Origin of the sequence: Nostoc sp. UCD121 (assembly GCF_014222285.1) — a bacterium.
GTDB lineage: Bacteria > Cyanobacteriota > Cyanobacteriia > Cyanobacteriales > Nostocaceae > Nostoc.
The window spans coordinates 1-57,671 of the sequence record NZ_JACKZS010000007.1; the positions used below are offsets into that span (position 1 = coordinate 1).

Annotated in this window: 39 protein-coding genes, 1 tRNA gene, 1 other RNA gene and 1 pseudogene; 16 read left to right on the forward strand and 26 right to left on the reverse strand. The window is 40.5% G+C overall.

Features of this window, described 5'->3' with window-relative positions:
* Positions 1-35 precede the first annotated feature (35 nt).
* Together GNF10_RS02605 and GNF10_RS02610 are read right to left on the reverse strand one after the other, a co-directional pair.
* Positions 36-1,079: a nitrilase-related carbon-nitrogen hydrolase gene (locus tag GNF10_RS02605; protein ID WP_185581850.1), complete on the reverse strand. Its 1,044-nt coding sequence runs from the start codon at positions 1,077-1,079 to the stop codon at positions 36-38.
* A 25-nt stretch (positions 1,080-1,104) separates the two neighbouring features.
* Positions 1,105-1,866, reverse strand: coding sequence for a red chlorophyll catabolite reductase (locus GNF10_RS02610; RefSeq protein WP_185581851.1), 762 nt, complete (start codon positions 1,864-1,866; stop codon positions 1,105-1,107).
* 178 nt (positions 1,867-2,044) lie between these two features.
* Between GNF10_RS02610 and GNF10_RS02615 the strand changes: the two genes are divergently transcribed.
* Complete coding sequence (locus GNF10_RS02615; RefSeq protein WP_185581852.1) at positions 2,045-2,983, forward strand: NmrA family NAD(P)-binding protein; 939 nt, start codon at positions 2,045-2,047, stop codon at positions 2,981-2,983.
* Positions 2,984-3,041: 58 nt separating this feature from the next.
* Here GNF10_RS02615 and GNF10_RS02620 read toward each other — a convergent pair whose 3' ends face one another.
* Positions 3,042-3,818, reverse strand: a complete 777-nt coding sequence (locus tag GNF10_RS02620) for a red chlorophyll catabolite reductase (protein ID WP_185581853.1) — start codon at positions 3,816-3,818, stop codon at positions 3,042-3,044.
* A 592-nt stretch (positions 3,819-4,410) separates the two neighbouring features.
* On the opposite strand from GNF10_RS02620, the gene GNF10_RS02625 reads away from it, so the two are divergent.
* Positions 4,411-6,015 (forward strand): sensor histidine kinase, encoded by a 1,605-nt coding sequence (locus GNF10_RS02625; RefSeq protein ID WP_185607110.1) that lies wholly within the window; start codon positions 4,411-4,413, stop codon positions 6,013-6,015.
* 343 nt (positions 6,016-6,358) lie between these two features.
* Here the strand turns inward: GNF10_RS02625 and pbpC are convergent, their stop codons facing one another.
* The gene (pbpC, locus tag GNF10_RS02630; protein WP_185581497.1) at positions 6,359-8,743 is read right to left on the reverse strand and encodes a penicillin-binding protein 1C; all 2,385 of its coding nucleotides are present in this window, start codon (positions 8,741-8,743) and stop codon (positions 6,359-6,361) included.
* A gap of 490 nt (positions 8,744-9,233) precedes the next feature.
* Between pbpC and GNF10_RS02635 the strand changes: the two genes are divergently transcribed.
* Positions 9,234-14,912: an alpha-2-macroglobulin gene (locus GNF10_RS02635; protein WP_185581496.1), complete on the forward strand. Its 5,679-nt coding sequence runs from the start codon at positions 9,234-9,236 to the stop codon at positions 14,910-14,912.
* Here the strand turns inward: GNF10_RS02635 and GNF10_RS02640 are convergent, their stop codons facing one another.
* The 4 genes from GNF10_RS02640 to cbiE form a co-directional block, all read right to left on the reverse strand.
* Positions 14,913-15,074, reverse strand: a complete 162-nt coding sequence (locus GNF10_RS02640) for a type II toxin-antitoxin system HicB family antitoxin (RefSeq protein ID WP_185581495.1) — start codon at positions 15,072-15,074, stop codon at positions 14,913-14,915.
* A gap of 223 nt (positions 15,075-15,297) precedes the next feature.
* Entirely contained in the window at positions 15,298-15,558 is a 261-nt protein-coding gene (locus tag GNF10_RS02645; protein WP_185581494.1) for a hypothetical protein, read from the reverse strand.
* 451 nt (positions 15,559-16,009) lie between these two features.
* Positions 16,010-18,031, reverse strand: a complete 2,022-nt coding sequence (locus GNF10_RS02650) for an ATP-binding protein (protein ID WP_185581493.1) — start codon at positions 18,029-18,031, stop codon at positions 16,010-16,012.
* 327 nt (positions 18,032-18,358) lie between these two features.
* Positions 18,359-19,567 (reverse strand): precorrin-6y C5,15-methyltransferase (decarboxylating) subunit CbiE, encoded by a 1,209-nt coding sequence (gene cbiE, locus GNF10_RS02655; protein ID WP_185580828.1) that lies wholly within the window; start codon positions 19,565-19,567, stop codon positions 18,359-18,361.
* A gap of 144 nt (positions 19,568-19,711) precedes the next feature.
* On the opposite strand from cbiE, the gene GNF10_RS02660 reads away from it, so the two are divergent.
* Positions 19,712-19,894: a hypothetical protein gene (locus GNF10_RS02660; protein WP_185580832.1), complete on the forward strand. Its 183-nt coding sequence runs from the start codon at positions 19,712-19,714 to the stop codon at positions 19,892-19,894.
* A 116-nt stretch (positions 19,895-20,010) separates the two neighbouring features.
* On the forward strand, positions 20,011-20,133 hold the full coding sequence (locus tag GNF10_RS38305; protein ID WP_260445931.1) for a hypothetical protein: 123 nt from the start codon (positions 20,011-20,013) through the stop codon (positions 20,131-20,133).
* Positions 20,134-20,246: 113 nt separating this feature from the next.
* Here the strand turns inward: GNF10_RS38305 and GNF10_RS02670 are convergent, their stop codons facing one another.
* Both GNF10_RS02670 and GNF10_RS02675 read right to left on the reverse strand, forming a co-directional pair.
* Entirely contained in the window at positions 20,247-21,455 is a 1,209-nt protein-coding gene (locus GNF10_RS02670; RefSeq protein ID WP_185580829.1) for a 4-hydroxy-3-methylbut-2-enyl diphosphate reductase, read from the reverse strand.
* Between the two features lie 119 nt (positions 21,456-21,574).
* The gene (locus GNF10_RS02675; RefSeq protein WP_185580830.1) at positions 21,575-22,408 is read right to left on the reverse strand and encodes an SGNH/GDSL hydrolase family protein; all 834 of its coding nucleotides are present in this window, start codon (positions 22,406-22,408) and stop codon (positions 21,575-21,577) included.
* 23 nt (positions 22,409-22,431) lie between these two features.
* Between GNF10_RS02675 and GNF10_RS38310 the strand changes: the two genes are divergently transcribed.
* On the forward strand, positions 22,432-22,563 hold the full coding sequence (locus GNF10_RS38310; RefSeq protein WP_260445932.1) for a hypothetical protein: 132 nt from the start codon (positions 22,432-22,434) through the stop codon (positions 22,561-22,563).
* On the opposite strand, the gene GNF10_RS02680 is transcribed toward GNF10_RS38310, so the two are convergent.
* Both GNF10_RS02680 and GNF10_RS02685 read right to left on the reverse strand, forming a co-directional pair.
* Positions 22,560-24,002 carry an ammonium transporter gene (locus GNF10_RS02680; protein ID WP_185580831.1) on the reverse strand — a complete coding sequence of 481 codons (1,443 nt, stop codon included), beginning with the start codon at positions 24,000-24,002 and terminating at the stop codon, positions 22,560-22,562. The two genes, GNF10_RS38310 and GNF10_RS02680, sit on opposite strands and share 4 nt — an antisense overlap.
* Before the next feature lie 566 nt (positions 24,003-24,568).
* Positions 24,569-24,892, reverse strand: a complete 324-nt coding sequence (locus GNF10_RS02685) for a YnfA family protein (RefSeq protein WP_185581582.1) — start codon at positions 24,890-24,892, stop codon at positions 24,569-24,571.
* A 211-nt stretch (positions 24,893-25,103) separates the two neighbouring features.
* Here GNF10_RS02685 and GNF10_RS02690 point away from each other — a divergent pair, with 211 nt between their 5' ends.
* From GNF10_RS02690 to GNF10_RS02700, 3 genes are all read left to right on the forward strand, one after another.
* Positions 25,104-29,825: a GAF domain-containing protein gene (locus tag GNF10_RS02690; protein ID WP_185581581.1), complete on the forward strand. Its 4,722-nt coding sequence runs from the start codon at positions 25,104-25,106 to the stop codon at positions 29,823-29,825.
* A gap of 304 nt (positions 29,826-30,129) precedes the next feature.
* Positions 30,130-30,555 (forward strand): DUF4363 domain-containing protein, encoded by a 426-nt coding sequence (locus tag GNF10_RS02695; protein ID WP_185586727.1) that lies wholly within the window; start codon positions 30,130-30,132, stop codon positions 30,553-30,555.
* A gap of 135 nt (positions 30,556-30,690) precedes the next feature.
* Positions 30,691-30,966: a peptidase gene (locus GNF10_RS02700; protein WP_185586728.1), complete on the forward strand. Its 276-nt coding sequence runs from the start codon at positions 30,691-30,693 to the stop codon at positions 30,964-30,966.
* A 221-nt stretch (positions 30,967-31,187) separates the two neighbouring features.
* Here GNF10_RS02700 and GNF10_RS02705 read toward each other — a convergent pair whose 3' ends face one another.
* The 11 genes from GNF10_RS02705 to GNF10_RS02755 all read right to left on the reverse strand — a co-directional run bounded on the left by GNF10_RS02705 (position 31,188) and on the right by GNF10_RS02755 (position 43,747).
* The gene (locus GNF10_RS02705; RefSeq protein ID WP_185586729.1) at positions 31,188-31,826 is read right to left on the reverse strand and encodes a ThiF family adenylyltransferase; all 639 of its coding nucleotides are present in this window, start codon (positions 31,824-31,826) and stop codon (positions 31,188-31,190) included.
* A 26-nt stretch (positions 31,827-31,852) separates the two neighbouring features.
* Positions 31,853-32,686: a hypothetical protein gene (locus tag GNF10_RS02710; RefSeq protein ID WP_185586731.1), complete on the reverse strand. Its 834-nt coding sequence runs from the start codon at positions 32,684-32,686 to the stop codon at positions 31,853-31,855.
* Positions 32,687-33,157: 471 nt separating this feature from the next.
* A complete protein-coding gene (locus GNF10_RS02715; RefSeq protein ID WP_185592184.1) occupies positions 33,158-34,117 on the reverse strand; it encodes a HEPN domain-containing protein in 960 nt (319 codons plus the stop codon).
* Positions 34,118-34,199: 82 nt separating this feature from the next.
* Complete coding sequence (locus GNF10_RS02720; RefSeq protein WP_185585633.1) at positions 34,200-35,633, reverse strand: VWA domain-containing protein; 1,434 nt, start codon at positions 35,631-35,633, stop codon at positions 34,200-34,202.
* A 388-nt stretch (positions 35,634-36,021) separates the two neighbouring features.
* A tRNA-Phe gene (locus tag GNF10_RS02725) sits at positions 36,022-36,091 on the reverse strand.
* 32 nt (positions 36,092-36,123) lie between these two features.
* On the reverse strand, positions 36,124-36,846 hold the full coding sequence (locus GNF10_RS02730) for a hypothetical protein (RefSeq protein ID WP_185585632.1): 723 nt from the start codon (positions 36,844-36,846) through the stop codon (positions 36,124-36,126).
* Between the two features lie 471 nt (positions 36,847-37,317).
* Positions 37,318-37,518 (reverse strand): hypothetical protein, encoded by a 201-nt coding sequence (locus tag GNF10_RS02735; protein WP_012407952.1) that lies wholly within the window; start codon positions 37,516-37,518, stop codon positions 37,318-37,320.
* 325 nt (positions 37,519-37,843) lie between these two features.
* Positions 37,844-37,927: a transfer-messenger RNA gene (gene ssrA, locus GNF10_RS02740) on the reverse strand.
* Between the two features lie 256 nt (positions 37,928-38,183).
* Complete coding sequence (locus GNF10_RS02745; protein ID WP_185585631.1) at positions 38,184-39,680, reverse strand: aldehyde dehydrogenase family protein; 1,497 nt, start codon at positions 39,678-39,680, stop codon at positions 38,184-38,186.
* 271 nt (positions 39,681-39,951) lie between these two features.
* Positions 39,952-40,674 (reverse strand): cyclase family protein, encoded by a 723-nt coding sequence (locus tag GNF10_RS02750; protein WP_185585630.1) that lies wholly within the window; start codon positions 40,672-40,674, stop codon positions 39,952-39,954.
* Between the two features lie 271 nt (positions 40,675-40,945).
* Complete coding sequence (locus GNF10_RS02755) at positions 40,946-43,747, reverse strand: PAS domain S-box protein (protein WP_311774096.1); 2,802 nt, start codon at positions 43,745-43,747, stop codon at positions 40,946-40,948.
* Positions 43,748-44,660: 913 nt separating this feature from the next.
* Here GNF10_RS02755 and GNF10_RS02760 point away from each other — a divergent pair.
* The 4 genes and pseudogenes from GNF10_RS02760 (at position 44,661) to GNF10_RS02775 (ending at position 52,079) form a co-directional block, all read left to right on the forward strand.
* Entirely contained in the window at positions 44,661-47,198 is a 2,538-nt protein-coding gene (locus tag GNF10_RS02760; RefSeq protein ID WP_185580465.1) for a proteasome protein, read from the forward strand.
* Between the two features lie 58 nt (positions 47,199-47,256).
* Positions 47,257-47,660 (forward strand): annotated as a pseudogene (locus tag GNF10_RS02765) (DUF2887 domain-containing protein).
* A 201-nt stretch (positions 47,661-47,861) separates the two neighbouring features.
* Positions 47,862-50,837 (forward strand): molecular chaperone, encoded by a 2,976-nt coding sequence (locus GNF10_RS02770; protein ID WP_260446082.1) that lies wholly within the window; start codon positions 47,862-47,864, stop codon positions 50,835-50,837.
* A gap of 150 nt (positions 50,838-50,987) precedes the next feature.
* Entirely contained in the window at positions 50,988-52,079 is a 1,092-nt protein-coding gene (locus tag GNF10_RS02775; protein ID WP_185580466.1) for a hypothetical protein, read from the forward strand.
* Positions 52,080-52,166: 87 nt separating this feature from the next.
* Here the strand turns inward: GNF10_RS02775 and GNF10_RS02780 are convergent, their stop codons facing one another.
* Complete coding sequence (locus tag GNF10_RS02780) at positions 52,167-52,346, reverse strand: high light inducible protein (RefSeq protein ID WP_012407945.1); 180 nt, start codon at positions 52,344-52,346, stop codon at positions 52,167-52,169.
* Between the two features lie 178 nt (positions 52,347-52,524).
* Positions 52,525-53,253 carry a cytochrome b/b6 domain-containing protein gene (locus GNF10_RS02785; protein ID WP_185580467.1) on the reverse strand — a complete coding sequence of 243 codons (729 nt, stop codon included), beginning with the start codon at positions 53,251-53,253 and terminating at the stop codon, positions 52,525-52,527.
* Between the two features lie 140 nt (positions 53,254-53,393).
* On the opposite strand from GNF10_RS02785, the gene GNF10_RS02790 reads away from it, so the two are divergent.
* The 3 genes from GNF10_RS02790 to trpD all read left to right on the forward strand — a co-directional run bounded on the left by GNF10_RS02790 (position 53,394) and on the right by trpD (position 56,613).
* Entirely contained in the window at positions 53,394-54,530 is a 1,137-nt protein-coding gene (locus GNF10_RS02790) for a hypothetical protein (protein WP_185607111.1), read from the forward strand.
* Positions 54,531-54,547: 17 nt separating this feature from the next.
* Positions 54,548-55,435 carry a DNA adenine methylase gene (locus GNF10_RS02795; RefSeq protein ID WP_185580687.1) on the forward strand — a complete coding sequence of 296 codons (888 nt, stop codon included), beginning with the start codon at positions 54,548-54,550 and terminating at the stop codon, positions 55,433-55,435.
* A gap of 83 nt (positions 55,436-55,518) precedes the next feature.
* Positions 55,519-56,613 (forward strand): anthranilate phosphoribosyltransferase, encoded by a 1,095-nt coding sequence (gene trpD, locus GNF10_RS02800; RefSeq protein ID WP_185580686.1) that lies wholly within the window; start codon positions 55,519-55,521, stop codon positions 56,611-56,613.
* On the opposite strand, the gene GNF10_RS02805 is transcribed toward trpD, so the two are convergent.
* Positions 56,543-57,607: a TIGR02281 family clan AA aspartic protease gene (locus tag GNF10_RS02805; RefSeq protein WP_185580685.1), complete on the reverse strand. Its 1,065-nt coding sequence runs from the start codon at positions 57,605-57,607 to the stop codon at positions 56,543-56,545. The two genes, trpD and GNF10_RS02805, sit on opposite strands and share 71 nt — an antisense overlap.
* Between the last annotated feature and the right edge of the window lie 64 nt (positions 57,608-57,671).

The window sequence follows — 57,671 nt, forward strand, 5'->3', positions numbered from 1 at the left end:
CCCCTCTGCCTCTTCCCCATTCCCCATTCCCCAATTCAAATTATCCCCAGTTGGGCTAACCGATCAATTGTGGTTTGCTGGGTTTGCAAAAAATGTTTGCGGTCTATTTCTCCCTCCAGCATAGTATTAGCTGGGTAGAAGTGTGATTGGTGATAACTTTTGGCGTATAGTTCAAAGCGTTGGCGGGCAAGTAAATTATGTAACCCTGGTCGGCGGCGATCGCGGCGTAATGCTCCTAAATCAATCTCGGCAAATGCTGCCATGCTCTCGCCTGCACCTGTTTCAGCTAAAACAATTCCGCGATGGTCGATGATTTTAGAGCCACCATCAGCCGAAGCTATGGGGATGGCAATATTAGCTATGCCTGCGGTATTAGCTGAAACCACGTAAGCCATATTTTCGACGGCGCGAGTGATTTTTGCTGCGTCTTTGGGAGTGAGATTTTTGTTGTATACTTCCGAGGTGGAATGGACAAAAATCTCTGCTCCTCGCATCGCCAGACACCGCGCAACTTCTGGATATAAAATTTCTTCTGATGCTAAAGCTGCTAAATTACCGATCGCAGTTTTGGCTACGGGGAAAACTCCCTCTAAACCATAACAGTCAAGATATTTATCCCAAACATCATGGGGAGTGGGAGCAAATAAGGAATTCAGCCGCCGATACCGCAAGACGATTGAGCCAGAGGGGTCAAGAATAAAGCAGGTTTGAAAGTACAATCCAGGAAAGTTGGGATCAACTTCGTAGGCGTTACCAGCTAAAAATATTTTATGCTTTTGGGCAATTTTACCCAGCGCCTCATACTCTGCACCAGCCATTTCTATACAGGCTTTTTCTGCCCATCCTCCAAGAGAATCTCCCATCGGAAAACCAGTGAGGAAATATTCTGGCAGTACAATTAAACGACAATCAAAGCCAATGAAAGCGATACTGGCAGCAATTTGTTGAGCTAGGCGGTTGATGGAATTTAGCATGAGCGATCGCGCTTCGTGGCGATCGCTTGTTTGATTGACTGCATGACAGGTAACTTGCAGCGCCAAAGCCCGGAATGAGTTGAGATTATCAGTATTATCTGCCATGCTGCATCCAAATTTTTTTACTACCTTATAGAATACGCTCGCCACCCCAGAGCGATCGCACTAATTTATCCGTCATTTCTGCCCCAAATAGCTGCACAGCAATTTGGTTGTCTGGGTCGCGTTCTGCAACAGTACGGCGCACAAATAAGTCACGCTCAGATAAAGCAGTCCGTTCTGATTCTGCTACTGGTTCAGCTTCATCTACCCAACCTAGCCAACGATCTATCATCTCATGCGCTACCGTGTGGACGCGAGCAAGTGTCTCTTCTGTAACTGGACTGGTGTAACACAAACTAGTATGAGATTGTACCTGACGGATATACAGCGTTTTGCTAATATACTGCTGAAAACGTGAATCTTTCAGGAACGCCAAATATGTCTGGTTCACAGGTTCGTAGTAACGATCCAAATAGTCGAGGTCAGTGAATAGATCGGTGCGAGGGACGTAATCTATAAAAAAGAACAGTTCTGGAACTGTGGCAAAGACAATAGCCAAATGAGGAACACGAATCTGGGACTTGAGCCAAACAGTTAGGTGCATATTGCAAAAGCCAGATTTAGGTTCGCGCAACCATGAATGCACCAGCCAATCAATTTCTGGGCCAGAGAAGGTATTGACCGAGCCGTGCGCTTCTCCAATCAAGGCAGAGTACTTTTGAAAGTTCTCGGTAGACGGATCTGAATATAATTCAAAACGAGCGTCTATTTTCTCACAGAGTTCATTTGTCCAACCCCACAATTGCTCAAATAAGACTGTATTGTCTACATTAATTTGCTGCTCAAGCACTGTTTGTACCTTTTTAGATAAGAATGCAAACAAACATAATATAAAAGCAAAAAGCCAGCATCTAGCTTCTGCCAGAATTCTTTCACTGAGCTAAAACAACTGTAAATGGCGTGGAATTATTGTTTGCTTCTCCTGTCTTTGGATAAACTTAAATCAAGAACTTCGGGTAGAAGAGAGAATGTCAAATTTCCGCGATCGCACAGAGTCAAGCACCGATAAAGTTTTACTCATCGGAGTTACTGGCGGCACGGGTGGAAATGTCGTTAAGGGATTTCTCGAACAGGGAGTTACCAACCTGCGAGTCATCACTAGAGAAATTGATCTTAATCGTCCAACTCTTGCAAAGCTCAACAATGCCGGAGTTGAACTGGTAAAAGCCAACCTCGACGATGAAACTTCTCTCATAGCAGCCTTTGCAGGAATTTCGGCTATTTACTGCCACGCCACTTCTGCGGATTCCGCTAAAATTGACCCGCTAGAGGTGGAGAGAGCCAGGCGAGTTGCACAAGCTGCCAAACAAGCTGACATTAAGCACTTTGTCTACAATTCGGCAGGTGGAGCGGATAGGAATTCCGGAATCCCCCGCATTGAGCAAAAGTACCAAGTAGAGAAAATTCTCAAAGAAGCGGGCTTACCGACTACTATGTTGCGAGCCTGCTTGTTTATGGAGGAGTTTTGGAAGAAGTACACGCGACCTTCTATTCTCAAAGGTAGTTTTCCGTTTTCAATTCAGCCAGATAAACCCCTTCATCTAATTACAACTAAGGATATGGGCCGCGTTGCTGCCTATGTAATTAAACATCCCACCAAGTATATTGGTCAAGAAATTGAGCTAGCTGGCGATGTGTTGACTCCAAAGCAAATGGCAGAGGCATTCTCCCAAGCGCAGGGGATAAAAGTTGTCCATAAAGAGACACCTGCTTGGATTTTCTTGCTCCTGCTGCAAAAAGAACTGTTCGATTTGATCCAGTGGTATCGCAAAAAAGGTTATCAAGCCGATGTCCAGCGTTTACGAGAAGAAGAATTTCCTGGACTTCTGGCCACATTTAGTGAATTTTTGGCAGAAACTCACTGGTCAAATGCGGAACTTACCTATGAGAGTCTGCGATCGCATTAGTACACTGTGGCAAAAGTTTGCTTACCTTTAACCAGTTGCTCAGAGCAACTGATTAATCTTAACAATGCCTACTGCCTAAACCTCCCCAGAGCGATCGCACAAGTTTATCTGCCAACTCAGAACCAAACATCTGTGCGACAAATTTATTACCTGGATCGCGTTCAGCACTGGTACGCCTTACCAACAAATCACGGGCTGCCAAAGCGATGCGTGCATCTTCTGGTAAGGGTTCAGCTATATTTACCCAAGTTAGCCAGCGTTCGAGGGTTTCGTGTGCAAGTGTGCGAATCAGTTCGAGAGTTTCCAAGGTGGGTGCGCTGGTGTAGCACAAGCTAGCAGGCGATTGAAATAAGCGAATATAGGCGCTTTTGCTAGTAAATGCCTTTAAGCGCCAATCGTCTTGCAACTTTAAGAATGTTTGATTAACTGGCTCATAGTAGCGATCGAGATATGCCAAATCGGTTAAAAGCTCAGTTCGGGCAATGTAATCTATATAAAATAAAATATTTCCATTTGGAAGTGTGCCAAACTCAAAAGCTAAATGGGGAACCTGGATATGCGACTTCAACCAAGTGGTGAGACGCATAGTAGTAAAGTTTGATTTTTCCGGGTTTCCCAACCACGAATGCACTAGCCAGTCAATTTCTTCCCCAGAAAAAGCAGTCAGTGAACCCTTCATATTGCCATCGAGACTGCTGTATTGCTGTAAATCTTCTACAGAAGGGTCTGGATGTAACTGGAAACTAGCCTCCAGTTTTTGGTGGAGTTCTTTTGTAATTCCCCACAACTTTTCAAATACAGCCTTATTGTCTAAATCGCTTGGTTGCTGAGTCATAGTTTGAGTTTGCGGTTTTTCTATAAACTTTATATTTAGTTTGCCACTTTTTGGCATCTAGCTAGTTGCCCATACCAAGTAACATATTCATCGAATTCAGGACTGTGATAAAAAACCCATCAACTAAAGCATGATAAAGCTATTCCAGCAATCTATATCAGCCGATGATTCTTCATTTGGCTATTAATTTAGATGAATATTTTTAAATAGATATATAGGAATTCGGTTTGATTTCTCAAAAGATACTTAGGGTGTATTAAGGATAGCGTAGCACGCCCAAGCCTCGATAATGATGCGTTACAAACTCCGTTAAAACACACTCTACAATACCTAATTCTGTCCAAAAATCAAATAGTAATTCTAATAATCAAACATTTTTTAAAAGCAAATTTATTAGGATTTAGTTTACCTAACTAGCCAAAAAATGATTTTGACGTTTGGTTAATACATCATTTTAATAGTGTATTAATGTTGCCTGGAAAAGCTTTTCCAACTATTTATTCAGTATTAATACTGAAAAAAAAGGCTTACAGGAAGTGTTAACTTTAGTTAATACACAATTATAATCTATCTAAAAAAACAATATAAAAAAATGCACCTGCCTTACAAACTGAGATTTATTTCTTCTCAACTAGTAACTGTAACAGTACTGCTGACATTATTCTTGTTTATTCCTCAAATTTGGCTCAACTGGCAAGTATATTATAACTTCAATAGTATTATTAAACATGAATTTAAACTACAAACGCTAAGTGATGAAATTACTTATCTTGATGAAGTATTAACGATGTCAGCCCGGATGAATGCTGCTACAGGAAACTCTATCTGGGAAAAACGATATCGCCAATTTGAGCCTAAACTCGATATTGCTATTAAAGAATCTATTAAACTGGCTCCTAAAGCATATCAAAATGAGGATGCCCAAAAAATTGATGTTGCTAATCAGCTTTTGGTAGCAATGGAATATAAATCTTTTGAGTTAGTTAACAAAAATCAAAAAGAGATAGCACAACTACTACTTTCTAGCCGAGAATATGAAACTCAGAAACACATTTATGCTGATGGTGTTGCCAAAAGAAATCGTAATATTTTACTTCAGTTACAGCAAAAGGTTGATGAATATTATAAAAGAATATTTTGGGCAGTTTTAGAATCTGTTATAAGTTTAGCACTGCTGATTCCAGCATGGCTTTTAGTATTGAATTTATTGCAGCAATACTTAAAAGATAAAAAAATTGCTCAAGTCGCCTTAGAAGAAACAAATTGTAAATTAGAAATGCAAGTGACGGAGAGAACGTCAAAGTTAGAACACAAAAATCTTCAACTAGAACAGACACTACAAGAATTACAATATACTCAAGTACAACTTGTTCAAACCGAAAAAATGTCCTCATTAGGTCAGTTAGTTGCTGGTGTTGCTCATGAAATCAATAATCCAGTTAATTTCATTTATGGAAATCTAATACATATTAGAAAATACAGTCAGCAATTACTAACTTTAATTAACCTGTATCAGCAAGAAAATTGTAATTACAACGCAGAAATAACTAGTTTGATTGATAAGATAGATTTAGAGTTTATTATTGATGATCTGCCAAAAATATTATCCTCAATGGAAGTTGGTACTGAGCGCATTCGTGAGATCGTGCTAACTTTGCGGAACTTCTCGCGTCTTGATGAAGCAGAAATGAAACCTGTTGATATTCATGAAGGAATTAATAGCACGCTAGTAATTTTAGAGCATCGCCTTAAAGAAAATCATAAACAGCAAGAAATTACAATAATTAGAAATTATGGTAATTTGCCTCTTATTGAATGTTATGCAGGAGGACTTAATCAGGTATTTATGAATATCTTAAGTAATGCTATTGACGCTTTATATGAACAGCAAGAGGAGTATTTAAAAAAAGATGTAAAAAAACATCTGAATTCTATTATTATCCATACTAAAGTTAAAAATGAAGATTTTGTAATTATTAGTATTAAAGACAATGGCATAGGAATATCAGAGAAAGTTAAGACTAGATTGTTTGACCCTTTTTTTACTACTAAGCCTGTAGGTAAAGGTACTGGCTTAGGGTTATCTATCAGTTACCAAATTATAGTAGAGAAGCATAAGGGAAAAATCAGCTGCATTTCTGCACCTGGGAAGGGTACAGAATTTGTAATTGAGATTCCCATCAAGCAGATGCAGTAAGTAAATATAAATTAATTTGGGATTTTCTAGGTTTTTCGGGCTAACCCAAGCGTATTATTTTTATAGTCATATCTTTGACATAATCTTGCAATGGTTTTGTCAATACGCTCTGCAATAATTCACTCATTAAACCGTTTAACGGAAGTAGGCAGGTAATTCCTGCCTTTTTTAATCAATGCCTTCTAGCAAGGTAAGGCATTAAGCTGGTACGCAAATAAGATTGCACATCAATTGGTGAAGTTGTCCTTTGTCCTTGGTAAACACAAATAACAAATTACTAATGACTAATGACGGTCTACACGGAAAATATTGCAATATGTATGCGCGTTAGCTTACTCTTCAATTATGGGCTATTTCCCTTTACCTGAGAATTACTGATAGAAAATCCTCGACGAGTAGGTTTAATATTAGCTAATTCCACCTTAAAACTTACCTTGTCAGTCATTTCACCACTTCTTGCTTCCAAATCCCACTTCCCAGGGCGTAAATTCCAAAACAAAGAATTAGCTGAATTTGTATCTAATTTTTCCCCATTTAGCCACCATTCAACATACGCAGATTTATTTCCTGCTAGCTTAAATTCGAGTTTTTGCTTTGCTTCTTCACCTGGATACAGTAAAAATAAATCGCCATGATGAGGAGATAAAATTCTCAAATTGGTAGAAACAAGACTCGATTGTTGTTGTTTTGCCAACCACTCGTTATACTCTGGTGGTAAGTTAAATTGATTGTTACCTTCGTAGGCAATTTTATCTTCTGGATAGAAATATTCTTGCACCACTGAAGTACAATCTGGTGTTGGTCGTAATCCTGAAATTGCACAAATAGGTAATTGCACTAAACCTTCTGGAGGCGTAAAAGCTGCTGGTTCTTGATGTTCGTGCAGGTGTAGCATAATCCGATTCCACAAGGGTGCAGCGCCTGTCACACCTGAAACTTGTCGCATCGGTTCACCATTGAAATTGCCTACCCAAGTAGCGACGGTGTAATCAGTAGTGAAGCCAACTGTCCAAGTATCACGAAAATTGGAAGAAGTACCAGTTTTAACAGCAACAGGAAAGGGTAAATTTAACACAGAGTTTACACCAAATGCTGTGGCACGAGCATGATTATCACTGAGGATATTAGTAATTAATTGCCATATCGTCGTTGAATTTTGGATGTTACATCGCATATTTGATGTGCTTTCAGCGCAACTTGGATTTTGGATTGAAGAATCGGAAAATGTGCTTACTAAAGGCGTAGCATCTCCAAGTCGTGCCATAGTAACGTAAGCTCTAGCTAATTCCCATAAACTGACTTCGCCACTACCGAGAGTTAACCCTAAACCGTAATGTTCTGGGGTTTGATTGAGGTTTTCAAACCCAAGTTGATGCAGTCGTTCTAAGAAAGTCTGCACACCTACTTTTTCTAAAACCCTCACTGCGGGTACATTCAACGAATTTGCTAAAGCAATTCGCACCCGTACAGGGCCAAGAAATCTCTCGGTGTAATCTGTTGGGCTATAAAGTCTCGCACCAGGAATTGCATAACGGGCGGGGACATCTGCCAAAATGGTATTTGGGCGAATTAAACCTTTTTCTAAAGCTAATTCATAGACAAAAGGCTTGAGGGTAGAACCTGGTTGACGTAGCGCTTGCACTCCATCATTGCGTCCTAGTTTTGCTTGATTAAAGTAATCAGGTGAACCGACATAAGCCAATACTTCACCAGTGTGGTTGTCAATCACCAACGCAGCTGCATCATGGACATTATTAGCGGCTAGGGAAGAAATTACCTGCTGTACCTGTGCTTCCACAAACTGCTGTAAAGGTCGATTTATAGTTGTGCGAATAACGGATTGATCCCCCCTAACCCCCCTTTTTAAGGGGGGGATTAAGCCCCTTTTTTCAAGGGGAGTTGGGGGGATTTGATTGGCTAACCAAAATAAAAAGTGTGGTGCGGCGATAATTCCCCGTGGGCGAGATTGAAATACAACTTTTTCGGTGTGTGTTCGGGCTGCGATCGCACCACTGATATACTTTTCTTGTACCATCCGATTAAGAACGTATTTTTGTCGCTGCTTTAACCGTTCCCAATGTTTATAAGGGTTAAAGTATGTGGGATTATTGGGGATAGCGGCCAACAAACTGGCTTGAGCAAGATTTAACTCATTCGCTGGGATGGAAAAATAAGTCTGTGCGGCTGCTTCTACACCATATATATTCCCGCCCATTGGTAGCCGATTAATATATGCAGAGAGAATTTCATCTTTATTCATCCCTGCTGTTAACCGCCAAGATAGCCAAATTTCTTGCAGTTTACCAGAAAAGCTGCGGGGGACGGGATCTAACATCCGCGACAGTTGCATAGTAATAGTGGAAGCGCCGGAAACAATTCGTTTCGCGTGGATGGCTTCTTTGCTGGCGCGGATAATAGCTTTCATATCCAACGCGCCGTGATGGTAAAAGCTGCCATCCTCGGCGGCTAAAATAGCATGGATAAACTGGGGCGAAACCTGACTTAGTGTGACTACTGAAGTGTGTTCTTGGTCACGGGTGAGTAATGTTCCTAATGGTAAACCATTGCGATCGCTAAATTGCATTGCCAACTGATTTTGGGCAATATCTGCGGCTCGAACGGGCGCAAAATAGGGTAATAAGCGTATAATCAGGCAGATTACCAGCACAGCTAGGATAAATTTGCTACTGTGCTTAATTTGGAGTAGCGATCGTAAAATTAGTTTCATCAGGGAATCCCTGTCAAGAAAACCTACCTTAATTTTGACGCAGCAATTACATCGATATCAGTAAATATGTCAAATCCTTAATAATTTATTTGAAATCATTTAGCAGATGTAAATTAATATTTGCAGAAGTTAAACACTTGTTCATAGTTAAGAATTGTAGTGATTTTTAGGAACAATCACATCTGATTAGTTATCTATGTAAATAAACATAGTTAAATCCAAACTCTAGGTAAAAAATAGTCATATAGCATCCTTTATTTGTCTTGGCATTGCCAACTCAATAGGGTGTGTAAAATTTTGTTCGCCATAACTTGTGATTTTTTTATTTTGAATTACTAAAAATATGATTATCAGATTTTTACTCCGTTTGCACTATAAAATTGTCTATTTCTTCCTTAGCGTCCTTGGCGTTCTTGGCGGTTCGTTAAAAAAAATTAGCCATTCCTCACGCCAGAAGAGAAGGATACAGTTTCTTCTTCTCTTTACATTCATGCTAGCCATGACAGGGTGTAATTTTTTTGGTATCAACTCAAATAAAGAACAACTCCCAGAAGTATCTCCCCTCACACCACCAAAATTACCAGACTGGATTGAACAAATAAGTCCCATTGGCGATGCAAAACCTCTCAACCAAATCCGCATCCGTTTTAAAGAAGCTTTAATCCCAGTTGAAAGTCTTGATAGTCCAGAACAACAGAAAATATTAGAAAAATTTGCCCTTTGGCCGCCTTTACCCGGTCAATTTCGCTTTTTAACACCGCGCATGGTAGGTTTTCAAGCTGAGAAAGCATTGCCAATAGCAACAAGATTTCAAGTCACTCTCAAAGCAGGTTTAGCTGATTTAAAAAATCATCGATTAGATAAAGATTTACCTTGGACTTTCAATACCGAATCTATCAACCTGACTAATTTACCCGGTGTCAATCCCATTGAAAAGGCTGATATTGAACCCATTGATTTACAACCAAAGCTACAGTTTACTTCCAACGTAGAATTAAATCTAGCTTCTGTACAAGAACATTTACAGTTAATTCCTCAAGGGCAAAACAAGGGTGTCGGCTTCAAAGTCGAATTAAATAAAGAAGAAAAACCAGTAAAAAATGAAGAAGACCCTTTAGAGAAATTTGACCCTTCAGCCCGCAATTGGATTTATAATCTCGTCCCACAACAAAACCTCGAAAAGGCAACTCCTTATCGTTTAGCCTTTTCTCCCGGAATACGTCCTGCTTATGGCAATCTCTCTACAGAAAAAGAATTTGCTAGTAAGTTAGTAACTTATTCACCTTTAGCATTCCAAAAAATTAACTTTTACGGACAGCCAGATTCAGGTGGAACTTTTGGAAGATTTATTAAAGGCAGTCCCCAGCTAGAATTTAATAACGTCTTACTGGCAGATTCAGCTAAAGAAAATATTACCATTAATCCAGCACCAAAAGACATTTCGAGAATCATCCAAATAAATGATGAAGATAAAATTGTTGGCATCAATCCTTATGCGCTAGAACCTGCTCAAACTTATACAATTACTATCGACGGAAATCTCAAAGATAAGTTTGGGCAGACTTTGGGTAAACCTGTAACACTTAAATATGATACTGGAGATTTAGCCGGGGATATCTGGGTACCATCAGATTTGAATATTTTCCCCACAGATAAAAATTTACAGCTAAATATTACTACCGGAAATCTACCAGAATCTGAATATAAAGCAGCTTATCGAGCAGTTAAACCGACAGACTTAGTTTATTTTAATAATAGTAGTGATTTATTAACACAACCATCTGATTGGCAAAGCTTTAAGGTATCGGGTAAGAAAAATCAATCAGTTGATATTGCTGTTCCTCTGCGGGAAAAAATAAGTGCAGCCACAGGAATGTTAGCTTATGGAGTGCAAGCCCGTACTAATAAATATCAGGAAAATGGTAAGGAATTGTGGCGAGAACCTACCACTTATGGCTTAGTTGAATTGACGAATTTGGGCGTATTTACTCAGTGGTTTCCTGAGTCAGGCTTAATTCGCGTCAATCATCTAACAGATGGTTCGCCAGTTCAAGCGGCGGCTGTGGAAATTTATCAATCAAAATTACAAGCAAAATCTCGCCCCGAACCAGTACCTTGTGCAACTGGTAAAACTGATGAAAATGGAATTTTTAGAATTATTCGTGATGGATTACAGCAATGTTATTCTGGCAATGAAAGTTCTAGTAAATCACCACAATTATTAGTAATTGCCCGTGAAAACCAAGATTGGGCATTCGCTAGAACTGAAGAATATAGCGGCGTTTATGGCTACGGTATTGATGCAGGTTGGCAAGATAGTAAGCCAGAATCACGCGGGGTAATCTTCTCAGATAGGCAGTTATATCAACCAGGTGAAAAAGCTTGGTTTACTGGTTTTGCTGGCTTCTTACAAAATGGCACAATCCAACAAGATAAAAATGCCGTTTACCAACTAACCTTGGTAAATCCTGATGGACAAAAGACCAGCCTAGGTACACAAACTACAAATGAATTTGGTACATTTTCTCTGGAATTGCCAATCAAAACTACTCAGCGCTTAGGCTACCATACAATCCAAGCTAAGGGTAAAAATGGACAAGAACTTTCTGGTGAATTTCGGGTGGCTGAGTTTAAGCCACCCAACTTTAAAGTCGAACTGAACTTAGATAAAGAATTTGCTTACATTGACGATAAAGTTGATATTAATGCTACCAGTAATTATTTGTTTGGTGCGCCTGTAGAAGGTGGAGAAGCAAAATACTTTATTACTCGTCAACATGCTAATTTTATTCCCAAAGGTTGGGACGAATTTACTTTTGGTCGGCAGTGGTTATGGCCAGAAGAATCTCCTAGCGTCTCTAGTGATGTGTTGCAAAATAATACCCAACTAGATGCTAATGGTAAAAGTAGTCAAACGGTGAGTGTGGCTAAAGATTTGCCATATCCTATGACTTACCAAGTGGATGTGCAAGTTGCAGATGTTTCTAATCTGTCTGTAGCGAATTCCAAAACTTTTACAGCCTTACCAAGTAATCGTCTCATTGGGTTAAAAAGTAATTTCATTACTGATGCTGGTAAGGCTTTTCCTATTGATGTGATTGTTACCGACCCTACAGGAAAACCGATAACAGGTCAACGCGTGCGCCTGGAATTACAAGAAATTAAATACAGCAGTGTCACTCAATTAGTTGAAGGTAGCCGAACGGCAAAAAATCAAGTTGAATATAAAACAGTCGGACAAGCAGAAATTACATCTGCTAGCAATCCCCAATCGGTAAGTTTGACAGCACCGGAATCTGGTTCATACCGGATTAGAGTTAATTTTAGCGATGCCAAATCCGAATTAAGTGCCACAGATTTACAAATTTGGGCAACTGGAGAAAATCCTGTATTTTGGGGTTCGAAAGAGAAAGATGTCTTAGAACTTAAATTAGATAAACAAGAGTTTAAGCCTGGTGAAACTGCTACTGTACTAATTCAATCTCCTTATTCAGATGCAGAATTGTATTTTGCGGTGATTAAAGACAAACCCCTTTATCAACAAATTACCAAGGTTCAGGGAAGCGCACCACAAATTCAGTTCCAAGTTACACCAGAAATGCTGCCAAATGCAGCCATTGAAGCTGTATTAGTAAGGCAAGGTAAACCAATCAGCCAAGTGGAATTAGGAACTTTAGATAACTTGGTGAAGATTGGTTTTGCACCTTTTAAAGTTAACTTAGAAGATAAGTATTTAAAACTACAAGTTAAGCCAGTGCAAGCATCATTAGAACCTGGTGCAGAAGAAACAGTACAACTGGAACTGAAGGATAATCAAGGAAATCCCACCAAAGGACAGTTTACAGTCATGGTGGTAAATGAAGCGGTGTTACAACTCTCTGGTTATCGTCCGCCAGATTTGGTGGATACAGTTTATGCAGAACAGACGATATCTACCCGCTTTAACGATAATCGCGCGGATGTCATATTACAACCACAAGATGTAGCTAAACCAAAAGGTTGGGGTTATGGCGGTGGTTTCTCAACTGGTGCAGCTAATACTCGCACTCGCACCGATTTTAAAGCCTTAGCTTACTACAACGCTTCTGTCCTTACTGATGCAAATGGTAATGCACAGATAACTTTTAAACTCCCGGATGACTTAACTACATGGCGGGTGATGGCTGTAGCCACTGATGGAAATCTGCGTTTCGGGAATGGGGATGCGACGTTTATCACCACCAAGCCACTGCTAACTAATGCCATCTTGCCACAGTTTGCCCGTCCAGGCGATCGCATTCTCGCTGGTTTATCCGTCACCAATAACACCGGGAATACAGGAAATATCTCAATTAATGGCGAACTTAGCGGTACTGTGAAGTTTGCTGACAAAAACCCCACAACTACTGCATTGCAAACCAAAGCTGAATCTGCAACTCATGCTTATCGCTTTCCAATGGTGGCGGATAGCGTTGGAGTTGGTAAGGTTCGCTTTACCACTCAGCTAAATGGTACAGCCGCAGATGCTTTTGAAGTACCTTTAGAAATTAAGCCAGTTGAAATTACAGAACAAGTCGTTGAAACTGGTGTCACTGAAAAACAGGTGAAAATTCCTCTGAATATTGATAAAAATACCTTCCCTGATGCGGGAGGTTTAGATATTCAGTTGGCGAGTACTTTAATACCGGAGATTCAAGCACCAGCGAAGCAGGTTTTAAAAGATAATGATTTGCCGTTTACAGAACCTGCTGCAAGTCAATTAATGATTGCGACTAATTTGCAAAGTATTGCCCAAAAATATGGCCAAACTTTTGCAGAATTTAATCCTAGCCAACAAGCTAATTTAGCAATTGAACAATTACAAAAACTCCAAATAGCCGATGGTGGTTTTGCTGCTTTCCCCGGACAAGAAAAATCCGACCCTTGGGTTTCTGCTTATGCAGGTGAATCTTTGGCTAAAGCTAGTCAGGTATTCTCTAATTTAGTCGATTCTGGAATGCTGTTTAGCCTGAAAGCTTATTTACAAAAAGTTCTAGCGAATCCTGGAGAATACGATTTTTGCAAACAACTACTCTGTAAAAGGCAACTGCAAATTAATGCTTTAATCGCACTAGGAGATTTAGGAGACAAACGCAATACTTTTCTCGCAGATATTTATGAACAGCGCAATAATTTTGATTTAGTAACTCAAATTAAATTAGCGCGATACTTATCTCAATTCCCAGAATGGCAAGATGAATCTCAACAATTAGTAAACAAACTGCAACAGAATATCTATGAAACTGGCCGCACAGCAGTTGTGAGTTTACCCAGCAGTTGGGGATGGATGAGTTCATCTACGACGACGCAAGCGCAAGCTTTACGCTTATTTATTGCCAAGAAAAGCAAACCCGAAGTTATAGATAAGTTATTCCAAAGCCTTCTCGCACTGCGCCGGGATGGTACATGGCAAACTAACTATAATAATGCCCAAGCACTAACAGCTTTGGTAGAATATAGCCAACTGCAACCTACACCACCTAATTTTGTTGCCACAGTGCAATTAGCTAGTAATAAGTTAGGAGAAAATCGGTTTGAAGGTTACAAAAATCCTAGCTTACAACTAATTGTGCCGATGAACCTATTACCTCGTGGGCGTAATGATTTAACGCTGCAAAAAGCAGGTAATGGCACTTTACATTATCTGGTTGCTTATAATTATCGCTTGCAAGGAAATCAACCAGGCAGATTTAACGGTTTACGCATAACGCGAGAAATTAGTCAAGTAAATGAAGAGAAAGTTTTGCAAAAAACGGGGATTTACGCTTTCGATAAACCCTTGACTTTAGCTTCTGGACAGGTGTTTGATATTGGTTTAGAAATCATCGCCGATCGCAGCGTGGATCATATAGTAATTAAAGATCCTTTACCAGCAGGTTTTGAGGCGGTGGATGCAAGTTTTCAAACTACCACGGCTGCATTACAAGCAAAAGCTGATAGCTGGGAACTTGGGTTTAAGAATATTTACCGCGATCGCATTATCGCATACGCCGACCACCTGGAACCAGGAGTTTATAGCCTGCATTACTTAGTCCGTTCTGTCACCCCTGGTACATTTTCCTGGCCTGGTGCAGAAGTTCACCTGCAATATGCACCAGAAGAATTTGGGCGTACTGCTGAGTCTACATTGATATTGGAGGATGGAAAGTAATTATTCATCTTCCAATGGCTCTAGGTAAAGTTCTATTGCTTCTTGGATATTCTCTAATGCTTCTTCTAATGTTTCTCCTTCGCTTATACAGCCAGGAAGTGAGGGAACATGGATAGTGTATCCGCCTTCGTTACTGGGTTCTAATACAACTTTCAGTTTCATAACTTCGCAATGAACTTACTTTTCTATTTTTAATGATTTTTAGTCATCACATTGTAATTGAAGCATGAAAATTTGAAAGGAGCGATGCCATGAGCGCCTACACCCAACCACTTAAAACCAGGTGTATATTGGCAACCTGTTACACAGCAGATGCTGCGCTGCTGGAATGATTAAAAGTTCACCAGATAACAAGCAGCATCTGGTATTACCTTTATGAGTAATTTCAGGATTTATCTGGTGGTTCTTCACCAATGAACAATGCTTTTTTACTGCGCTTCAACTGTTTCCAAAGTGCTTTAATTTGTTTGTAAGCATCTTCTGGTTCAAGCTTTCCAGATGTTTCTAGACTGGTAATATAGCTAACTTTTTGAGCAAATTCTTGAAGGTTGGCATTAAATACTAAATTCTCTGGCTTAACTTGACCATAATAGCGACTACGAAGGTAAAGAAATTTGTTTTTGTCGTTAATATTAGACTCGTCCATTACTTCACCCCCAATAAGTGACTTTTAGCAACGATAATCACAACAAAGATCGCTTCAATGAAGAAATTGCCGCAATTATTGTGAACGATGAGTGAGTCTAAAAGGGAACACAAAATAAATTATACAGCAACTAGCTATTTATTAGCTGTGATGATAGTAAGACTTTTGAATCATGCACATTAAGCATAGACTATACCAGTTTCTGGTAATAATGTTGCAAGATTGAGTGGCTCTAAGCTTTCTATGTCCTCTGGATTAGCCTACAGCAAGCCGCTGCTAGGGTTGAAGTTGCTCACGAAATATATAGGCGTAAACTAAATTCCCCAGTGTTAAGCAGGGGAATTCTGTTAGGGCGATGTCCATCTCCTACCCTCTATTTACCCAATCACCGCTGCAATAACTCTAGCACACCGAAAAAACATCGGTAGTGATACAAGAGATAAGCCCAACTTTAAAGTAGAGAGTCAGTTGATGTTATTCCTGAATGTTGAAAAGTCTGAATAGGAATTTCAATTTGAAATTCAGTTCCCTTACCTAATGCAGAGATACAATGTAGTTTTCCTTGATGCTTTTCGACAATAATCTGATGACTGATTGATAGCCCTAAACCAGTTCCTTGACCAACAGGTTTAGTAGTGAAAAAGGGATTAAAAATCTGTTCTTTAATCTCTAACTTCATACCAAGTCCATTATCTTTGATACTAATTAAAAGCCTCTCGTTATCTATAACTAAAGTTTTTATTTGAATAGTTGGTATCTTATTTGCAGACTGCCAATATTGCATATTATCCTTTAAAGCATAAATTGCATTATTGATAATATTCATAAAAACCTGATTCAACTGGTTGGCATAACAACTAATCTTAGGAAGTTGACCATATTCTTTAACTATCTGAATATCAGGTAATTTATTTGGTAGTGCCAACTGATGATTTAAAATCATCAATGTATTATCTATGCCTTCATGAATATCTACAGATTTAATTTTTGCTTCATCTAGTCGTGAGAAGTTGCGTAAGCCCAAAACAATATCTGTAATTCGCTCACTACCTGTACTCATAGATGCCATTAACTTAGGCAAATCGTCACACAAGTACTCTAGTTCGATAGATTTTATTTTGGCTTCTATGGTGGGATTTATTTGGGGATACTGCTCTTGAAAAACTGCAATTAAATCTAGTAAATCATTGATATACTGATTTGCATATCTGAGATTACCAGCAATAAAACTCACTGGATTGTTAATCTCATGGGCAATGCCTGCTACCATTTGTCCTAGACTTGACATTTTTTCACTATGAACCAGTTGAGCTTGTGTTTTTTGTAAGTCCAGCAAAGCCTTTCTTAATTCCGATGTTCGTTCTAAAACCTTTCGTTCTAACTCATTGTTAGCCTTTTGTAACGCTGCTGCGGCTCTGTAGGTTTCTGTAGCAATACTGGCAATATGAGTGGCAGTTTTCAGAATTTCTAGATGATGCTGAGTCGGATGACAAGGAAATTTATGAGATATAGCAAATGTCCCTAAAACTTCACCAGTTTGCGAAGTAAAAGGTGACGACCAACAAGCTCTGATGTTATAACTCAAAGCGAAATCTCGGAAATCAGCCCATAAAGGATCATTAGCAATATCAGTAGCAAATACTGAATCTCCTCTATAAGCAGCAGTACCACAAGAACCACAACATTCACCAATCATCAAACCATCAACACCCTTTGCAAATTCTTCTGGGAGAGTCGGTGCTGCTCCTCCCCGTAACTGCCGCTTGTCTTCATCTACAACTAAAATGGAGCAATATGCCCCAGGTAATTGTTGCTCTAGCAGGATACAAAGGTTGTTAAAAATTTCATATAGGTTAACTCCAAATGCAACTTGTTCTAAAACTTGGCTTTGGGTGTAAACTAACGCTTCTGAACGCTTGCGTTCAATCGCTGTTGCTAAAATATGGGTTATAGATTGTAAAAAATGAACATCATCTGAAGAAAAAGTTCTGGCCTCAGTAGCATAGACTTCTAGCAAACCTAAAGGCTTACTCTCACCTGGAATTAGCACACTCAAACCAGTAACGCTATCTGGCGGAGAAGGAATAGTTAAATCATCGATCTGACAATTGGGTGTGTTACAATTAACAACTAACTGAGTATTATCCAAGAATTTTTGTACTTGCTGATTAGTTGTGACATTAACATCAGCAGAGTCTGTTTCTAAAGGTTTCTCCCCAACGCTAGCTACTTGACGCAAAGCATTACTATCTGAAAGTACTTGCCAGATTCTACTGTATTTTACATTGAGTATTTGAGCTACTAAACTAACTGTATCTTGAAACAAATACGACAATTCCAGTCCTGACAGTGCTTTTTGTCCAAGTGCATTCACTGCGGATTGATAGCTGAAATTCATCGATGAATTATCAAAATCATGCCAGTTATTGTTTGACTGATTTGTTTTGCTTGATGCCTGTAAATTTAAGTTCATAAACGAATATATTATTTGTTCTGCGTATCTAATAGTTCCCTAAAAAACTTAGAATCTCCATCTACTTTTCAAAACTTTAAGATAATGGAATATTTATAAATCAAAGATAAAGTAGGTTAAGCACATCTAAAATAATCTTGACAAAAGCATTGGCTTATGTCTGAAAACAATAATCAGATTTATCGTTTAATATGATGTCCGGTTAATTACTTTTGAGATGTTATTGCTTTTGCCCTTGGCGTATCTTCTCCGCAATAAGAAGGGTACAAAACGAAGTAAGCAGTTAAAGATTTAGCTGGCACATTTTCAGATGCCCCACAAATCATATTATTTTACAACTACCCATTGCGTGACAGGTGCCATTGCCCGCCAGCCCAAAAATTTCCCAATAGGTTCCGCCCGTTGAATAGCAACACGAGTCAAATCGCCACCGACTTGTTTATGCCATTGAAATAAAGTTTGCTCACCCTCTACCGTCACCACATTTGCCACCAAACGCCCACCGGGTCGCAGTGCTTCCCAACAAACATCAAAAAGTCCCGTTGCTGTCACTCCACCACCAATAAAAATTGCATCTGGTGCTGGCAAGTCTTTCAGGGCATGGGGCGCTTTCCCTTCAATGATTTGCAGATTTGGAGTACCAAGAGTGGCGGCATTATCGGCAATATAGAGTAGTCTAGATGAATTTTGCTCGATCGCGATCGCTCGACATCGAGCATTACTCCGCATCCATTCGATAGAAATTGAGCCACAACCCGCGCCAACATCCCACAACAACGCGCCTGGTGTGGGTGCTAAAGCTGCTAGGGTAATTGCCCTAACTTCACGCTTTGTTAACTGTCCATCGTGGTGGTAGGCGTTATCTGGTAATCCTGGTAATCTTGGTAAAGGGATAACCCCTGTATTAGCAATACAATAAACTGCGATCGCATTCAAAGGCGCAATTTCAGTCTCACTCCAAGATACAGCTGTACCTTCTATAATTCTTTCATAAGTACCGCCCATACGCTCCAAGACGGTAATTTTGCTACCACCATAGCCGCGATTTGTCAAAATTTTCGCAACAATGCCGGGTGTGTCCTTCCCTTCGCTCAAAATCAACAGTCGCGCTTTTGGGTAAATATAAGACTGGAGTAGGGAGGATGGACGACCATTTAAACTCAAGGTTTCTACCTCAGTTAAAGACCATCCCATCCTGGCACAGGCGAGGCTGAAGGCTGAAGGTGCGGGGATAATCGTCATTTCAGAGACGGGAATTCGCCGCATCAAGGTGACACCAATGCCGTAACACATTGGATCGCCGCTTGCGAGTACGCAGATTGACTGACCCCGACGCTGGATGATTTCTTCTACAGAAGTGCTAATGGGAGATGTCCAGACTAGTTTCTCACGTTGATCGTCTGTAGGGAGCATTGCCAAATGGCGATCGCCTCCGACGATTACTTTAGCTTGATCGACTAGAGAACGAGCGATCGCGCTTAACCCCTGTAATCCATCTTCCCCAATCCCGACGATAGAAAGCCATTTCTCTGTCATGCTAATTCATAATTAATAACTAAGATTTGACGCTAATTCTAATTCGGAATTTTTTCGTCAATTTTGGTAGGATATAGCTCATAGTGCTGGATTGAGGATAGCAGGATGAACTCACTCCCAGAAAAATAAGCTGCTATTATCCAATTGTCTGAAGATGAAATGCGGGATTTATCAAACTGGCTTCAAGAATATCTCAATGATGCCTGGGACAAGCAAATTGAAACAGATGCAAAATCTGGTAAATTGGATCAGTTAATCCAGCGTGCAAAGACAGATATTGAAGCTAATCAGGTAAAACCGTTAGATAAAATCCTTAACAACCTCTGATTTTTGGCGCTCTTATGCTGTACTTTCACCTGAAGCTAAAGAGCAAGCTAGAAAGGCTTATCGTCTTTGGATTTATAATCAATTTTATCCGTTTTTGCATTTCAAAAAAGTTGGAAATGATTTATTTGTGGTCAGTCAGGATTAGTGGTGGATATCGCGCACTAGCAATTAAGAACAGCGAGGATTATTACTGGATCTGGATTGGTTCACATGATGAGTATGAGGCGCTGATTGAATAAGAATATTGCTGCTTCATTCTTTAACTTATTTTGTAACTTTCTCGACAATTATAAATGGATATGGGGAGATGAGGAGATAGGGAAAATAATAACTCCCCAATCCCCAGTCCCTTTTATACCAACGCTGCTGTTGCTTTCAATGCAAAAATCTTCTCAATCACATCTTCTACAACCTTATCTGGCGTGGAAGCACCAGAAGTAATTCCCACAATAATTTCACCATCTGGCAACCAGTTTTCTGTAGTTATTAACTGCCCATTTAATTGCCGATGTTCTATAGAATCTCCTGATTTAATCCGTTCAACAGTATCAATATGAAAAGAAGGAATTCCCCGCTCAAAAGCAATTTGTTGCAATTGCGTAGTATTCGATGAATTAAAGCCACCAATTACTATCATCAAATCTAAATTATGCTCCACTAATTCCAACATGGCATCTTGCCGTTCTTGAGTGGCATCACAGATAGTATTGAAGCTTTGAAAATGCTGATTTAACTCTATGGGGCCATACTTCTGCAACATAGTCCGCTCAAAGAGCTTCCCGAGTTGCTCAGTTTCGTCTTTCAGCATCGTAGTTTGGTTAGCAATGCCAACTCTTTCTAAATCACGATCTGGGTCAAATCCTGCTGAACAAGCTTTAGCAAATTTTGTCAGAAATTCTTCACGATTCCCACCATTGATAATATAGTCAGCAACATATTGCGCTTCTTGCAAATTCAACACAATCAAATATTTGCCAGCAAAGGAACTAGTTGCAACTGTTTCTTCGTGCTTATATTTACCGTGAATTATTGATGTATAATCGATTTTTTTGTGCTTTTCTACTGTATTCCAAACTTTAGATACCCAAGGACAAGTTGTATCAACAATTTTGCAGCCTTTATCGTGAAGGATCTGCATTTCTTGAACGCTAGCCCCAAAAGCGGGTAATATCACTACATCACCAGTGCCAACAACAGAAAAGTCTTTATTCTTTCCTTCAATGGGAATAAATTCGACTTCCATCTCCTGCATTCGCTGATTTACAGAAGGGTTGTGGATAATCTCGTTAGTAATCCAGATGTGTTCTGTGGGGAAGTGCTGACGAGTTTCGTAGGCCATGGCCACAGCGCGTTCTACACCCCAGCAAAAACCAAAGGCTTGTGCTAGTCGGATTGTCACATCACCCCGTTGCAGAATGTAATTGCGATCGCGAATTTCTTGAATCAAGTTACTCTGATATTCAGATTGCAACTGGGTAGCAACTTCTGCTTGATGACCAAAGCCCTTGCGATTGTAATTTTCGGAATGTTGCAGGCTGCGCTTAAAAGCTTTTGTATCCATTAGATTTGTTTACTTCAACCACTATTTTTTATTTTCTCGCGCCAAGCCGCGATTTATACAGGATTGTATTCAAAGATATTACTTCTTTTTGTCCTTTACCCTTTTTCCCGTGAAAGACGTTAACGCTGGGATTTTAATTCGATTTCGCTATAAATCTGCAATGCAGAACGCCAAACTATATACCCTTCGGGACTTAAATGTAAGCCATCAGTAGTAAATTCGCGGCGGAGATTTCCTTGCTTGTTAGTAAACAGGGGATATAAATCAAGATATTTGATACCTTTTTTGGTAGAAATACTTTGCAGTTGCTGATTTAACCCCTGAATGCGACTGTTGGCAATAGCTAGAAGTTTATCTCGTCCTTTCCAGGTTGCTTCTTCTGCCCCATGTGGCAAAATCGATTGCACAACAATTTGCGCGGTGGGATGCCTCTTTCGGAGGTAATTGATAATTTGTCGCTGATTATCTAAAATTTCCTCGTTGCTCACCCCCCGAATTAGGTCATTAATGCCAATCATCACAAAAATGACTTCTGGTTTGCTGCGGTCAAATATTTTCAACCTGTTTAAGAGTCCATTACTGGTTTCGCCAGAAATCCCTTGATTGAGCCAAGTTTTACCTTCGGGTAATAACTCAGGGGGAAACCATAAACTCAGAGAATCACCCGCCAGGATAGTTAAATGCGGAGGACGTTGGTCAGCAGCGACCTTGGCTTCTTGCTTGAGAATTTCTACCCACTCCTGATAAGTGAGTTGATGACGGCGACCCAAATCAGGTGTAGCAATTTGGGTTGAGTTGTTCAGGTTAATTTGTTCTGGGGATGTTACTATCCCAAAAAAAGCGGCCAATTTCTGCTGTTGCCAAATTAGCAGGAAGACCGCCAACATTAGGATGCCGTTGGTTAACAGCGAGAAAAATGCCCAGATAGGAAAGGTTTTTGCAGAAGTAGACACGACTAGCGAAATTTACCAATTATTTGAATCAAATTTTAACGCTAGCGATCGCAAATTACACAATCTTCAAGTGGAAAGAAGGGGAAGTAAACAAACTAACTCCTAACTCAGCACGGGCTAAACGCCCCGCTACCGCTAACAGCACTATTTACTAAGTCGGACGATCACCAAACTCGGAATTGTAACCTTCTTCACCGTGTTCGTTGATATCCAAACCTTGCAATTCTGCTTCTTCTTTAACACGCAGTCCAACTGTAGCATCGATAACCTTGAGAATAATCCACGTACCAACACCTGCGATCGCGTAAGCAACGGCGATTGCTATTAGTTCAACTCCCAATTCACCAAAATTACCACGCAGCACTCCGTCTTTACCTGCGCCGTTGACTTGAGTTGTGGCAAAGATGGCTGTTAAAATTGCCCCCACTGTACCACCAACGCCATGCACAGGATACGTATCTAAAGCATCGTCAATTTGCAGCTTATGTTTGAAACTTACAGCATAGAAGCAAACAAAGGCAGTAATGAAACCAATTAAAATCGCTGATAGCGGTGTGACAAATCCGGCGGCGGGAGTGATACCTACTAAACCAGCAACGGCTCCTGTAGCTGCTCCGACGGCTGTGGGTTTACCCCGTAAAACTGCTTCCAAAATTAGCCACATTAATGCACCGGCAGCCGCCGACGTATTGGTGGCAACAAAGGCTGTTGTTGCTAAATTTGTTGTTAAGTCCCCAGAAGTTCCACTAGCAACAGTTAGGGCACTCCCAGCGTTGAAACCGAACCAACCAAACCACAGCAAGCCAGCACCCAGCAAGATGAAAGGAACGTTGTGCGGCGGACTAAGGCGATCGGGATGGGTTCTACGGGGGCCAAGGACGATGGCAGCTACCAGAGCAGAAATACCAGAACTAATATGAACCACTGTGCCGCCTGCAAAGTCGAGGGCACCCAATCCACCATATAAACCCAAGAATCCACCTTTCGCCCATACCATGTGATCCAGGGGGGCGTAAACAAAGGTTGACCACAACAGCACAAACAGACAATAAGCGCGGAAACTCATCCGCTCAACGAGCGCCCCAGAAATTAAAGCTGGGGTAATAATGGCAAACATGGCTTGATAAATCATGAATGCCTGGTGGGGAATTGTTCCAGCATAAGAGACTACATCAGCATATTTGGGGTCTGCTGCTTTGAGCGCATCTTCATAAGGCAGATGCGGCAAGTAGCCTTGAGTCTCTAAACCGACACCGTTCAACCCAAACCATTGCAATCCACCGATGAATGGCAATCCTGGTGCAAAAGAAAGACTATAACCCCAGAGAATCCAGGTAACTCCCACGATCGCCATCAACACAAAGCTCATCATCAATGTGTTTAGGATATTGCGCGATCGCACAAATCCACCATAGAAAAACGCCAATCCTGGTGTCATTAGCAGCACCAATGCTGCTGAAATCAGCATAAATGCCGTGTCTCCAGTATCAGCAGCTGGTACAGCAGCTGCTGTTTGAGCAAAAGCATTACCCATTAGCGGCCCTGCCAAAAACAGTAGGCTGATAGCCCCAATCATCACAACTTTCTTCAACACTTGTTTTTCTTCCTAAGAACCAACAATTTGTATCCTTAACTACATTTGATTACTTTTGACTATATATTTTTGTCTTAAAAGTTACTTAACTTTAATTTTCTGGAAATGTTAACAAAAATATAATCCTAATTGTAGTTGCCAAAATCGAACCAAGGGTGTATCAATGCAATGATTGCATCATTTTGTGCAGGATAGCATTTTATGCAAGCGCTACAAAACTCTAAATTTTTAGTTACTTACTGTTACAAATCAAGATACTTGTAAAAATTGATAATTATTATCAATTTTCTGAAAATTTGCACAAATTTACCATGAATTCTCTTTATATCTACGCATTTATGCGGGAGATATACAGATGGTTGCTTATCTTCGGCTGGTTATTAAAAAACCTTGGCGATTTTTGGTCAGGTAATTATTTGTTCAGGGAATTCCAGCAAAAGAAATATCCCATCTCCAGATAGCACAGATATGGTATCCAACAAATATACAAATAATTTTAGATAATTTATTTTTTGTTAGTCTCTGAAAAGCAGGTATTAGAAAATTTATTAATCTAGAAGTTTTACTCAAGGTCTGGGTGCAAACATGATAATTAGAACACTCACTAAAGCGAAACATGCTCCTATGAGGTCATAGCGGTCTGGAGTTACACCGTCTACCTTCCAACCCCAAAACATTGCTATTGCGATAAACACACCGCCGTAAGCAGCATACACTCTGCCAAAATTTGCCGATTGAAGAGTTGCAATAATCCCATAGAAAGCTAAAGCAATTCCCCCCAATATGCCCCACCAGAACGGCTTACCTTCGCGCAACCACAACCAGATTAGGTAGCCTCCTCCAATTTCAAATAAACCAGCCCACAAAAAATACAGCAGAGACTTAATCATTTGACAAATTTATTTATCAGCTAGAACTCAGTGAAATTACGCTAACGCTTTTAACTAAACTATTGTCATTAATTGAAGTAAGTTTATTGACCTGGGCATTGGCATTGGATATTAGGTATTAGGCATGGTGGGCAATCTCCTTGTCTCCCCTTTAATCTCCCTCATTTCCCTGCTTTTTCCCCAGCGCCCAAAATGTAGATAAGGCTTAAGGATGAAAGCACCATTACCTAATAACGAAATACAGAGAATCGAGACACTTTTGGAGTATAAAATTCTCGACACACCATCTGAAGCTGCCTTTGATGACCTCACTCGTTTAGCCTCCTATATTTGTCAGACTCCTATTGCCTTAATTAGCTTAATTGATACAAATCGCCAGTGGTTCAAGTCAAAAGTCGGTTTAGATGTCTTAGAAACACATCGAGATTTTGCATTCTGTAGCCATGCTATTTTAGAGCCTGACATTTTTGTTGTGCCTGATGCAACAGATGACGAAAGGTTTGCTACCAACCCACTGGTTACATCTAACCCAAATATTAAATTTTATGCTGGTGTACCTCTGACTAACCCTGAAGGATATGCTTTAGGAACTCTGTGTGTAATTGATTACGTACCACGAGAACTTACTCCAGAACAGATAGAGGCATTACGAATATTAGGTCGTCAAGTCATCAAGCAACTGGAATTGCGCCGAAATTTAGCAAGTTTAGTACTTGTTACCAAGAAAAATAAACAGACGCAGAAGGCAAGCAGACAATTTTTTAAAAAGATTGCAGCAAGTTTTGGTGTCGCGTCGGTAATTTTAGTTTTGATTGGTTTAGTTTCTTATCAAAATACAACAGTATCTACTAATAATCGCAGTATATTAAAAAATACTTCTCAAAAAATCAACAGTTTAGAAGAATTACTGTCTCAAATAAAGGATGCGGAGACTAGGCAGCGTAGTTATATTATTACTGGAAAACCAACTTATCTAAAACCTTATCAAGAATCACTTACCAATGTCGAGCAAGAAATTGCCAAACTAAAGAATTTAAGCACAGATCAACCAAACCAGATTGTAACGCTTGAAATTCTAATTGCTGATAAACTTACTGAACTAAACCAGACTATCAACTTACGCCAAAAAAAGGGAGCAGAGGCGGCGTTGCAGGTAGTACTGACAAATAAAAGTCAAAATCTCATGGATGATATCCGCAAGGAGATCAATGAGATAGAGAACGAGGAAAGGGAGCGGCATCAGCAACTTTCACAAACAGCAAAAGCTTGGACTCGCAAAACAACTGTGACAATTGCGATCGCTATTTGCCTCAGTTTTATTGTTCTGACTGTAGTTTACTACTTGATTTATCATGAGGTAACAGAGCGCAAAAGGGCAGAAGAAAGCTTAAATCAAGAACGTAACTTTATTTCAGCAGTCCTTCATACAGCCAGTGCATTAGTAATAGTTCTTGATTCTCAAGGGCAAATTGTTCGTTTCAACCAAGCTTGTGAGCAAATAACGGGTTACTCCTTCGATGAGGTCAGGGGTAGGTATATATGGAATTTATTGCTAATTCCTGAAGAGATGGAATCAGTTAAAGCAGTTTTTGAGGAATTGCTAACTGGTAGAGGCTTTTTGGAGTATGAGAACCATTGGGTAATGAAGGATGGCAGTCATCGGCTGATTGCTTGGTCAAATACCTTCTTAAAAGACTATGAAGGAGCGGTGGAATACATTGTTAGCACTGGCACTGACATCACCGATCGCAAACGAGTACAACAGCATTTAACTGCACAATATGCTGCAACCCGCGTTTTGGCAGATTCTACCACAATCAACGAGGCTAACCCTCGAATCTTACAAGGAATCTGCGAGAGTTTAGGATGGGATTTAGGTGAAATCTGGATGGTCGATCAGCAAGCAAATGTGCTGCGTTTTCTTTCCATCTGGCATAAAGCATCCCTTGAAGTGCAAGAATTTGAAGCACTGAATCGGCAAACCACATTTATAGAAGGAATTGGACTACCTGGGCGTGTCTGGGCTAGTTCTGAAGCTGTTTGGCTTACTGATGTCGTCACGGATCTGAATTTTCCTCACTTCAAAATTGCGGCTCAAGTAGGGCTACACGCAGCTTTCGGTTTTCCAATTCGGACTGGTAACAAAATTCTAGGCGTGATTACCTGCTTCAATCGTGAAATCAAACCTCCTGACCAAGATTTAGTTAACACGATGAATTCTATTGGTGAACAAGTGGGCCAATTTATTCAGCGTAAGCGGGCTGAAGAGGAATTACAACGCCAAAACTTGCGATCGCAACTTTTTACCGAAATCACCCTCAAAATTCGCCAGTCTTTGCAAATCGACGAAATTCTCGAAATCACTGTCAAGGAAGTGCAAAAGATTCTTCAAACTGACCGAGTTTTAATCTATCAGCTTTTACCAGATGAGTCTGCAACCTCCGTTGTTGAAGCTGTAATTTCTGGCTTACCAGAGATTAAAGAGCAAACTATCACCGCCCCTTACTTACGAGCAGAATACCTGCAACAGTACTATCTACAAAAGTACCGTCAAGGAGAGATTTTAGGACTGGCTGAGTTAGATTTACTCGAAGTCCAACAAAGTGACCTGAAATTAATCCAACAGTTTGGGGTCAAAGTCAACTTTGTTGTACCTATTTTGGTCAAAGAAGAACTTCGCGGTTTGCTCATAGTCCATCAGTGTGATGATTCTCACCAATGGTCTAGTTTTGAAACTCATCTTTTGCGGCAAATAGCTGACCAAGTAGGCATTGCTTTAGCCCAAGCTCAACTTTTAAAAGCAGAAACTCGTCAGCGAGAAGAACTTGAAATTGCCCGTCACCAAGCGGAATTAGCTTCTCAGACTAAAAGTGCTTTTTTGGCAAATATGAGTCATGAAATTCGCACTCCCATGAATGCTGTCTTGGGGATGACCAGTTTGGTTTTAGATACTCCCTTAAATCCAGAACAACGAGATTTTATTGAAACAATTCGGATTAGTGGAGATGCCCTTTTAAGTTTAATCAATGAGATTTTGGATCTTTCCAAACTTGAGGCCGGAGAAATGGCTCTCGAAACTCTAGATTTTAACCTATCCACTTGTGTTGAAGAAGTGGTAGGATTATTGGCTACATCAGCCCATAGTAAGGGGTTAGAAATTGCTGCACTACTTTATAGCAACGTCCCTATTCACCTCAAAGGCGATGCTAGTAGGTTACGGCAAATTCTGATGAACCTAATTAGCAACGCTATTAAGTTCACTAGCGTTGGTGAAGTCGTAGTGCAAGTAGAATTGCGATCGCCTTTGGCAAAGGCATCGCTTTCTTCTACAACAGCCACCATCCATTTTGCCATCAAAGATACAGGTCTTGGCATTAGCCCTGAAGACCAACACAAAATCTTTACGCCATTTACCCAAGTGGATGCTTCTACCACTCGCAAGTATGGTGGTACCGGTTTAGGATTAGCCATCTGCAAACAACTGGTGACTTTGATGGGAGGAGTTATTGGTGTGGAAAGTCAGAGGGGGAAAGGATCTAAGTTTTGGTTTGAGGTGCCTTTTGCCAAACAACTTCAACCTGTTTTGCCAAACTCCAATAGCTTCTTGCCTGCGACACGTTACACGAAGGTCAAGAGCGAAGACGGATTTTTGAACAATCGCCGCTTGTTAGTAGTAGATAGTAATGCTACTAATTGCAAAATTATCTATCATCAAGCTATCGGTTGGGGAATGCAGGTAGATCAAGCTGACAGTATTGCTGCTGCACTCATTGCTATTCAGGAAGCTTGTGAGTGTGGTAATTCTTATGATGTCGTCTTGCTTGATATGCAAATGGCTCAAACTTCTGGCATAACTTTAGAAGAACAAATTAAAGCCAATTCTGCAACTGCTAAGATACCTTTGATTATACTCACCTCTATTAATCAACGTGCCCAATTGCAACGGGCGCTCAAAATAGGATTTGCTGCTTACTTAGTCAAACCCGTTAAGCCCTCTCGACTCCTTGATACCATTATGAATATTCTAAAAACTCAGCCTCAACCAGAAGAAGGGTCTAAAGGAAGAAGGCTAGACGCTACCACAAAAATCTCAAGTACAGAAACTTCCAGCATTCCTACTTCCTCTGCACCTAACCCCTCTACTCAATTCCAGTTAAAAATTCTCTTAGCTGAAGATAATTTGGTGAATCAAAAAGTCGCCCTGAAGCAACTTCAGAGTTTAGGCTACAAAGCCGATGTTGCTGCCAATGGAGAGGAAGTTTTGCAGCTATTAGAAAAAATTCCTTATGATTTGATTCTAATGGATTGCCAAATGCCAATTCTTGATGGCTTAGAAACCACAAAAGAAATTCATCGTTGGCAAGAAGACGCTTTTGTTCTGCGTCGTCGTCCTGTGGTGATTGCGATGACGGCTAATGCGATGAAAGAAGACCAACAAATGTGTCTCAATGCAGGAATGGATGACTATCTGAGTAAGCCAGTGTTTAAAGAAAAATTGGCTGCTACTCTAGAACATTGGACAGGCGTTATCTTCTCTAAACAAGAGGCAGTTGTTGATGAACAGACAGCTTCCACCACAAACAACGACACAATTGACCTAGCAATTGATTGGGAACACTTGCATCGGATATCGGAAAATGATGGAGAATTTGAATTAAATCTATTGCAAATATACCTTGAAGATGTTGAACCCCGTTTAGAGATCATGATTGCAGCGATCGCATCTGATGACTTTGGGCAAATTGCGCGAGAAGCTCATCACCTTAAAGGTGCTAGTGCCAATGTTGGAGCCACAGCTATGTATCTAGCAGCTGAAAAACTAGAAAAGTTAGCTTACGAGCAAGAGCTTAGAGATGCTACTAACTTAGTTTTAGAGTTAAAAGAATTTGTCAACTCTATGCAAGACTTTTTAACAAGAAAGACTTCAGTCTGAATTCTGTACAAGTAGCGGATAAATATGTGAATTTAAGTCCCACACTAATTAATTCTGAATTCTACATTTTTTTTAATCATAAATAAAGTAACAAATCCCACCATTTTAGTTACCCATCAAAAATGATGAGGTATTAATTCCAAATTAATATAGAAAATAGCCTTGATACAATCATACCAATAAAAAATTTTAGCATTTACAGAAAGAAAGCTAGCATAGAATCTTCCTACACTCCAGCAACTTTAGCTGATATAGTAACTGATACCGCCATTACTTGGCTAATTATCATTATTCAAGAGGTCTTATGAAACGCTTAATCTACATCATCCCTGTTACTGCAATTAGCTTACTGACATTGGTAGGATGCAATAGCGATCAAAAATCCACCACCCAAACTCCTACTACCACAGAAACCACTAAGGCAACAACGGTATCTAAAACTCCTAGCGCTACGCAGGGAGGTTTTGATACTTTGGCCGGTGTCGTTACAAATACAAAAACTGCGGTGCAAGCCGGAAACTTTGACAAAGCTCAACAGGAATTTAATAAGTTTGAAAATTCTTGGTCTAAAGTTGAGGATGGTGTCAAAACTAAATCTTCAAAAACCTATAATGTCATCGAAGATACTGTTACCCAAGTAAAGGGTTCGCTGAAAGCAAAAGATAAAGCGAAATCTCTTAAAGGCTTACAAACACTTGAAACAAACATTGCCACTGCTTCTAAAAAGTAAGATCAAACTAAAATAGAGCAGGAGTCAAAAGACAAGAGACACTAAGAAAAAGTCTTTATATCTAGCTTTGAGACAAATAATTCTGTAGTTTATCAAGTTGCAAACTGCTATAGTTTCCACTGGAGATTTTGGATAATGCGTTCATTTCGCAAATATCACCGGACTCTGGCGATTATTTTGGCTTTACCGCTTGCTGTAACATTGTTAACTGGTATTGCAGCTACCCTGGTAGGTGAGTGGTCAGCTAACATTGGAGTTCCCCGTAGTCTACTACTTTCAATTCATCGTGGTGAAATCTTGGGTTTACAAGGAATTTACCCGATTTTGAACGGACTAGGACTATTAGGGTTGCTGGTTACTGGATTAAGTATGACTAGTTTGTTTGGTAGAAAAAGACCAAAATCTGAGTAAGGATTGGTCAAAAGCGATCGCAGTCTTTTAAGATATCAAGTCAGTTCCCCTGCGATCGCAAAAGTGAAATCAAGCCATAATCTATTGTCTCCAGTGCTGTAAAACTCATTGTAAAAGCAGCTTTAAAGTTCTTGCTCCTGCTTCAGAACGGACTAGAATTTGGATAGACATAACTTTGATAAGTAATACCTGTGACAAGCCGCTAAGAGCGCCTAAGCAATCTACAAAAACAGAGATTGAACAGTCAGATCCTTCTGGGTGATGCTGAAGTTATGTTGTTCTGCTGTCGCAACGAATGAAACGATCGCTTCACACGCTACTGCAACGGTTAACATCACCAGGTTTCGTGCCAACGGATAATCACAGACATCATCATTAACCTCAGAAGGAACGCGATAAACGTCATTCCAAATCACTTCTGCATAATCAGCCGATAGTCCAGCATGAAGACAAGGTATGCTTAATTTTTCAGCATAATTTTTTACTGCTTGACGTGCCACACTATTATCAAAGACATCGATAATTAGCTGGCTGTCTTTGAGTAGTTGAGTTGTATTTGCTGGTGTTAACTCCTTTGTTTTAGCATCAACTTTAGTACCAATTGCTCGATATAAATTGTTCGCTAAAATCTTAGCCTTGAACGCTCCAACATCAGAACGGTAGTAAGGCTGAGTTGAAAGGTTACGCTCCTCAATGCGATCGCGATCAATCACTGTAAGTTTATCAAAACCAGAGCGAGCTAAGTTTTCCGCAATGTTAGCTCCTAATGCTCCAGCGCCACAAATTGTTACAAAATAGTTTTTTAATTTTGCCATCACAGCATTGGTGCGGTAAAGCTGTTCGTGAAAAAAGATACTCATAATAATTCGTAGTTCGTAATTCGTAATTAATACTCTTGTTTTTCCATGACACCCACTAAGGATTGCAAGTCAAAATCGCGATCGCGTCCACTCAGGCAAATACCAGAACTGACAACAGTTAAATCAGTTTTAGCGATCGCACTACTATGGCGAACTCCATCAGCAGTTGTCCAATCGACTGTCCAATAATCGCTGCGATCGTGAAATTGATTTAATTTACCACCACCCATTTTCAAAGCCTTTCTCAATCGCTTTTCATCCTGTTGAGGTTGAGTAAATCCCTCCATACGGCGCGTTGCTAATTCATACACTGTGCGGATTTCTGGAGTGATGCCCTTAAACTGTAATTCCTCAGCAGGAATGAGTTGCTTAACAGCAGATTGCAGAGTTTCAACAATTACCGGATCGGTACGGCGATCGACTTCCTCAAACCAGCATGAATGCCCATTCCAACGGGCAATAATTTGCTCAAAGGTAACGCCCTCGGTAACTAAGTGGACTGCGATCGGCTTAACTACCTTCAACCGTTGACGCACATCTGCTTCATTGACGGGGTATGCTAACCAAGTTTGTTTTTGCAGTTGGTGTGCTAACCGCAGCCGTATTTGGGGAAAGTGTTGGAGGTATTCTGCAATTTGGGGTAAGTCTGCTTCTTCTATAACCGTTGCTGTTTTCTCATTCACAGCCTGAAAGATGCCCCAACCTTCAAATTTACTAGGCTTTGGCGTGAAGGTGTAAACCATCCCGGCTACCTTTGTGCGAACTCGTCCACCCTTGACACAGGGTGCAAGGAATTGGGTGGTATGTAATTGCGCTTGTGCGATCGCTATTTGGTTGATTAGCTTAAATATATTAGTCATAACTAATACCAATTTTCGAAAATAAGGCTACCAATGCAACCCTATAAAATCTGACTTTCTTAATTACGAATTACGTTCGCGTAGCGTGCCGGAGGCTCTATTACGAATTACGAATTAATATAATTCTGCGTGCAAGTTAGTGGAGCATTGCGTGTTCTCAGTTACTAGAGGGACTCCGCTGGTGAGTTGTTACACACTCTTTAAAGGATGGCTGCTTTTAAGCCAACTTCCCAGGTTCTTCGCACTCCCCGTTCTCACACGCCCACTGCATTTGGCAGTGTTACCCTCCTCTCGTACTAGTATGTAGGCTCCACAAGTTGGGGCACGCAGGATATTTGTATAATACAACATACTACAGAATAAATGGAAAAGCGATCGCGGTTGTCATTGCTATAAAGTAAATTAAGCTAGAATCATTTTCAGTAAGATAGAATTCAAAGGTTTCAAGTTGGATCTGCAAATAATATTCATTTAGCATTCTTTCAAATCAGTGTAAAGTTGAGGTTCGATGAGAGAGTGTTGTAAAAGCATTTTTACAACTAATTTTAGAAATTTCTTGGCAGTTAAATCATCCTTTAAAACTAATAACTCTTTTGCAAAGTCTGGTTTACCACCGTGCGCTATATTACTTCTATAGGCGTAAAGTTTTTTCCAAACTGTACTTTCAGGTGTATTTCCAAAAAACTTAGAATAGTTGAGTTTCTTACTAAAACGCTTTGATAATAAATTTATTTTATTTGTAACTTGTCGTGTAATTGAATCTCCTGCATCAATTGATTTATGTGTAATTAAAAATTCAATAATAGTAAATAGTCCAAGAACCTTGAATTTAGAACTATGAGGAATATGCTTGAGTTCTTGTAGCATATTAATAGCTTCTTTTATGTCTGGATACTTAATTTCATCTAACTGCTGATAATATTGGTATATTGAACCTATATCCTGTAAATTCGTATCATCAATAGATTCACTTAAAGGCAAACTCCTATTCATTTCATGGAAATAATTAAAGGTGTATGTAGGATTTTCCTGAATACCAAAAGTTTTGATTTCTTTATAATAGATAAACTGTAATCCAAATTCTAGTTCTATTTCTACTAAATTTGCTGCCATGATTAAATCATATACTTTAGATATGCCGCCGTAAAAATTTAGTACATAATATTTCCAGTCTTGTGGTTCAAGATGTTGACCTGTAAGACTGTTTTGTTGAAGCATATTCGTGTCTTCAACATATACTAATTCATAAGGAGATAAATTAAATCTAAAAAGTTGAGTAAAATGTCCTGAGTCTGAAAAATACTTTTTTATCTTGTCAATTTGGAAAGAGTCAGCTTTTTGAAAATAGCAATCTTCAAGAACTTTAAAAGGTAGATTGCAGTTGACATTGAGTAGGTTAGCTACAAAAGCAAAGCTAGTATTTTCTGACATGGTATCTCAAAGCTTAGTGTTAATTATTTTAAAATTTTTATCAGGATGTGTTAGAAGTAACTACGACACACCCTGATGTACTCTACTTATCCTCTCGCACAGGCAACGGCATATCCAAAATCTCCATCAGCAAATCTAGACGAGAGGGGCGCGTTAGAAGCGGGACGAGATTCGGCAAGCTGTAGTAATCACCCGCAAAAGTAAACGTATCTACAGGTGCTTGCTGCTGCTTCAATTGACTCTCCACCCAGTTGTAATGACCACCTACACGGACAATCACCACATTGGGCATTATCGCCAACTCCCGGCAGTAAGTCTTGTAGACTTCACCGAAGTAAGGAGCAGCATTTTCGCCCTCATCCGTCACTATGATAATCTGGTCAACTACCTGCTTCTTCTTCCGCATTGCTTCCAATGCACAGCCGATACTAGTACCACCGCCTGCATTGATGTGCTGGAAGGCACGCTCCCAGTCGGTCAACTCCTTGCCTTTTGCCGTAACAGCGTAAGGAATGGTGTCAAAGGCGTAGACAAACAATTCTGCCTTAGTGATACCAGAGATTAGGGCAGCGAGTTGTTTACCGATCGCGATCGCATTTTCCATTGAACCAGACTTGTCCACCAATAAAGCAGTTGGACGAGCGATCGCACCACGCCGCTTTACCTGTTCGTTTGTCACCTTTTCCAGCTGGGCAATGGTGTCTGCGTCAAAATCTCCTGCATCTGCGGCAATCTGTGCTTTGAATGCTGAGACATGCGTACTCTTAGACGCTGCTTCCAGCTTGGAATCAATCAGATTCTTGACTTGTGGATGATCCATTGCACCTCTAGTCTGGAGAGACTTGAGGTTGTTGATCGCCTCTTGAGGAGTCATATTGTTGATTAACGCCACCAATACAACTGGTGTAAGTTGATTGATCGCACCAATTGCGATCGTATATGGAATTTTGAACTCCACAATCAGCCGTGCCTGTTCTGCGGTATTTGTTGCTTTAGCAAGCTGCTTCAGCACATTTGCTAAGGAACCCTCTGGAGGACTATCACCAAACAGAATCGCATTTGCCCGCTCATTTGGCTTGATGTGCAGTGAAGCATACAAGTGCTTCATAGCCTTACGACCTCGCAAAGCGGCGCGATCGAATAGAGCCGGATTGCTTTCTCGTGTCTTCAAGTAACGCCGTACCGCAGTCCGGGCGGAACGAGGTAGTTTATTTTGCTGCTGCTTCATGAAGTCCACCACACGAGCCACCTGATAGGGAGGAAACTCTTGCAGCATCATAAATCCAGCATCTCGGTGTTCAATCAAATTGCTGGTTAACAAATGAGCAACAAACACTTCCTTGTGGTCGCGGACATCACCATGACGCTGATACCAGACTGCCAGATGTCCGTAGAAGATGGGATCGAGTTCAACAATTAACTGATGAATTTCTGCGACTTGCTCAAGCTTGCGGTGAGGAGTTGTGAGCAAACTGTTGAGCATTTCCAAACGCAGGTCACGTTCTGCGGTTTTCATTATGAACCTCCTCTAAGAATTTTGGATTTTAGATTTTGGATTTTGGATTGCAACCTAAAATCCAAAATTGCAGGAGGCAGATGTTGCACGCGGGGCGATCAAGTCACCGCGCAAGTTGTAGAAGCATTGTGTATAACTTGTGCAGAGTTATATAAGCTTCTGTGATCGGGGCGCAGCAACAACTGCCAATAACTATGTAGCAGTTCTAATTACTATGTGAAATTCTCTGTCTTTTTCTTCAACTTCGCGCACTTTGCGTCCTTTGCGGTTCGTTTAAAAAGTAATTTTTGCAACTCAACAAAGACACAAAGAAAAGACCGAAAGAGAAGTTGTCATCAATCATTAATGAAATAAAATCACTTCGTGCAAGTCGAAAAAGCTGTTGATTCACACACAGGATTTGAACCCGTAGTTGCTTGATCTTCAGTCAAGTGCCTGTACCATTCGGCTAGTATGTAAGCTTATCCAGTTAGGGCACGAAGTGAAAAATTTAGGTTTTAGAAAGTTGATTTAAAATAAATCGAATTTCTTTCTTATTACACTGCTGTTTTCTAACAGCGTAAATCATTCGACCTGTATATGCCACAGAACGATGAATTACACCTTTGACAGCATCCGTCACATAATGAATGGGTGGCCATGGCAAATCTTCAAAGGTAATTAAATACCAAATTTCGTTTAGCTTCTGATATTGGTGATAATTATCAATGATGACAATATCAGTTTGTTCCTGCTTTTGCTTCTGCTTTCGAGGTATTTTCTCGGCTGCACAAAGAATTCCGGTTTCAGGATGGATATAGAAGCGATCGCGATAGCTTGTATCTAGCTGGCTTCCATACCCTCGATAAGGCTTGCTATAGAAACCACCATCAATTATTTCTACATACCGCTCAACATAGTCCCACACATGACCGATAACATGCTGTCCTGCCATTGTACTGGGATCTAATCGTTGACACAGTTGGCTGTAAACGTCATTCCAAGGCTGTCCGACTTGCGATCGCAAAAACCGACGCAGAGGGCCGAGATGGTCTGAAAGATATTTGGATTTTTTTATTGGTTTAATCAGGTAGGGATTCAACAATCCATCCTGACTTGCATCCTCGGTGATTTTGTATAATCGCTTCTTAAAGCCAGTCATCTTTTTGAGGCTAATTCTCCTCCCACCGCGAGGACGCTCAATCACAATCTCGCTCAAACGATGTTCGCTCATATCTCACGTTGTTTAAATGCAGTTGTACTAATTGAGTTGTCATTAAACATGAGTTAGCTAACATCATTGAACTCCCCTCCGTATTGAGTAAAGGTTATAGATAAATACAATTCAAATAATTGAAATTCCGCACAAGTTAGCAAAGCAGTTTTCACAATTGCCTGTACCAATTTGGCTACGCTCCCATTAAAGGGAGCGACAGGAATCGAACCTGCGATCCGTTGCCGGATAGTGTGTAGGCTTTACAAGTTAGGGCGCGGAATTAAGTCTTAAATCATTCCGTGCAAGTTTAAGAAGCTTTTTACAGCTACGGCCGCTCTTACCAAATATTGGCAGTGGGCACGCACGCTAAACCTGCGAGAGACTTAGAAATCATGCTTCGCTTATTCGAACGCTCGAACTTTACTACATTAGGGCCGTTATGAATGTGTATGTATGCTTCTTCTGTTAAGGCACAGATGACTAAGAAATTTAACCATATACAGCTTCAGGGCGGACGATCAAATCACCACTAGGACGGCGATCGATTACGTAAGCAGAGAGGCGATCGCTATTCACATCTAAATGCCGAGCAACGCGCTCCTTCACCGCCACATCATTCATCCCTGCTGCAATTCCCAATTGTGTTTTTGGGACATCAACAGAACGTCCTTCAAATCGAATATGAACCATTCCAATCACCTCTTGTTTTAATTACGAATTACGAATTACGTAGCTTGCTTCTCGCTTTTGGCGAGTATTACGAATTCGTATTAGTGGATCTGATCGGGATTGAACCGATACCCTCCCTGTGAGAGTTACACTCACACCTCATGCAAGTTGAAAAAGCTGTGGTAACACCGCAGGAATTGAACCTGCACTTATCGTTTTAGAGACGATCGCTCTACCATTGAGCAAGTATGTAAGCTTTTTCTGTCAGGGCACAAGTGACATCCGGGATCTCTACCGTTAGAGCTACAGACCCAAGCCTCTACATAACTTCAACCGCAGTCAAGTTTAGTGGAGCCGTCGGGAATTGAACCCGAATCCTGCAACCGTCCATTTGTTGGTTTCGGAGCAGTCGAACCCCAATCGCGGCCCCAAACAAGTGGTATCTATGCAATTGTCAAGCTTCTGAGAGCTTTTAGTTTTGCCTTTGTGGAGGCTTTTCTTTTCATACTACAAATGTAGTACAATTTCTACATCATGTCAAGGGGATACTACAAATTTTGCAGTCCAATGCGTGTTATTTAGATTCTCTCTTCTAAAAGTCTTACTCCCCTTCCCTACAAGGGAAGGGGCTGGGGGTTAGGTCTTTTTTTATAGTCTACTCAACTGAAAATCGCTGTATTGCGAAATTAACTGCGGTTATCTATCTGAGCGCGTTGTAAACTTCCAGAAAAGTCAACATAAACACTTTTCCATTCTGTGAAAACATCCAAGGCAGTAGTTCCGGCTTCGCGGTGTCCGTTACCGGTTTGTTTCACACCACCAAAAGGTAAATGTACTTCTGCGCCGATAGTAGGGCCGTTAATATAGGTGATACCTGCTTCGATGTCGCGCATGGCAGTAAAAGCCCGGTTGATATCGCGGGTGTAAACTGAAGAAGAAAGACCGTAATTGCTATCGTTGAGAATTGCGATCGCTTCTTCAAAGGAGCTAACCTCAATTAATGCCACCACTGGCCCAAATATTTCTTCACGGGCGACTCGCATATCGGGAGTTACATGATCCAAAATAGTTGGTTGAAAGAAGTAACCGTTTTTCAATGAACCTTCACTGGCTATTTCTCCACCAATTAAAACCTTTGCTCCTTCCTCACGGGCGATATCCAAATACTTGCTTACCTGTTGGAGTTGCTTTTCATTGATAATCGGGCCAATATCTGTGTCAGTGTCAGTGCCAGCACCCAAGCGTAACTTACTAGTACGCTCATAAAGCATGGCGGTAAATTTTTCTTTGATATCACGATGTAAAATCAGGCGACTAGTAGCCGTACATCGTTGACCGGTTGTTCCAAATGCTCCCCACACTGCACCATCTAAGGCAAGTTCCAAATCGGCATCTTCCATCACTATTTGGGCATTTTTACCACCCATTTCCAGACAGACACGTTTGTGAGTGCGTCCACAAGTAGCGCCAACAAAAGCACCTGTTTCTGAAGAACCGGTAAACGATACCAAATCTACATTGGGATGCTCAACTAAAGCTTTCCCCGCTTCTTCTCCTACACCATGCACCAAGTTAATTACTCCTGGTGGCAAACCAGCTTGTTGGAAAATTTCAATCAATTTAGTTGCACAGGCTGAGGTATCTTCGGCAGGTTTGAGGATGACTGTATTACCACACACCAAAGCTGGCATAGCTTTCCAGCAAGGAATTGCCACAGGGAAATTCCAGGGAGTGATTAAGGCACAAACTCCTATGGGCATCCGCACAGTCATGGCGAATTTATTGGACATTTCCGACGGTGTGGTTTGCCCAAATAGTCGCCGTCCTTCGCCAGCACTGTAAAAGGCACAGTCAATACCTTCTTGTACATCTCCCCTAGCTTCCGTTAGAGGTTTACCCATTTCTCGACTGATTAACTGGGCAAGTTCTTCTTTATGCTGGAGTAATATTTCCCCGACGCGAAAGATGTATTCTGCCCTAGCTGGGGCCGGGACTGTGCGCCAACTGCGGTAGGCTTTACGGGCTGCGGCTACTGCTGTATCTACATCATTAACTTGGGAACGGGGGAATGTGGCAACGATTTCGGTTTTGTCCGCAGGGTTGCGACTTTCTAAAGTTCCTTCCCCTACAGCATTCAACCATTGACCGTCGATGTAATTGCGGCAAGATAGCGGAGTTGTCATCTTAAAAATCCCCGGCTGATGATCGAGTGAAACTTGTGTACTAATACAACTTCTGTATGAGAAACGAACCGCAAAGGACGCAAAGGACACAAAGAAAGAAACAATAAGCCAAGAAAATTTCGCAAGACTCTGCGTACCTTTGCATTTACTTTGCGTTCTTCTACGTTTAAAAACGTTACGATTTTACACAAAGCTGTAGTAAGTTTGCTTGCTTTCTAGGTTATCCTCAAGTTTAAAAAATTGGTGTGAGAAGCAAATATCGATATAAAAATTAAGGCACTAATGCCAAGACACCTACAGGAGAACCAGAACCACCACGCAACCGCAGAATCCCGATCGCTAGAGTAGTACCTTTGGGTGGTAACTGATCCAAATTGGTGAGATTTTCTAAAACAATACGCGGTTTTTCCAATACCAAACGATTAGTAGCAAAACTGTTATCCTGTCCAGGGTCTACACCATGAGTATCAATCCCTACCCCAGCAATTTGCCGTTTCTTCAATAAGAATTGAGTCGCATCGCTACCAAACCCTGGAAAATGGGCAATGCCTTGAGCATCATGATTTAGAAATGCACTTTTATCAAACCACTTTTTTTGCCAACCAGTATTCAGTATAACTACGCACCCTTGAGAAATTTCACCGTATTCTTCTTCCCAAGCCACAATATCAGCAATAGTCAGGGCATAATCAGAATTCACGGCTGTGGCTTGACGAATATCTATAACCACCGCAGGTACAACCAGAGATTGGGCGGGGTATTGGTCAATTCCCATACTATAGCTATGAAAGCTGTTAGGAGCGTTGATATGGGTAGCGCTATGTTCCCCCAAGGCTAAACGTCGGAGGTAATAGCCATCATTATTTAGTTCAGCCACAGTTTCAAATTCTACTGTGGGATCTCCAGGCCACTGGGGAATATCTATGTCAATCACGTGACTTAGATGAATAACGCGTGTGTAGGTGATACTATTTTGACCTTGGGGTTGTATCATCCCAGCCTTCTACTTTACTTGTATTCAGGGATTTTTTTAAAGGTGCTATCGCCTGGGTTGGGCTATGCCGACGCAAAGATAGTACTATTATTACAGAGTAATTAAAGTGTAATATTTTTAGCTCTAACTCCCTATAGTATAAATAATCCCCCCAATTCCTGTAAATTTTAGGTTTTTGGGGGGTTCAAATGTTGCAGCAAAAAGTGAATTAATCTTAGTTAACAACTAATAGGTTAACTTTTTGGTTAAGAAAAGATTAAAGTTGTAATATTTATGTTGAAGGTTGCTCATGTAATGGAATCATGATGACAAACTCTGCACCTTCTCCAGGTGCTGAAATACACTGGATTTGTCCGCCGTGTTTTTGAACGACAATTTGGTAGCTAATTGACAAACCCATACCCGTGCCTTTACCTACGGGTTTTGTAGTAAAGAAGGGGTCAAATAAGCGTTTGCGTACTTCTTCAGTCATGCCTGGGCCATTGTCGGCAAAGCCAATGATTACACGGTCTTCTTTGATAAGGGTACGAATGCGAATCTGAGGAGAAGTAATTTGTCCTTGGTTGTTTGTCCTTTGTTGAGAGTTATTTACTAATGACAAATGACTACTGACACATGACTCTTCTAAAACATCGATCGCATTTGCCAGCAAATTCATAAACACCTGATTCATCTGTCCGGCGTGACAGACTACTGGTGGTAGGTTGCCATAGTCTCGGATTACTTGGATTTCGGGATGTCCTGGTTTGACTTTCAGACGATTTTGCAACAGCAGTAAGGCGCTATCAATACCTTCATGAAGATTTACTGCTTTCGTGCCGTCTTCATCAAGGCGAGAAAAATTGCGTAAAGATAAGACTATCTGCCGAATGCGTTCGGCTCCCATATTCATAGAATCCAGAATTTTAGGCAAATCTTCCTTGAGAAAGTCTAAATCTATGTTGTAGATTTGTTCGTGAATATCTGGTGTTGGTGGGCAGTAACTCTGCTGATAAAGTTCTACCAAGTGCAATAAGTCTTTGGTATATTCACGGGCGTGGCTAATATTGCCGTAGATAAAATTGACGGGATTATTGATTTCGTGGGCAATACCTGCAACCAATTGTCCCAAACTGGACATTTTTTCAGTTTGAATCAGTTGGGATTGGGTTTGTTGAAGTTCTAGTAATGCTGCTTCTAGTTGCTGGGCTTTGTCTTGGGCTGTTTGGGCCGCAATGCGACTTTGGGTGTAGAGTTTAGCTTGGTCAATAGCGATCGCTATTTGAACTGTAACTGCCTGTAGTAATTCTACTTCGTTGTCCAGCCAAGGCCGGAAGCCACCACAAGAACCACAGCTAAATGTTCCTATTTCGCCAGATTGGGTGTGTACAGGTAGCGACATAAAGGCGGTGAAACCAAAATCTTGTAAAAATACCTTTGCAGTGCAATCGCTTACAGTCTCAACATCATTAATACGGATGATTTCTCTATTCAAGGTTTTGGCAGCGATAAGTTCGATTTCTGCATTAGTTGCTTCTTGTTCGTCAACTAGATAGGGTAAAAAGGAACTTTTCGCTTCGTATACTTTCTCCCAATGGGTAACTTCAGCGTCTTGCCGATACCAAAAGAAGGCGCAGCGATCGATCTGGAATAAGTCACGGATCTCCTGCACTGCGGTTTCAACAATGTAATTGAGATCCAAGGAAGCTCGAATCTGGTTAGAAAGACGATTGAGTAATGCTTCCCGTTGGGCACATTCTCTGAGTGCAACTTCTGCTTGCTTGCGATCGGTGGTGTCATAGCAAATACCAACGAAGTTTATAACATTACCATTGGCATCTCTAATAGCAGATGAGTTGCTTGTATGCCATCGCCAACTGCCATTTTTGTGTTTTACCCGATATTCAATTGCGTTCTGCTTTTCGGTTGTTGTCGCAATTCTTTGGAAATAATCTGCACAAATAGGCACATCATCAGGATGTATAAATGGAATAAAAGATTGGCCTTCAACCTCTGCTATCTCATGCCCAAAAATTTCAGTCCAGTTTGGAGAAACGTAAGAAAATATCCCTTCAAGGGTCAGGGCAAAAATAACGTTATTGGCATTTTCAATAATGGTGCGAAACTTGGTATCGCTTTCTATTAATGCTGCTTGTACTTTGTCGCTGGTGTCACGGACAAGAACTATGATTTGTTGGTCTGGTAACGGCAATAACCTAGCTTCAAAATTAATCTTCTCTTGTGGAAGCGGTAAGGTATATTCAAAACTGACTGAAGATTGAGTTTGGAGTACTTGAGTTATTGCTTGCTGGAAGCGATCGCAGATAGCAGTCGGTAGACATTCTCGCAAACTCTTGCCCTGACAATCTTCCGTTGAAATGTACGGCTTTTTTATCTCTCCTGGTTTGTAATCCAGAATACTTCCATCAGCATCGATACGAAAGTACAAATCAGGAAGCACTTGCAAAATCGCTGTAAATTCTGATGTTCTTTGGCGTAACTGTGATTCAACTACTTGGCGTTTTGCAGTTTCGGCTTGGAGTTGCTTTTGTGCTTTTTTTAATTCTGCCGCTTGTTTTTGTTCTGTTAATTTGCGGAGATCGCGAGATGAATGTGTAGATGCCGAGTAGTTTTCTCTCAGGGTTAACCGCACTTCTGTTACATCCACACAATAACCGATGTAACCCACAAACCTACCATCTGCTGAAAATCGTGGCGCAGCTGTATCTAAAATCCAGCGATATTTGCCATCAGACCGACGCAGGCGATATTGCCTCTGGAAAGAATTATACGTTGCAAATGCTTTTAAGTATATATTTTTACATTGTTGTTGATCTTCTGGATGGACGCTACCAGCCCAGATATTGCTTATCTCTTCTCGTCGAGCAGATGCAGGCCCGCCTTTTTTTAGATGGGTTCCAGTAAATTCTAGCCAATTTGAATTTAAGTAGGAATAAAGTGCATTGCATCCAGCCATCCAAATCATCAGAGGAGAAGTGTCTGCCTGCTGGCAAAATACTTTTTCATCCTGTTGTATTACTTCCTCTTTGACTATGATTTGGTTAATGTAGCCCTGCACCTTTTTAGAAAACACTTTTGCCTGCCTGCTCTGCCTAAATTATTAAGGTAAATATCTGAAAATAGAATTTGTTAATAAAGGGATATCATCTGGATTGCGGTCTCTTATTTTATCTTAATACTTTATTTATTTTTATATCTCCAACAATTGCTTTTCTCTTGTAAATAAATTGAAAAAATGCTGAAGTTATCATTAAGATTAACTTCATGATTTTTGGGGAGATTTAAAATATTTATCTGTCAGGAAAATTATTTAACTATGTTTATTCTTAAAATTACCTTTAAATTCATCTGAGCTATGTAATCACATAGCTCAAAACCTTATTTAGCTTTACAAAAACTATATGAGTCGCTAAGAGGCAATTACATCTTTATCAGAAATTCATAATAATCGGTAATTTCATATCAAATAAATATTGATTTTTTATCAAGAAGAATTCAGCATGAATTAGAGTCTTGAAGACTATCAGTCACGACTATACAGACTTGTGTTGAGCGGAGTCGAAATACAAAACCAACGTCAGTGGTTTTGAAATTTTTGATTTTTTATCTTTTCCGTGTAGGTAAACTTTGCTTGTGTAGTAACGAATTATATTCACCTAATGTTTTTCAGAAAAGCTCTTAAAATCAATGGTCTAAAAGGATTTAATGCCCACATCTATACTAAGCATCTCTTAACGATTTTGTGTATAAAACTCTACTTTATTTATTCGTATTTCCGAATCCTGACTTCTGAATTCCTTTTCAACTTTCCCTGAAAAACCCGATTTTTCAAAATTGTCTTGACCGTTCAAAATGCTTCATTCCAAAATCGCAAATTAAATGAGAGAGATGCTAAATGTGATATCAACACGTTATAACAATGGCTAGCGATCCTATTTTATATGTTATAAAGCTCACAGAAATTCATGTTAGGCGGGAACTACTTTATGGAACCAGATAAACTGGGCCGTTTTAAGGAGTACGGCGAATTCATCCTCCGAAAGATAGATTCTGTGCCCCAGCACCCTTCAAAACAAGAAGATTGGGTTCCAGCTAGTCTTGATGACTGTCTCCTGCGTTTGCGGTCAGCTGCCCAGAAAACTGTAGACCTTGCAACTTCACCTGTCAAAATTGGGGTGATGGGGGAATTCAGTAGTGGAAAAACTTTACTTTTAGGCAGTCTAATTGGATATGCAGATGCTTTACCAGTCAGTGAAAACCCCACTACAGGTAATGTTACCGCAATACATATCATCCCGCAAGACGACTTTGCAACTACTCAATTAAGTAATTTCACTGTAGAGTATCTTTCTCACGAAGGGGTACATGAGTGTCTACGCTTCATGCTAGGCGAAGCCCATAAACGCACGACAGCAGCAGGGCTTCCTCCGATACCAGTATCGAAACTCAACTCTGGCAAAGATATTATTAGCTGGTGTGAGGAGGCTTGGAATAGTAGTAACAATTTGGAGCTACGTTATTTACTTCGGGAGTTGGTATTATTCCTGCGGGCTTATCAAGCTTATGGGGAAGTAATGTGTGGTGGGCACTACCAGATTGATGCTACCACCGCCCGCGAAGGGCTACAGCTGGTCGAACAGCCAATGGCAATCCAAAGTCTAAAATTTGAAGATTTACCGCCAGCGCATATCCGATTACCAAGTCCACCCCAGAGGCTACCAACAAAGTTATTGCAGAATAGCTTTCCACTCATCCGGCGCGTAGATATCGATGTGAAAATCTCGCGGGAAATTTGGGATTTTACAGGTGCAGCGAAATTTATTCTCATCGACTTTCCGGGATTGGGGGCTGCTAATTCGGGGGCTAGGGATACCTTTTTGTCGCTGCGAGAACTGGCAGAAGTACAAACAATTTTGGTATTGCTAAATGGTAAATCTCCTGGGAGCGATCGCGCCAATAAAATCTTTACCATGATGCAGCAGCAGCGACCGGGACAAGACCTAAAAGATTTGATTCTCGTCGGTGTGGGCCGCTTCGATCAACTCCCCTTAGATAGCGAAGGTGGCGAAAGAGAACTCGACCAACTGATTGAAGATAGTTCACATTTAAAAGAGGAAACCGTTTTCCAAAAACTCAAAGTTCTGCAAACTACCATCGACGGTGCAGAAGCCTTTACAACCCAAAAAGACCGCATCGTTTTACTGTCGCCACTATTGGGACTGGCTGAATTAGCAAAACGTTCTAGTACAGTCAAAGCTGGCTCACCAGATTTTTTGGCTAACTTGGACTACCCTGATTACCTAGATCGGTCGAAACGGCTACAAAATAAATGGGAGTTATTAAGCGAACGGCTGTTAGACACCGATCCCCGCAGTAATTTAGGCAAACAGCTAGGTTATTTTGGTCAAGATGGCGGACTTAGTAAGCTGCGCGAAGTGATTCAAACTCACGTAGCAACTCACGGTTTGAAGCAACTGTATGAAGATACTCGCAGAGCTTCTGATGTAGTAAGTCAGCAACAAGATCACTTGAAAGACATCATAGATGAAATTCACGAGCAAGGTATCCCCACAGGAGACAGCCCCGCCTTTCTTGAGTTGCGCTATGTGGTCGAAAGCTTGGATAAAATCTACAGGAATTTTCAAAAAGATTTAGGGACAGAACCACTTAAAGATCGGCGCGGTGTTGTCGTCAGCGATGTAGTTAAAGACGAACTCACTTTTAGAATCCTCAATTGGAACCAGTGGACTTTACTCTTCAACAAAGCCAACAATGGAGCGATCGCTCTGGCAGAATCTAAAGGTGCAGCCGGGAAATTATTCGATCGGGGAAATCGTGTAAATAGTTCTCTTCCAACTAAAAGCGATGATTTTTATCCAGTATTTGAGAAAACCGTTAAAGAAGTAGAAGATTTTGCCCGCGATCGCATTCATCAAGCAGTATTAGATTTGTTGAACCAATTATCAAATTATGTAGCCCCAGAACGCGAACAATTGCAGGTATTTTTCCATCCAGATATGGAACAACAAATTGAAGAAAAATTTGGTTTTGAAGATGCCGATCTGTTTTACAAGTTATTACTAGGATGCGATCCTAACGAATGGAAGGAAGCAATCATCTCGGAAATCACTAGTAAAGATAAAACAGTTGCACCTGAAACCATCTTTCCTCTAGCGCGTCAAGACGAGAAACACAACGTTGGTCAAATCTTTGACTGGGCGCCAGAAAAAAGCCAAGGTTTATCTAGATCGAGCAATCACCAACTTTTAGTACTGCGGCTGCGAGATGAAATCACTGCTAGCGCTAGCCTCCATCTTGTGCAGTATGTTAGCGAAGTTAATCAGCAAATTAATTCGGAAATAGCAGGCATTTTGGATCAAATTATTCCTAGTTTGCAAAACCTTTCAAAAAAAGAAACTTTGCTGAGATATTTGGCGGCTGGGGACTTACCAACTGAGATAGCGATTCCTACTTGGTTACAGATTCTTTCAGAAATCGCTTCTGTTTCTTACTTAGATGTTTGAGATGAGCTAACTCAGAAAATAACTGATTGCGATCGGGTAGGGATATGAGGATGTCTTTGTGAGACGAGATGCTATTTTTTATACAATTTTCAAGCGTGTCCCTGGGTTGCTATTCGAGCTAGTAGAACAGCCTCCAGCCGAAGCTGCTAGCTATCGCTTTGAATCAGTTGAAGTTTAACTGTTTTAGCTAAGGAAGAGATAATAGATGTAATCACAACGATTGCTGTTTATAAATTCGCCAACTTAAGTCGTGAAGAGGTAGAGGCAATGTTAGGAGTTAAGTTAGAAGAAACGAGGGTTTATCAAGAAGCTAAACAAGAGGGACGAGAAGAACTAAAACTTGAACTTCTACCTCAACTTTTAGCCAGTGGTATGCCAATAGAAGAAGTTGCCAAGTTACTTAATTTAACTATCGAACAAGTAAGACTTGCAACTGGGCAAGAATCTTCAACATCAACTTAGGAACTGCTGCAATTTTCATAGCGTAGCCCAATCTACGCATCGCGCCAGATAAAAAAGCCAGTGCTAAAGAGAATCAGTGGTACAAGACCTACGATTAAAAGTCTTCACCAGAAAGATTCTCTAAATTTGTCATTTTTATGATAGATAAAAAACCATAGTTTTTAGCCAGCTATAAAACAAACAACAGAAAGTGATACTATAATGAACCCTTTTCAACTCAACAAATATAGCGATCAAGAACCAAGCGAGAAACAACAAAAAAGATTTCCGGGATGGTTTGCTTTAGATTTTGGTACGTCAAACTCCACAGTTACACTCTTCGATCCAATTGAAGTGCCGATCGCAGAAATTCTACCAAAAGAACAGGAAGTGCGGTTGCGCGATCGCTTATCACAATGGTTGAGTTCTCCCGCTTCAGTGGCTTTACCAGATGTCAGCGATGATGATTGGGCAAAGTTCATCACCGAAATTAGCAAAAACCTGGAGATAGATCCAAGAAAGTTGAGTGAAGTCTTTGAAAGTGACAATAAAGAGCGATTTTTGGAAGCAATTCGCCAAATTGAGCTTTCTTTAGGAAACAGTGAGAGATTCCGCCGTGCTGTCAGCAAAAAACTTTACCAAATCTATCATGAGGTGTTTCGCGTTCCTACCCTAGAGTCGCAAAATCTGATCCCAGTTGTGCTGGATATCGATCGCCGCGATACGGAAATTCCCAGCGAGTTGGAAATTTCGCAGCTAGGAGACTTAAAACTGCGGATGGGTAGGGAAGCTAGAGATAATCGCAAAAAAGCGATCGCTCAAGGTACAAGCAGTTCTTTAAAGGAAATTATCAGCAGATTTCACCATTCGCCCAAACGTTATTTTGGCCAGGAGCGATCGTTTTCAGTTATTTTGGATGGTAAAGAAGAAATAATTAGCGCTAACCAACTGATTCAATCTGCTTGGGCACATTTAATCGAGTTAACTGAAGATTACCGCCGACGCGCCCAACGCAGATTTTCAGAAGGAACTTTTTTGACAGCAGTTGTCACTTACCCCACTGTCGCCCCACCAGTTGTTCGCAAAGAAGTTAAGGAATTTGTTGAGCAATTGGGGATCGATGATGTCCAAACTGCTTATGATGAAGCCGTTTCCGTGGCGATATTCTTTTTGTGGCGAGAATTTGGCGGTAATCTTAATATTGGCATCGAGTCATTCAAAACTCGTTGCCGTCAAGTCGGAAATAAATGGTCACAAAATGTCCTCGTTTTAGATATCGGCGGCGGAACCACAGATTTAGCTTTAATTGAATTGACTTTAGAAGATAAAACCCCAGCTTTTGCCGATTATGAAGATCGGGGTTTAGGAGGACGTTACTATAAACTCACCCCCAAGCTATTAGGTTCATCCGGTCATTTACAGTTAGGTGGTGAGTTAATTACGCTGCGAATTTTTAGATTATTAAAAGTTGCGATCGCAGACTTTTTATTGACAGCAGTAACAACAGGTGATATTGAAAGCGAAAAGCTAGAAGATTTAATTAGCTCTGAATTAAACGAGCGCTTTTTAGAACAAGGCAAATTCAAAAGTGGCAGTCTTTTAAAGTGTCTAGATAAAGAAAATCCAGAAGGCGATATTGCTTACAAAGATGCCCTAGATACTGCTGAGAAAGTATTACCCACCCGTTGGCAACAAGCACCACAACGGCTGCAATCATTTTATATCCTCTGGGATTATGCAGAAGCTGCTAAACTTAAACTTGGGCAGAAAGCACCAGCAGATAATTCTCTATTAACCTTCACACTTTCTGAACAACAAATTTCCGAACTCCTCACTCAAAGCGCCGTTAAATTGCAAGTCAAAGATCCAAATAGCATCTGTGTCACCCTAGATAACCAGCAATTTGAACGAGCCGCCGTTGCAGGAATAAAAGAAGCGATCGGTATTGCCAAAGGATTAATGGAAAGCCGCTTACGTTCTGATGATCTCACCAAAGATTCTTGGAATTCCCAAAAAGTTGATTGGTTAATTTTGTCTGGAAAAACTTGTAATTTAGACATAGTACAGCGCCAAATCTACCAAGAATTTAGTAAGTCTCCATATTTTGTGTGGAATCCAGAACGAATTACATTTGTGTTGGAATTTACCAAATTAGCAACCTCCGCAGGTGCTTGCTATGCCGAGAAATTGCGAAGATTGAGATTCGATCCAGAAGAGTCTAAAAGCTTGCTGCGTAAGGGAGCCAACCAACTAGAAATTGATGTCAAAAACCTGTTTTATTATTTACCCTGCAACTTCAAACGCAAAACCCAAAGTAACGATTTACTAACTATATTCAAAGCTGGACAAGAACTCTATCAACTCGCACCTTGGGAAACTGTAGCGAAGGTTCGTACTGCATGGCAAGGGATACAATTAACTAATATTATTTACCGTCAAGACTACGAAGATGGAGATTTACGACTCTGGGGTAGCTTCGACGGTAAAAACCTCATGAATAAACTGGGAATGCAAGAAGCAGAGTTTCTGAAAAAAATCAAAGTCCAGTTTGAAATTGACCAAACCCTTGAATTTAATGTATTGCTTTGTCAAGGAAATCCCCATTATTTAATTGATATTTCTGGTATTGATTTGGAATCAGTTGTTTCCGAAACATCGCCACTATTTGCTGATGGTAAATTGAACTGGAATATCGCCGTAGAACGCTTCAATAAAGATTTAAACGATGGTGATATTGCCGTCAATGTTATTGAGTCTGCAACTGTCGATCAACCAGATGCCTATCATCTTGTCTTTGAAGTAGGAAATGATGGTACTAAATTGTTTAAAAAATTTCACTATCTACGCGATGGCGTGACGGAACCAGGAATTGGATTAATTAGTAATCCTTTACCTCCCTTCCCACAAACTGGCCAACACACCTTCTATATTTATCAAACAGATGCGGAAACCAACAGCAAAAAATGGATAAGAATTGGGGCACTCAGCAAACCAGATGTGACAACAGATTACCCTTGTCAATATCGTGTAACTCTTGACGATCAAGGTATTCTACGGATGCACGCTGGTGAAGTGCCTTATTGGACATCAAACAGTCAGGAATGCCTAAAAGAAGAAGGATGTATTTATATTGCTGAATTAGAATTGCAGCCTAATGAAGTTGATAAAGAACGCGATCCATTTTGCGGTATACATTAACTCTTGCATTAAACCTTCGCGTTCCTCTGCGTTGAAAAAAATTAAGATTTTTAAACGCAGAGGGGCGCGGAGTAAACGCTAAGGGGCGCAGAGGAACGCAAGTTTAATTCACTACGAATCACATACAAGTAATATTTGGAGGTGAGATTTATGCAGCACTTGCGTCAATTATTAGAGATAGAAAACTCACAGTTAGCCCAGTTACTGCGGTTTAGTTTGTATGGACTAGAGGCTACTTTAAATCAGGCTCGCACAGAATTACCACTAGATCCAGGATCTAGAATATGCGATGAGGTGCTGCAAGAACTTCATAACCTGTTGCAACCTGCACCCCCACAGCAAACTACTGGTTGGGAAGATGCGCCAGATGAGCTAAAACTAAGTCACCTGCGGGAAGCTTTCGATTCTGACTCAGAACTTAATTATTATCTGGGTAATTCCCAACTGCAAAGCACAACGGACTCTGATTTGTGGAATGAGATTCAACGCAAGCTGCTGCGAGTACCAGAAGATTTGGCTGCAACTTGGCGATCGCGCACTTTAGATTTAGCCCAAGAAGTTGGTGCGATCGCAGATAATTCTAACCTCTATCAACTTCCCTTTATCCGCGACGAAATTATCTACCCTGGCCTTAGTGGTACTGTTCAAACTCAGGGATTGACCTTGTATCAGCAGGCACTCTCAACTTCTAAAATTCCCCAAGGTAATGTATCGGATTTACCAGCAGCATTCCTATTTTTATATATGAATTTTATTGAAATAGACCCAGATTTACATCATGCTTTAAAGAGCGTTTTTAGCTTCGATGTCATTTCTTTACACTCCAAAGCAGAACAGCGCGATCAATATATTGATGCTTTAAGCGATCGCTTCCAACGCACCCAAAAAGCAGAAAAAAACACCGATCCCCTGTCAATTCTCCGTGCTTGGATTGACATGGACGAAGCAATACATTCCCTAGTATTTGTACCACCGGCTGAACGCTATTCCTGGTGGGGAAAGCTACAACATGAATCACGGCGCATCCTGAAGAAAGTCGCTGATGAAGCTATTAATGCAGGTAATGAAGTGCGAATTCGCCAATTATCGGGGCTTTATGCAGATATCTGTGCTTCATCCAAGGATGATTTACAACTAGACTGTGGTGGTATTCCTGGCGAAGTCTTAACTTGTCTTCGAGTATATGCGCGAATTAATCAAGAAGAATCTCCAGGTCGTGTAATATTTCGCTCATCACGGTAAGAGAATTTTCTCATAAAGGAAAGGCAGACGATTTTACGAATCGCTGCCTTGCCCGATCATCTAATGAAGCTATAAAAACGTTTAAATCTATAAAATGCCCCAGAAGTGTAAAATCCCTTGACCAGAAAACACTTCAAGCGCAACAGCAGATAAAAAACCAATCATTGCAAAACGACCGTTCCAGTTTTCGCTCTGAGGAGTGAAGCCCCAGCGCAAAGCGTTAGGATCTTCTGGAACCGAACCCGTAGTCTTCTTAACGTCTGCCATAAATAATACTCTGAGCTTTTATGTTGTAACAGTTATAACTGCCTGTAAAGTAATGTAACAGATTTTTACGGAAATGCAACATAAACTCGATATAAAATTCAGTAGTATATATTACGGATGCGTAATGTGTTGGTTGCGATCGCCTACGATGGCAAGCTACGCCCCAACAGCCAATTACCTATGACTCACTACCGGGAAAAAATATAGGTAAGACAAACGCTGTCAGAATTCCACCCAACACAATCACCTCAATAATTCTGAGGTAAGAATTGTTTTGTATAAAATTATTCATTCCCGCACCAAAGTTAGTTTGTAAGGTAGTCAACCAAGTACGGAAACGACTAGACCATTTATCAGGGCTATCTTCTGGGCGAAACTTCCACGAAAACATTGAGAGTAACAACGGCGCACCACCCACCTTGGTAGACATCAAAACATGAATCGCCACACAGCCAACCATGACAACCCAGGCACTAAGGTGAAGGGAGTACCAAATATGATGTATCTGCCCTGCTGGAAGCCATTCTTCCTTCATCATCCTGCCAGAGTTCACAGCCAAAATAGCGGCGATGAGCATGAGAGTATTTATCAGACGTTGCAAGCTAACCCACCAAATTGGCTTGCCAACCTGGGTTAGTTGCTGCAAAGAATCAGATTGAAGCAGGCGCTTTTGTCCAGCATGAAAGCTATAAAGGGCAAAAGCAGGCAGAATAATCAAGAAGAATAATGCAAAAGTGCCGTGAATCCCTTGAATATCCCCAATTTGAGGAAATGGTATTTTACCAAATCGGCGATCGTATGTGTTGTAAACCAAAAATCCGGTAATAATTGCCGCTATAACTAAAATTCCACTCGCGCCGTGAAGAATTCGCAACAACAAAGGTTGATAGGGTGCAGAACGGGGCATAAAATGAGCCTTGGTAGCTTACTTCAGAAAATTGTAACCATTCAGGAGGAAATTAACTCTTGCTTGGTTATTTCTATGCTTTAATAGCCAATACTGAACTAAACTATGGCAAAGAGAAATATTAATAAAAATTTGAATATATGGCTGAAGTTCTCCACTTTACAGGATTTATCAAAGGAGTGACCTATAAAACTTACTTGGATGATAATTTAAGTAGAATTAATTTAGATGTATTTGATGTCAATAAAGAAAAGGGTTATGGATTAATCAAGTCACCTAAAACTGAAATTGCTTATTCAAAATGGGTATCACCTAAGAGAACCAGAAGTTATCCATTTGCCAGAATTTATAATACATATAATTCCTCAAAAGTTATAACTATTATCCCGGTAATTAAAGATGAGGGCAAAGATGGAGATATAGATAAAATTCAATACTCTACAATTTCTTGGATGAATTTGCTTAATATCTATATAGTACTTGCTTATTACGAAACAGCAAAAAAAAGTACTAAGAAGGGGCAGGTTAATAAGAATAAATTGAGTAATCAAAAATTTGCTAATGATTTTGTTAAATTTCAAATTAATGAAATATTAGCATATCGACAAAGCGCACTACATTGGAACAAGAATCTATTTGAAGAAAGATTTACACAAACTTTTGAAAAAGCTCTAGATTCTTATGATTCTATTTTTCATCAAACTGGAGTAATAATTCACTCACGAGAAGGATCAGATAAATATTTACATAAAATCAGAGAAGAGTTTGAGGAATTTAAGAATATTTCTCTTAAAGGTTCTCAGAGTGCTAGTAAGAGAGAGGCGCTAACTTCTCATAAGCTAGAATATTTAGTGGATGGATTAAAAGCAACTTTTAGTATTGAAAACTATCTTGGCGGAATTTACTATTTGACTCCTGATGAGATAATATTCGAGAACAACACGTATATTATACAAGAGTCAAAAAATACTTCAAAAGCATCCTTGCCAAAACTCCCTGATATTCAAGATGGTTTATTCAAGCTAATTTTATTTTCTAATTTAGATTCTTTAATATTGAACAATGAGCCAGTGTTATTTGTTACCAAATTAAAGCTTACGGGCAACAACGTTGTTGGTTCTATTGTTTTTCCAGATGCATCTCTAGAAGACCTAGAATACTTTTTAGAAGTTAATATTAAAATTTTTAATACAAATCAAAAAGCAATTATAAAAAAATTGGCTTTAGAAGCTCAAAACAATCATAAACTTAAAATAGAAGTATCCAGTAATTTTTAAACATTATAATATTGGTTATGATCAAAAGCCCTCTCCGTTATCCTGGTGGTAAGTCAAAAGCAATAAATCAAATAGTTGAATATTTGCCAGAGAGCTTTTCGGAATTTCGAGAGCCTTTTGTAGGCGGTGGTTCTGTATTTATTTATTTAAGACAAAAGTTTCCTCATATCAAGATTTGGATTAACGATTTAAACCGCGAACTTTTTTTGTTTTGGAAGTTTGCTCAATCTGATATAGCTCAGTTAGTTAAAGAAATTCGAAATATAAAAATCAAATATACAGATGGCAAATTACTATTTAGAGATTTAACTAGTGTAGATGTCAATAATTTAGCTGATTTAGAAAGAGCAGTTCGCTTTTTTGTACTCAACAGAATTACTTTTTCGGGAACTGTAGAATCAGGCGGTTTTTCTGAACAAGCTTTCCATAAAAGATTTACTGATTCTTCAATAGAACGGCTAGAAAAGTTAGAAAATATTCTATCAGAAAATGTCCAAATTACTAATCTTGATTACAGTCACCTATTAAACCCAGAAGGAGAAGATGTATTTTTATTTTTAGATCCACCATATTTTAGCGCTAAAAAATCAAAGCTATATGGTAAAGATGGTGACTTGCATACATCTTTTGAGGATAAGAGATTTGCTGAACTTTTGCAACAATGTGATCATCGCTGGCTAATTACCTACGATGACTCACTGCACATTCGAGAAAATTTTCAATGGGCTAATATCTCGGCGTGGGAATTGCAATATGGTATGAATAACTATAAGCAGAGTGGTGCAGCCAAAGGAAAAGAATTATTCATTACTAACTACGAAGTTAAACTTTATTTGGATAAAAAAGCAAAAAATCAGAAGCTTCTTAATCCAGCTTGGCAGTTGAGCCTTGATATTTCAACCTAACTTTAATAGCGACCAATTTTCCGGTAGGATAGCTCCCATACCATTCAACCTAGCTACACCCTACAAAACCAAAAACCTGAGCTATGACAACTTTTCCAATCCCTGCTCAAGAATCGTCTGTTAGCTGGTATATATTACTGCAACAATTAATAGATGGCCAATCCTTGTCTCGTACTCAAGCTACTGAATTGATGCAAGGTTGGCTCAGTGAAGCGGTTCCCCCAGAGTTATCAGGAGCAATTTTAACAGCGCTGAACTTTAAAGGCATTTCTGCCGACGAATTGACTGGTATGGCTGAAGTATTACAATCTCAATCAAAACTAGGGACTGGGGACTGGGGACTGGGGACTGGGCAAAAATCTACCCAATCCCCAATCCCCCTAATTGATACCTGTGGCACTGGTGGAGATGGGTCATCAACCTTTAATATTTCCACAGCAGTTGCATTTGTTGCTGCTGCATCTGGCGTATCAGTAGCTAAACACGGCAATCGTTCAGCTTCAAGTCTCACGGGGAGCGCAGATGTTTTGGAAGCCTTGGGTGTAAACTTGAGCGCATCCAGTAACAAGGTGCAAGCCGCACTACAAGAGGTGGGGATCACTTTCTTGTTTGCACCTGGTTGGCATCCAGCACTGAAAGCGGTTGCCCAATTGCGGCGGACTCTCAGGGTAAGAACGGTGTTTAATTTACTGGGGCCATTAGTAAATCCTTTGCGTCCAACTGGGCAAGTTGTAGGGCTATTTACTCCCAAACTTTTGGCGACTGTTGCCCAAGCATTAAACAATTTAGGCAAGGAAAAGGCGATCGTTTTACATGGACGAGAAAAACTTGATGAGGCTGGGTTAGGAGATGAAACTGACTTGGCAGTTTTATCAAACGGAGAAGTACAGGTAACTACCATTAATCCCCTCGATTTGGATCTAACACCTGCTCCCATAGGTATGCTTCGGGGTGGGGATGTCCAAGAGAATGCGGCGATTCTCAAGGCGGTACTCCAAGGTAAGGGAACTCAGGCACAACAGGATGCAGTTGCCTTAAATGCGTCGTTGGCGCTGCAAGTAGCAGGTACGATCGCACTCCTAGATCACGCTCAAGGAATTAAAATCGCTAAGGATATTCTACAAAGTGGGGCTGCTTGGACGAAGTTGGAGCAGTTAGTTGAGTTTCTGGGGGATTAATTTGCGATCGCGTCCCGCGCACCGGAGGTGATCGCAATTGCGGGCGAAATTCTACTACATTACGTTTGATGGTGACATCGTAGTTGCCAAAAAAGTCATGTCCTAAAAGTCCAGTTTCTAGTTCCGCACCTGCGATCGCTACTGGTACTTTATTTACTATTACCCCGCCAACTGCCATCGAATTAACATAGCCCACAGGGAATTCTACAGCCCTAGAACTAGCGGTGTTTGCCTTAGCTTTGCCTACTGTCACGATTCCCAAGGTATTTGCCATCTCTTGGGTGATGACAGTGCCACTGGCTCCTGTGTCCACAATCATCTCAAATTGTCGTTGGCCATTGAAGGTGACTTCGACAATTGGCGTTCCACCAAGCCGCCTTTTAATTGGGGCTGTAAACACTTGCTGATCTGGAATCACTACTGCTGATGACGGCAAAGCTGGCTTTATTGATAACGGTTTTGTTTCTGGTGGAGGCGAAGTATACTTTGGTGTGATTATTGTTTGAGGAACCACAACTACTATCCTCTTCGGTTCGGCAAAGCGCACAGGGCGAGGAGCAGCTTGTTGTTGGGCATATTTAATTTGGCGACGATATTCAGTGATTTTGGTTTGAGCGATCGCAAATTCTGGGCTTTGTCGCCGGACTCTTTGCATCAACGCGATCGCATCCTGGTACTGATTCGCCACCAAAATCCAATCACCTGAAGATTGAGCAGAACGGCTGATACTCCAAGCGCCAACCGCTTTGTCTAGCCCCTGTTCAAAAAGATTTGGTTCGCTTTCAGAAGGCTCTAGCGGCCGTACTTCTGGGGTAACTGCTGGTGTTGGTGATTCAACGGCAGGCTGTACTGATGCCAGATCCCCAATTGGCGCGGGTTGCTCATTGCCACCAGTCACAGTGTTCCGTTTGTCTTCACTACAGGCAACACACAAAACCGCTAGAGCGCTTGATACAAAAATTAGGGTTGCACGGGATAAAAAAGACTGAAGCATAATTAATTTTAACTGCCCAAGCTTTGCCAAATCCACTGCCGCTACTTTAATTCCCTTTTAATTT

What these genes read in the sequence shown, in the direction of transcription:
- GNF10_RS02790 (WP_185607111.1), top strand. Translation starts at nt 53,394, where the DNA reads ATGGCTGAAGTTCTCCACTTTACAGGATTTATCAAAGGAGTGACCTAT.
- GNF10_RS02715 (WP_185592184.1), bottom strand. Translation starts at nt 34,117, where the DNA reads ATGTCAGAAAATACTAGCTTTGCTTTTGTAGCTAACCTACTCAATGTC.
- GNF10_RS02690 (WP_185581581.1), top strand. Translation starts at nt 25,104, where the DNA reads ATGAAAGCACCATTACCTAATAACGAAATACAGAGAATCGAGACACTT.
- pbpC (WP_185581497.1), bottom strand. Translation starts at nt 8,743, where the DNA reads ATGAAACTAATTTTACGATCGCTACTCCAAATTAAGCACAGTAGCAAA.
- GNF10_RS02635 (WP_185581496.1), top strand. Translation starts at nt 9,234, where the DNA reads ATGCTAGCCATGACAGGGTGTAATTTTTTTGGTATCAACTCAAATAAA.
- GNF10_RS02685 (WP_185581582.1), bottom strand. Translation starts at nt 24,892, where the DNA reads ATGATTAAGTCTCTGCTGTATTTTTTGTGGGCTGGTTTATTTGAAATT.
- GNF10_RS02700 (WP_185586728.1), top strand. Translation starts at nt 30,691, where the DNA reads ATGCGTTCATTTCGCAAATATCACCGGACTCTGGCGATTATTTTGGCT.
- GNF10_RS02645 (WP_185581494.1), bottom strand. Translation starts at nt 15,558, where the DNA reads ATGGACGAGTCTAATATTAACGACAAAAACAAATTTCTTTACCTTCGT.
- GNF10_RS02605 (WP_185581850.1), bottom strand. Translation starts at nt 1,079, where the DNA reads ATGGCAGATAATACTGATAATCTCAACTCATTCCGGGCTTTGGCGCTG.
- GNF10_RS02620 (WP_185581853.1), bottom strand. Translation starts at nt 3,818, where the DNA reads ATGACTCAGCAACCAAGCGATTTAGACAATAAGGCTGTATTTGAAAAG.
- GNF10_RS02750 (WP_185585630.1), bottom strand. Translation starts at nt 40,674, where the DNA reads ATGATACAACCCCAAGGTCAAAATAGTATCACCTACACACGCGTTATT.
- GNF10_RS02705 (WP_185586729.1), bottom strand. Translation starts at nt 31,826, where the DNA reads ATGAGTATCTTTTTTCACGAACAGCTTTACCGCACCAATGCTGTGATG.
- GNF10_RS02780 (WP_012407945.1), bottom strand. Translation starts at nt 52,346, where the DNA reads ATGGCAGACGTTAAGAAGACTACGGGTTCGGTTCCAGAAGATCCTAAC.
- GNF10_RS02640 (WP_185581495.1), bottom strand. Translation starts at nt 15,074, where the DNA reads ATGAAACTGAAAGTTGTATTAGAACCCAGTAACGAAGGCGGATACACT.
- GNF10_RS02795 (WP_185580687.1), top strand. Translation starts at nt 54,548, where the DNA reads ATGATCAAAAGCCCTCTCCGTTATCCTGGTGGTAAGTCAAAAGCAATA.
- GNF10_RS02770 (WP_260446082.1), top strand. Translation starts at nt 47,862, where the DNA reads ATGAACCCTTTTCAACTCAACAAATATAGCGATCAAGAACCAAGCGAG.
- GNF10_RS02730 (WP_185585632.1), bottom strand. Translation starts at nt 36,846, where the DNA reads ATGAGCGAACATCGTTTGAGCGAGATTGTGATTGAGCGTCCTCGCGGT.
- GNF10_RS02625 (WP_185607110.1), top strand. Translation starts at nt 4,411, where the DNA reads ATGCACCTGCCTTACAAACTGAGATTTATTTCTTCTCAACTAGTAACT.
- trpD (WP_185580686.1), top strand. Translation starts at nt 55,519, where the DNA reads ATGACAACTTTTCCAATCCCTGCTCAAGAATCGTCTGTTAGCTGGTAT.
- GNF10_RS02720 (WP_185585633.1), bottom strand. Translation starts at nt 35,633, where the DNA reads ATGAAAACCGCAGAACGTGACCTGCGTTTGGAAATGCTCAACAGTTTG.
- GNF10_RS02785 (WP_185580467.1), bottom strand. Translation starts at nt 53,253, where the DNA reads ATGCCCCGTTCTGCACCCTATCAACCTTTGTTGTTGCGAATTCTTCAC.
- GNF10_RS38305 (WP_260445931.1), top strand. Translation starts at nt 20,011, where the DNA reads ATGATTTATTTGTGGTCAGTCAGGATTAGTGGTGGATATCGCGCACTA.
- GNF10_RS02760 (WP_185580465.1), top strand. Translation starts at nt 44,661, where the DNA reads ATGGAACCAGATAAACTGGGCCGTTTTAAGGAGTACGGCGAATTCATC.
- GNF10_RS02805 (WP_185580685.1), bottom strand. Translation starts at nt 57,607, where the DNA reads ATGCTTCAGTCTTTTTTATCCCGTGCAACCCTAATTTTTGTATCAAGC.
- GNF10_RS02775 (WP_185580466.1), top strand. Translation starts at nt 50,988, where the DNA reads ATGCAGCACTTGCGTCAATTATTAGAGATAGAAAACTCACAGTTAGCC.
- GNF10_RS02735 (WP_012407952.1), bottom strand. Translation starts at nt 37,518, where the DNA reads ATGGTTCATATTCGATTTGAAGGACGTTCTGTTGATGTCCCAAAAACA.
- GNF10_RS02650 (WP_185581493.1), bottom strand. Translation starts at nt 18,031, where the DNA reads ATGAACTTAAATTTACAGGCATCAAGCAAAACAAATCAGTCAAACAAT.
- GNF10_RS02745 (WP_185585631.1), bottom strand. Translation starts at nt 39,680, where the DNA reads ATGACAACTCCGCTATCTTGCCGCAATTACATCGACGGTCAATGGTTG.
- cbiE (WP_185580828.1), bottom strand. Translation starts at nt 19,567, where the DNA reads ATGACAGAGAAATGGCTTTCTATCGTCGGGATTGGGGAAGATGGATTA.
- GNF10_RS02710 (WP_185586731.1), bottom strand. Translation starts at nt 32,686, where the DNA reads ATGACTAATATATTTAAGCTAATCAACCAAATAGCGATCGCACAAGCG.
- GNF10_RS02615 (WP_185581852.1), top strand. Translation starts at nt 2,045, where the DNA reads ATGTCAAATTTCCGCGATCGCACAGAGTCAAGCACCGATAAAGTTTTA.
- GNF10_RS02670 (WP_185580829.1), bottom strand. Translation starts at nt 21,455, where the DNA reads ATGGATACAAAAGCTTTTAAGCGCAGCCTGCAACATTCCGAAAATTAC.
- GNF10_RS02695 (WP_185586727.1), top strand. Translation starts at nt 30,130, where the DNA reads ATGAAACGCTTAATCTACATCATCCCTGTTACTGCAATTAGCTTACTG.